The sequence below is a fragment of the Alkalilacustris brevis genome (assembly GCF_003350345.1).
Taxonomy (GTDB): Bacteria; Pseudomonadota; Alphaproteobacteria; order Rhodobacterales; family Rhodobacteraceae; genus Alkalilacustris; species Alkalilacustris brevis.
This window is the reverse complement of sequence record NZ_QNVJ01000097.1, coordinates 55,093-110,386: the sequence shown is the minus strand read 5'-3', so window position 1 is coordinate 110,386 and position 55,294 is coordinate 55,093. Positions and strand designations below refer to the sequence as shown.

The 55,294-nt window shown below is 66.4% G+C and carries 54 protein-coding genes; 29 read left to right on the top strand and 25 right to left on the bottom strand.

Features of this window, described 5'->3' with window-relative positions; genetic code table 11:
• Nucleotides 1-175: 175 nt before the first annotated feature.
• From DQ229_RS15500 to DQ229_RS15490, 3 genes are read right to left on the bottom strand one after another with little or no spacing between them, the layout of a single operon-like run.
• Nucleotides 176-1,357, bottom strand: a complete 1,182-nt coding sequence (locus DQ229_RS15500) for a hypothetical protein (RefSeq protein ID WP_155326539.1) — start codon at nt 1,355-1,357, stop codon at nt 176-178.
• 55 nt (nt 1,358-1,412) lie between these two features.
• Entirely contained in the window at nt 1,413-2,261 is an 849-nt protein-coding gene (gene hfaB / locus DQ229_RS15495) for a holdfast anchoring protein HfaB (protein ID WP_238381140.1), read from the bottom strand.
• On the bottom strand, nt 2,254-2,523 hold the full coding sequence (locus tag DQ229_RS15490) for a hypothetical protein (protein ID WP_114967167.1): 270 nt from the start codon (nt 2,521-2,523) through the stop codon (nt 2,254-2,256). Before DQ229_RS15490 ends, hfaB begins: the two co-directional genes overlap by 8 nt.
• Nucleotides 2,524-2,911: 388 nt before the next feature.
• Here DQ229_RS15490 and DQ229_RS15485 point away from each other — a divergent pair, with 388 nt between their 5' ends.
• Entirely contained in the window at nt 2,912-3,910 is a 999-nt protein-coding gene (locus DQ229_RS15485; RefSeq protein ID WP_114967166.1) for a P1 family peptidase, read from the top strand.
• Between the two features lie 179 nt (nt 3,911-4,089).
• On the opposite strand, the gene DQ229_RS15480 is transcribed toward DQ229_RS15485, so the two are convergent.
• Both DQ229_RS15480 and DQ229_RS15475 read right to left on the bottom strand, forming a co-directional pair.
• Nucleotides 4,090-5,736: an alpha/beta hydrolase gene (locus DQ229_RS15480; RefSeq protein ID WP_114967165.1), complete on the bottom strand. Its 1,647-nt coding sequence runs from the start codon at nt 5,734-5,736 to the stop codon at nt 4,090-4,092.
• Between the two features lie 156 nt (nt 5,737-5,892).
• Nucleotides 5,893-6,555, bottom strand: a complete 663-nt coding sequence (locus DQ229_RS15475; RefSeq protein WP_114967164.1) for a ceramidase domain-containing protein — start codon at nt 6,553-6,555, stop codon at nt 5,893-5,895.
• A 159-nt stretch (nt 6,556-6,714) separates the two neighbouring features.
• Here DQ229_RS15475 and DQ229_RS15470 point away from each other — a divergent pair, with 159 nt between their 5' ends.
• Complete coding sequence (locus tag DQ229_RS15470) at nt 6,715-7,407, top strand: metal-dependent hydrolase (RefSeq protein ID WP_114967163.1); 693 nt, start codon at nt 6,715-6,717, stop codon at nt 7,405-7,407.
• 85 nt (nt 7,408-7,492) lie between these two features.
• On the opposite strand, the gene DQ229_RS15465 is transcribed toward DQ229_RS15470, so the two are convergent.
• Together DQ229_RS15465 and DQ229_RS15460 are read right to left on the bottom strand one after the other, a co-directional pair.
• Nucleotides 7,493-7,951 carry a nucleoside deaminase gene (locus DQ229_RS15465; protein WP_114967177.1) on the bottom strand — a complete coding sequence of 153 codons (459 nt, stop codon included), beginning with the start codon at nt 7,949-7,951 and terminating at the stop codon, nt 7,493-7,495.
• 212 nt (nt 7,952-8,163) lie between these two features.
• Complete coding sequence (locus DQ229_RS15460) at nt 8,164-8,877, bottom strand: ribonuclease activity regulator RraA (protein ID WP_114967162.1); 714 nt, start codon at nt 8,875-8,877, stop codon at nt 8,164-8,166.
• Nucleotides 8,878-9,034: 157 nt separating this feature from the next.
• Here DQ229_RS15460 and DQ229_RS15455 point away from each other — a divergent pair, with 157 nt between their 5' ends.
• The 5 genes from DQ229_RS15455 to ribD all read left to right on the top strand — a co-directional run bounded on the left by DQ229_RS15455 (nt 9,035) and on the right by ribD (nt 14,229).
• A complete protein-coding gene (locus DQ229_RS15455; protein ID WP_114967161.1) occupies nt 9,035-10,285 on the top strand; it encodes an MFS transporter in 1,251 nt (416 codons plus the stop codon).
• A gap of 63 nt (nt 10,286-10,348) precedes the next feature.
• The gene (locus DQ229_RS15450) at nt 10,349-11,392 is read left to right on the top strand and encodes an LLM class flavin-dependent oxidoreductase (RefSeq protein ID WP_114967160.1); all 1,044 of its coding nucleotides are present in this window, start codon (nt 10,349-10,351) and stop codon (nt 11,390-11,392) included.
• A 247-nt stretch (nt 11,393-11,639) separates the two neighbouring features.
• On the top strand, nt 11,640-12,536 hold the full coding sequence (locus DQ229_RS15445) for a dihydrodipicolinate synthase family protein (protein WP_114967159.1): 897 nt from the start codon (nt 11,640-11,642) through the stop codon (nt 12,534-12,536).
• Nucleotides 12,537-12,655: 119 nt separating this feature from the next.
• On the top strand, nt 12,656-13,123 hold the full coding sequence (nrdR, locus tag DQ229_RS15440; protein ID WP_114967158.1) for a transcriptional regulator NrdR: 468 nt from the start codon (nt 12,656-12,658) through the stop codon (nt 13,121-13,123).
• Complete coding sequence (ribD, locus tag DQ229_RS15435; RefSeq protein ID WP_274378852.1) at nt 13,120-14,229, top strand: bifunctional diaminohydroxyphosphoribosylaminopyrimidine deaminase/5-amino-6-(5-phosphoribosylamino)uracil reductase RibD; 1,110 nt, start codon at nt 13,120-13,122, stop codon at nt 14,227-14,229. Before nrdR ends, ribD begins: the two co-directional genes overlap by 4 nt.
• A 278-nt stretch (nt 14,230-14,507) precedes the next feature.
• On the opposite strand, the gene DQ229_RS15430 is transcribed toward ribD, so the two are convergent.
• The 3 genes from DQ229_RS15430 to DQ229_RS15420 all read right to left on the bottom strand — a co-directional run bounded on the left by DQ229_RS15430 (nt 14,508) and on the right by DQ229_RS15420 (nt 19,134).
• On the bottom strand, nt 14,508-16,601 hold the full coding sequence (locus DQ229_RS15430; RefSeq protein WP_114967157.1) for a capsular polysaccharide biosynthesis protein: 2,094 nt from the start codon (nt 16,599-16,601) through the stop codon (nt 14,508-14,510).
• 9 nt (nt 16,602-16,610) lie between these two features.
• On the bottom strand, nt 16,611-17,741 hold the full coding sequence (locus DQ229_RS15425; RefSeq protein ID WP_476561126.1) for a polysaccharide biosynthesis/export family protein: 1,131 nt from the start codon (nt 17,739-17,741) through the stop codon (nt 16,611-16,613).
• A gap of 97 nt (nt 17,742-17,838) precedes the next feature.
• Nucleotides 17,839-19,134, bottom strand: a complete 1,296-nt coding sequence (locus DQ229_RS15420; RefSeq protein WP_114967156.1) for a capsule biosynthesis protein — start codon at nt 19,132-19,134, stop codon at nt 17,839-17,841.
• A gap of 214 nt (nt 19,135-19,348) precedes the next feature.
• Between DQ229_RS15420 and DQ229_RS15415 the strand changes: the two genes are divergently transcribed.
• On the top strand, nt 19,349-19,957 hold the full coding sequence (locus tag DQ229_RS15415; protein ID WP_114967155.1) for a riboflavin synthase: 609 nt from the start codon (nt 19,349-19,351) through the stop codon (nt 19,955-19,957).
• 174 nt (nt 19,958-20,131) lie between these two features.
• On the opposite strand, the gene DQ229_RS15410 is transcribed toward DQ229_RS15415, so the two are convergent.
• Nucleotides 20,132-20,899: a DUF805 domain-containing protein gene (locus tag DQ229_RS15410; RefSeq protein WP_114967154.1), complete on the bottom strand. Its 768-nt coding sequence runs from the start codon at nt 20,897-20,899 to the stop codon at nt 20,132-20,134.
• Between the two features lie 130 nt (nt 20,900-21,029).
• Here DQ229_RS15410 and DQ229_RS15405 point away from each other — a divergent pair, with 130 nt between their 5' ends.
• Both DQ229_RS15405 and ygfZ read left to right on the top strand, forming a co-directional pair.
• Complete coding sequence (locus tag DQ229_RS15405; protein ID WP_114967153.1) at nt 21,030-21,386, top strand: hypothetical protein; 357 nt, start codon at nt 21,030-21,032, stop codon at nt 21,384-21,386.
• 136 nt (nt 21,387-21,522) lie between these two features.
• Nucleotides 21,523-22,293, top strand: coding sequence for a CAF17-like 4Fe-4S cluster assembly/insertion protein YgfZ (gene ygfZ / locus DQ229_RS15400; RefSeq protein ID WP_114967152.1), 771 nt, complete (start codon nt 21,523-21,525; stop codon nt 22,291-22,293).
• A 29-nt stretch (nt 22,294-22,322) separates the two neighbouring features.
• Here the strand turns inward: ygfZ and efp are convergent, their stop codons facing one another.
• The gene (gene efp, locus DQ229_RS15395) at nt 22,323-22,886 is read right to left on the bottom strand and encodes an elongation factor P (RefSeq protein WP_114967174.1); all 564 of its coding nucleotides are present in this window, start codon (nt 22,884-22,886) and stop codon (nt 22,323-22,325) included.
• 214 nt (nt 22,887-23,100) lie between these two features.
• Between efp and DQ229_RS15390 the strand changes: the two genes are divergently transcribed.
• Nucleotides 23,101-23,421 carry a DUF6280 family protein gene (locus tag DQ229_RS15390; protein WP_114967151.1) on the top strand — a complete coding sequence of 107 codons (321 nt, stop codon included), beginning with the start codon at nt 23,101-23,103 and terminating at the stop codon, nt 23,419-23,421.
• Nucleotides 23,422-23,536: 115 nt separating this feature from the next.
• Here DQ229_RS15390 and DQ229_RS15385 read toward each other — a convergent pair whose 3' ends face one another.
• The 12 genes from DQ229_RS15385 to coxB form a co-directional block, all read right to left on the bottom strand.
• The gene (locus tag DQ229_RS15385) at nt 23,537-24,268 is read right to left on the bottom strand and encodes a hypothetical protein (protein WP_114967150.1); all 732 of its coding nucleotides are present in this window, start codon (nt 24,266-24,268) and stop codon (nt 23,537-23,539) included.
• Between the two features lie 74 nt (nt 24,269-24,342).
• Nucleotides 24,343-25,698 carry a TolC family outer membrane protein gene (locus DQ229_RS15380; RefSeq protein WP_114967149.1) on the bottom strand — a complete coding sequence of 452 codons (1,356 nt, stop codon included), beginning with the start codon at nt 25,696-25,698 and terminating at the stop codon, nt 24,343-24,345.
• 53 nt (nt 25,699-25,751) lie between these two features.
• Nucleotides 25,752-26,405, bottom strand: a complete 654-nt coding sequence (locus DQ229_RS15375; protein ID WP_114967148.1) for a protein-L-isoaspartate O-methyltransferase family protein — start codon at nt 26,403-26,405, stop codon at nt 25,752-25,754.
• 123 nt (nt 26,406-26,528) lie between these two features.
• Nucleotides 26,529-27,113 (bottom strand): GNAT family N-acetyltransferase, encoded by a 585-nt coding sequence (locus DQ229_RS15370; protein WP_114967147.1) that lies wholly within the window; start codon nt 27,111-27,113, stop codon nt 26,529-26,531.
• A complete protein-coding gene (locus DQ229_RS15365; protein WP_114967146.1) occupies nt 27,113-28,375 on the bottom strand; it encodes a M16 family metallopeptidase in 1,263 nt (420 codons plus the stop codon). Before DQ229_RS15365 ends, DQ229_RS15370 begins: the two co-directional genes overlap by 1 nt.
• Nucleotides 28,372-29,760 (bottom strand): threonine synthase, encoded by a 1,389-nt coding sequence (thrC, locus tag DQ229_RS15360; protein ID WP_114967145.1) that lies wholly within the window; start codon nt 29,758-29,760, stop codon nt 28,372-28,374. Before thrC ends, DQ229_RS15365 begins: the two co-directional genes overlap by 4 nt.
• Before the next feature lie 13 nt (nt 29,761-29,773).
• Nucleotides 29,774-30,451, bottom strand: coding sequence for an SURF1 family protein (locus tag DQ229_RS15355; RefSeq protein WP_114967144.1), 678 nt, complete (start codon nt 30,449-30,451; stop codon nt 29,774-29,776).
• Between the two features lie 99 nt (nt 30,452-30,550).
• A complete protein-coding gene (locus DQ229_RS15350; protein ID WP_114967143.1) occupies nt 30,551-31,357 on the bottom strand; it encodes a cytochrome c oxidase subunit 3 in 807 nt (268 codons plus the stop codon).
• 49 nt (nt 31,358-31,406) lie between these two features.
• Complete coding sequence (locus tag DQ229_RS15345; RefSeq protein WP_114967142.1) at nt 31,407-31,997, bottom strand: cytochrome c oxidase assembly protein; 591 nt, start codon at nt 31,995-31,997, stop codon at nt 31,407-31,409.
• Nucleotides 31,994-32,179 (bottom strand): hypothetical protein, encoded by a 186-nt coding sequence (locus DQ229_RS15340; RefSeq protein ID WP_114967141.1) that lies wholly within the window; start codon nt 32,177-32,179, stop codon nt 31,994-31,996. The genes DQ229_RS15345 and DQ229_RS15340 overlap by 4 nt, the downstream gene beginning before the upstream one ends.
• 4 nt (nt 32,180-32,183) lie before the next feature.
• Nucleotides 32,184-33,101, bottom strand: a complete 918-nt coding sequence (cyoE, locus tag DQ229_RS15335; protein ID WP_162300899.1) for a heme o synthase — start codon at nt 33,099-33,101, stop codon at nt 32,184-32,186.
• A gap of 67 nt (nt 33,102-33,168) precedes the next feature.
• Complete coding sequence (gene coxB, locus DQ229_RS15330; RefSeq protein WP_420796875.1) at nt 33,169-33,981, bottom strand: cytochrome c oxidase subunit II; 813 nt, start codon at nt 33,979-33,981, stop codon at nt 33,169-33,171.
• 242 nt (nt 33,982-34,223) lie between these two features.
• On the opposite strand from coxB, the gene tldD reads away from it, so the two are divergent.
• From tldD to DQ229_RS15300, 6 genes are all read left to right on the top strand, one after another.
• Nucleotides 34,224-35,645, top strand: coding sequence for a metalloprotease TldD (gene tldD, locus DQ229_RS15325; RefSeq protein WP_114967138.1), 1,422 nt, complete (start codon nt 34,224-34,226; stop codon nt 35,643-35,645).
• A complete protein-coding gene (locus DQ229_RS15320) occupies nt 35,642-36,097 on the top strand; it encodes a hypothetical protein (RefSeq protein ID WP_114967137.1) in 456 nt (151 codons plus the stop codon). Before tldD ends, DQ229_RS15320 begins: the two co-directional genes overlap by 4 nt.
• 91 nt (nt 36,098-36,188) lie before the next feature.
• Nucleotides 36,189-37,376, top strand: coding sequence for a DNA-processing protein DprA (gene dprA / locus DQ229_RS15315; RefSeq protein ID WP_114967136.1), 1,188 nt, complete (start codon nt 36,189-36,191; stop codon nt 37,374-37,376).
• A gap of 155 nt (nt 37,377-37,531) precedes the next feature.
• Complete coding sequence (gene topA / locus DQ229_RS15310) at nt 37,532-40,234, top strand: type I DNA topoisomerase (protein WP_114967135.1); 2,703 nt, start codon at nt 37,532-37,534, stop codon at nt 40,232-40,234.
• A gap of 129 nt (nt 40,235-40,363) precedes the next feature.
• Complete coding sequence (locus tag DQ229_RS15305) at nt 40,364-41,059, top strand: CoA transferase subunit A (RefSeq protein WP_114967134.1); 696 nt, start codon at nt 40,364-40,366, stop codon at nt 41,057-41,059.
• A 17-nt stretch (nt 41,060-41,076) separates the two neighbouring features.
• On the top strand, nt 41,077-41,706 hold the full coding sequence (locus DQ229_RS15300) for a 3-oxoacid CoA-transferase subunit B (protein WP_114967133.1): 630 nt from the start codon (nt 41,077-41,079) through the stop codon (nt 41,704-41,706).
• A gap of 315 nt (nt 41,707-42,021) precedes the next feature.
• On the opposite strand, the gene DQ229_RS15295 is transcribed toward DQ229_RS15300, so the two are convergent.
• On the bottom strand, nt 42,022-42,870 hold the full coding sequence (locus DQ229_RS15295) for a lytic transglycosylase domain-containing protein (protein WP_420796874.1): 849 nt from the start codon (nt 42,868-42,870) through the stop codon (nt 42,022-42,024).
• 406 nt (nt 42,871-43,276) lie between these two features.
• Between DQ229_RS15295 and DQ229_RS15290 the strand changes: the two genes are divergently transcribed.
• The 12 genes from DQ229_RS15290 to DQ229_RS15235 all read left to right on the top strand — a co-directional run bounded on the left by DQ229_RS15290 (nt 43,277) and on the right by DQ229_RS15235 (nt 55,206).
• Nucleotides 43,277-43,507, top strand: coding sequence for a hypothetical protein (locus DQ229_RS15290; RefSeq protein ID WP_114967131.1), 231 nt, complete (start codon nt 43,277-43,279; stop codon nt 43,505-43,507).
• Between the two features lie 239 nt (nt 43,508-43,746).
• Entirely contained in the window at nt 43,747-44,589 is an 843-nt protein-coding gene (cpaB, locus tag DQ229_RS15285; RefSeq protein WP_114967130.1) for a Flp pilus assembly protein CpaB, read from the top strand.
• Nucleotides 44,590-44,793: 204 nt separating this feature from the next.
• Nucleotides 44,794-46,146: a type II and III secretion system protein family protein gene (locus DQ229_RS15280; protein WP_114967173.1), complete on the top strand. Its 1,353-nt coding sequence runs from the start codon at nt 44,794-44,796 to the stop codon at nt 46,144-46,146.
• Between the two features lie 13 nt (nt 46,147-46,159).
• Entirely contained in the window at nt 46,160-46,804 is a 645-nt protein-coding gene (locus DQ229_RS15275) for an OmpA family protein (protein WP_238381138.1), read from the top strand.
• A gap of 317 nt (nt 46,805-47,121) precedes the next feature.
• On the top strand, nt 47,122-48,375 hold the full coding sequence (locus DQ229_RS15270; RefSeq protein WP_114967128.1) for a CpaE/TadZ family protein: 1,254 nt from the start codon (nt 47,122-47,124) through the stop codon (nt 48,373-48,375).
• Nucleotides 48,376-48,392: 17 nt separating this feature from the next.
• Nucleotides 48,393-49,874: a TadA family conjugal transfer-associated ATPase gene (locus DQ229_RS15265; protein WP_114967127.1), complete on the top strand. Its 1,482-nt coding sequence runs from the start codon at nt 48,393-48,395 to the stop codon at nt 49,872-49,874.
• A gap of 12 nt (nt 49,875-49,886) precedes the next feature.
• Nucleotides 49,887-50,855: a type II secretion system F family protein gene (locus DQ229_RS15260; protein ID WP_114967126.1), complete on the top strand. Its 969-nt coding sequence runs from the start codon at nt 49,887-49,889 to the stop codon at nt 50,853-50,855.
• 12 nt (nt 50,856-50,867) lie between these two features.
• Entirely contained in the window at nt 50,868-51,857 is a 990-nt protein-coding gene (locus DQ229_RS15255) for a type II secretion system F family protein (RefSeq protein WP_114967125.1), read from the top strand.
• A 4-nt stretch (nt 51,858-51,861) separates the two neighbouring features.
• Nucleotides 51,862-52,446: a tetratricopeptide repeat protein gene (locus tag DQ229_RS15250; RefSeq protein ID WP_114967124.1), complete on the top strand. Its 585-nt coding sequence runs from the start codon at nt 51,862-51,864 to the stop codon at nt 52,444-52,446.
• 13 nt (nt 52,447-52,459) lie between these two features.
• The gene (locus DQ229_RS15245) at nt 52,460-53,320 is read left to right on the top strand and encodes a tetratricopeptide repeat protein (RefSeq protein WP_114967123.1); all 861 of its coding nucleotides are present in this window, start codon (nt 52,460-52,462) and stop codon (nt 53,318-53,320) included.
• Nucleotides 53,320-53,817, top strand: a complete 498-nt coding sequence (locus DQ229_RS15240) for a prepilin peptidase (RefSeq protein WP_114967122.1) — start codon at nt 53,320-53,322, stop codon at nt 53,815-53,817. Before DQ229_RS15245 ends, DQ229_RS15240 begins: the two co-directional genes overlap by 1 nt.
• Nucleotides 53,818-53,874: 57 nt before the next feature.
• Nucleotides 53,875-55,206, top strand: coding sequence for an ATPase (locus tag DQ229_RS15235; RefSeq protein ID WP_114967121.1), 1,332 nt, complete (start codon nt 53,875-53,877; stop codon nt 55,204-55,206).
• Nucleotides 55,207-55,294 lie beyond the last annotated feature (88 nt).

Below are 55,294 nucleotides of genomic sequence, written 5' to 3'. Positions count from 1 at the left end.
CGCTCGCCCGAGGTGGGCGCGGATGCGCCCGCCTGGGGGGCGGGCGGGCGCATGCCCGGGCCGTAAGCGACCCGGGCCTTGAACGTATCCGATCAAGCGCAACCGCACCAACTACGTCAAAGGCCCGCCGGGGGTGGCGGGCCTTTCTGCGTTTGCGCGCTGCGGGGGGCGGCGGTTACTGCGTCAGCCCGTTGACCACCGAGATCGAGTTGCCGATAGCGGCGGCAGTGGCCGTGGCCGCGCCCGAAGCCTCGCGGATCGTGGCGTTCACCGTGGCGCTGACCGCTTCGGTGTTCGACTGGCTGATCGTGCTGTCGAGCATGGTTGCACCGCCGCCCATCACGCTGAAGCTGGCCGAGTTGCCGATGGCTGCGGCAGTCATGGCGATGTCACCGCCCACACCGTCAAGCGTGCCGTTCAGGCTGGCGGTGATCCGGCTGGTGTTGGTCTGGTCGAGGCTGGCCAGCCCGCTGGCCTCCTCCTCCGACGATACCGCGCCCGAGGCCGAGTTGCCGATGGCCGCTGCCGTCGCGCTCACCCCGCCCGAGAGATCGGAAAGATCGGCGTTCAGCGTTGCCGTGACATCGGCGGTGTTCGATTGCACCGCCGTGGTGTCGAGCGCGGCGGCGCCATCGGCCGACACGGTTTCCGACAGCGAGTTGCCGATGCCGGCCGCCGTGGCCGAAACCGACCCGGCCTCGTCGATCACGGCATCCAGCCGCGCGGCGATGGTGGCGGTGTTGGTCTGGTCGGTCACGGCCTCCACGGCGCTGTCGCCCCCGGCGGCGGCCTCCAGCGCGGCGGAGTTGCCCAGCGCGGCAGCGGTTGCGGCCACATCGCCCACAGCGCTCATTTCGGCGCTCAGTGTGGCATCCACAGCGCCTGCATTATCCTGCGAGGTCAGCGCATCGAGCGCCCCGTCCCCCCCCGCATCCAGCGACATCGAGGCGGTGTTGCCAATGGCCGCAGCCGTGGCAGCCACATCGCCGGCACCGGCGATCTCGGCATCGAGCCGGGCGCTGATCTGGCCCTGGTTCTCCTGCGTGCTCTCGATGGTGGCCTGCGCGGCCTCGCCCGCCTCGGCACCGACCGAGAGCGAATTGCCAATGGCTGCGGCGGTACCCGCGATATCAGCGGCATCCTCGGCCACGACATTCAGCGTGGCGGTCATGCCGCTGAGGTTGAGCTGGCCGTTCAGGCTGTTGGTTTGCGAGATCGCCTCGGCCACGGCGCCTTGCTGGTTGCCGCCGTTGTTGCCGTTACCGTTTCCGTTACCGTTGTTTCCAGGCCCTTCCTGGGCCATGGCGGTGCCGGCCATCAGGATCAGGATCGCTGTGCTGCTGAGTAGGGTTTTCATTGCTCTGTCCTCTCGTGTTTTCAAAGGTTTGGGGTTGAAGGTTGAGGTCTTGGGGTCAGGTCTCTGCCTGCACGCCGGCCCCGTCGGTTGGGGTTGGCCCGGCGGTGGGGGCCTCTGCCGCGCAAAGTTCGGGCGGCAGGCCGAAATGCGTGCGCGCCATTTCTCCGATCGCTTTCTCGATCATGGCCCGCACGGCAAGCTGCATCGGCTCCAGCGACCGTTCGGCCGAGGAGATGTCGAAAATGTTGCTGCCGAAGAATTCGAAGACCCCGGCGCTTTGCTCAAAACCGACGATCTGCTTCTGGTAGCTGATGACATCGGCCACCTCGAGCGTGACACTGTCCACCAGCCGCAGGTCGACCGCGATGTTGAGCACATAAACCTGGCGGCGCGCGCCAAGCCGGCTGTAGAAGGCATCCGACGCGGTGGAGCGGATGTTGTAGTTCAGCTCGGTGATGCCACCGACGATGTGGTAATCGCTGCCCTGCATCGAGGCCGCGCGGATCTGGCGCACTGTGCCGTCGTCGCCGATCAGGTTGTTGTTGGCGTATTTCAGCTCGGCCTCGGCCACGCGCATGTCCAGCCGCTCGACCATCGGCAGCCCCAGCCGGGCCACGCCCGACACGGCCATCAGCGCCGCGCCCTGGGTGATCTTTGCACCGTTGGTTTCGTCGTATTTGCCGGTGTAGTCGCGGATCTCGCCCACCGCGATGCGCGGCTTGCGCTGGCCATGGGCGTCGATCTCGCCCCGCAGGCAGGCCAGTTCGGTGCTGTAGGGGGTGGTGTTGTCGATCACCGGCGCGCCACCGATGGGGGTGGCGTAGCGGCCCGACACATCCGCCTCGGGCGCGCCGCACGCCGCGAGGCCGAGCAGGGCAAGGATCGCTGCGATACGCTTAGTCAAGGTCAAGCCTCCCGTTCAGGCTGGTGCCGGCTGAAATGTTGCCGCTGTTTTGCTGATCGACGTTCAGGATCAGGGTGTTGCCCCGCCCCTGCTGCTGCACGACCACCGAATTGGCCATCGCCATGCCGCCGCCAGCGGCGCCCCCGCCGACATTGGCCTGGCGGTTCATGTTGCCGTCGCGGCTGGTTGCGACCGGCTTTTCGAAAAGATGTGCCGTGGCGTCGGCCCAGACCATGCCGCCGGGCGGCAAGGTGGCGGCCAAGGCACAGGCAAGTCGGGCAAGATATCTGGCGGCTTTGTTCACGGGGTGCCCTCAAATCACTGGCGGCTTCAATTTCTCAACAATTCACAAGTTGCAGACACAATTGGCGTAAATTTGGCGATTTGTGGCGAAACTCGGGTCATTCCGCGAACAGTTGTGGCAGAGCCCGCCAGACAGTTGCAGGGGCATGAACAATCGGCCGCGCCTGCGCCGCACGGGAATATCATTTTATTTCAATTACCTAACCGATATTATCCCGGCATCCCGCCAGGATTCAAGCGCCGCAGCGACCAGGGCCGGCGCCGATACTTTTGCGGCGAAAATCCTGTCACCTTCGTGCGGAATCGTTTTAGCCTTGGCCGGGAAGGCAGCAGCGAAAGGCATATCCATGCGCAAGGGCCCGGCCAACCTGATCACCGATGTTGAGGGGCTGCTTGTCGGCAATGTCTCGGACGCGCGGCTGAAAAGCGGGGTGAGCGTGCTAACCGCCGAGCGCCCCTTCATCGCCGCCGTGCATGTGATGGGCGGCGCCCCGGGCACGCGCGAAACCGATCTGGTGGCCCCTGACCGGCTGGTGCAGAAAGTGGATGCGCTGGTGCTGTCGGGCGGCTCGGCCTTCGGGCTGGAGGCGGCGGGCGGCGTGGCGCAGGCGCTGCGGGCGGCGGGGCGCGGCTTTCCAGCCGGGGGGTATCGGGTGCCCATCGTGCCGGCCGCGATTCTTTTCGATCTGTCGAACGGCGGCGCGCAGGACTGGGCGGAAAACCCCTGGCACAGGATGGGCGCAGAGGCCTTTTCCGCCGCGGGACGGGATTTCGCCCTGGGCAGCGAAGGCGCGGGCACCGGCGCCATGGTGCGCGGGCTTAAAGGCGGGCTTGGCTCGGCCTCGGCGGTGCTGGATACCGGGCACAAGGTGGGCGCGCTGGCCGCGGTGAACGCGATGGGCGCCGTGACGGTGGGCGACGGGCCGCATTTCTGGGCCGCCCCCTGGGAGCTGGAAGACGAATTCGGCGGCCTTGGCCTGCCCGCGGCCTTTCCCGCCACCGAATGCCCCCTGCCGGGCAAGGGCGCAGGGCGGGCAACCACCATCGCCATCGTCGCCACCGATGCCGCGCTGGATCAGGCGCAGCTTGCGCGGCTGGCGGTGGCCGCACATGACGGCATGGCGCGCGCCATCGTGCCTTCGCACAGCCTGCTCGATGGCGATCTGGTCTTTGCCGCCTCGACCGGGGCGCGCCCGCTGGGGGATACGGTGGCCGACCCCTTCATGCTGGGTCATGCGGCGGCAAGCTGCCTGGCACGGGCCATCGCGCGGGGGGTCCATGCCGCCAGCCCCGCCGCTGAAGACCTGCTGCCCTGCTGGCAGGCGCGATTCGGACAGGGCCGGTGATGGCCGGGCCAGGCCGGTGGAGCAGCCCGGGCAGTGGGGCGCGGCGGGCCTGCCGGCCCTTGCCCCGCGCCAGTGCCTCCGGCGGGGATATTTTTGCCAAGAAGAAGGCGCCCGCGTTTTCGCGGAGCGAACGGAACCGCGCAGGGGTCTGCGGCGGGCCTGTGGCGCTTGCGGCCTCGTTACCGCCCCTGCGCGCGATACCAGTTGCGCAGGTCTTCCAGCGCAGCCTCGTCCCAGCCCGGCGGGTCGGTCAGCGCGGCCCAGCCGTCGATGTAATGCTCGGCCAGGTAGACATGGCCATGCCCCGGTTCAGTGCCAAAGGCAGCGAAGAGATCGGCCAGAAGCTGAAGAAACGTCACCACCGGCACCCAGCCGAAGGCCGGGGTGACATCGGGTGCGGGCGCATCGCGCATCCACGCGGGCGGACGCCAGGCGCTGGAGGGGTCGAAGAACACCACCGCGTCCGACGGGTATTGCAGATAGAGTATCCGCACCGGCCCCCAGGGGGCGGCGGCCGGCGCGTCGATCCCGTCTTGCGTGGCAAAGCGCACCAGCTGGCCATATCCTACACGGGGCCGCCAGGCAGGGCTACCTGGGTTGCGCGCGGCGGTGAACTGCGCGTGCAGCGGGTTGGCGAAGGTCGGCCCCACCCAGAACGCCCCGTCATAGGGCTCGGCGAGGATGTTCCAGACATTGGCGGAAAGTTCCGAATTGAGTGAGCCGAGGCTCAGCCCGTGCAGGTAAAGGCGCGGGCGTTCGGCGGGGCGCAGGCTGCGCCAGTGGCGATAGATGCGCTCGAATACCGCTCGGGCGGTTTCCTCGCCGTATTCGGGCTCGACCAGCAGCGACAGCCAGCTTGACAAGTAGGAATACTGCACCGAGACGGAGGCGACATCGCCGCGCCAGAGAAACTCCAGGGCCGAGACGCTGGAAGGGTCGACCCAGCCGGTGCCCGTGGGCGTGGCGATCACCAGCACCTCGCGCGAGAAGGCATCGGTGCGCAACAACTCGGCCAGCGCCAGATCGGCGCGCTCCTCGACTGTCTCGGCCGAGTTCAGCCCGACATAGACGCGCAGCGGCTCCATCGCCTGCTGGCCGGTCAGCGCCTCGATCTGCGCGGCATCGGGAAAGGCCGTGACCCGCGCGCGGCCGCGCGCGCCCAGCCCCTCCCAGGACAGAAGCGATGCGGGGCTGCCGGATTTGAGCGGGTTCTCGGGTGGGGCCAGGTCGGGCTGGATCAGCGCATCGACCTGCTGCGCGGTGCCGTCGAGCGTGCGCAGCACTGCCGTGGCCAGCACCCCGTTGCCTACTGACCAGAACAGCGCCGCCGTCAGCACAAGCCCCAGGCTGAGCGCCAGGCGCGGCGGGAAAAGCCGCGTCATGCGGTTGGCGGCCATCACCGTGAGGCGCCTAAAAAGGCGCCCCAGCGCCAGCGCGGGCACTGCCATCCCCACCGCCACCCCGGCAATGATGAAGGGGCGCGCGGTTTCCACCGGTTCCATCCCGGCGACAAGATTCACGGCGTTTTGCCAGGTGGTGGCATTGGCCAGACCGTAGCCGATGATCGCCAGCGCCAGCAGCTCGGCCAGGCGGCAGGCCCAGGCCACGCGCCGGTCGGGCAGCCCCAGCCAGGACCACAGCATCACCAGCCCTGCCGTCAGTCCGTAGACGGCGGCAAAGGCCATGCCCGCCAGCCCGCCCTGCAACACCCCGGTGCGGGGTACCAGCGAAGGTGTCAGCGCCGCCGAGAACGCCACCGCCCCCAGCACCAGCCCCAGCGGCGTGAGCGGCGCAAGCAGCGGGCGGAGAGGAAAGGCGGTGGCCATGAGTGAGGTGAAAACTCCCTGAAAGACAGGCCGGCAAGCGGCCCCGCGCGGCCAGCCTAGCACCGCGGGCAGCAGCGGCTCAATGCCAAGCCGGGGCGGCCGGCTGCCGCCGGCAGAGCCTTGCCCCCCGGCGCGCGCCGTGTGCTTCGGGTTGCCTCAGGCCGGGCCCACTCGCTGCCGATGACGGCGGTAGACCTCGATCATCCAGCCCAGCATCGCCGCATTGAGCAGGTGCCACATGAAATGCGTGCCCAGCGGGAAGACATCGCAAACCGGCCCGTCGAGCATCCGGAACCCCAGCGACACGGCCAGAATCGCCGCCCCCGTGAGCAACCCCAGCGCGGTTTCCGGGTGCCTTGGCCGGAGCGCCAGCGCATAGATCACGATCAGGAGCGCCACACTGGCATAGGCGCCATTGGCCCCCAACCCCGGCACCAGCCGCCCCAGCCCGGCCGACACCGCCGCCGCATAGGGAAGGAACAGCAGCACCGCCAACACCGCCCAATACCAGCGAAGGCCCAGGAAATCGCGTGTGGCAGCAAAGACATAGAGCAGGATGAACAGCAGAATGGGCAGCACATCCATCAGCCCCGCCCAGCGCGCGGCATGGGTGTGCCACAGGAACGAACCACCCCCTATCGCCGCCAGCACCGCCACCATCGCCCAGGCCAGCGCCATGCCCTGCAGGCCGCGCAGCCGCCAGGCCATGACTGCGGCGGCGGCCAGAAAGGCGGCATTCGTAACCGCATTCACCGGCTCGGCCCAGAAACCGAAATCCCCACGCTCGCAATAGGCGATGACCTGCTGCGTCCAATCCATGTGACAAACGCTCCCGATCTGTTAGCTTTCGACCGCCAAGGCAATTCCGGAACGAACTGATGGGCTTTTTCGGCTCGGAGTTGCGCAATATCAAGGATCTGCAGCTTTTCGACTGTTCCAGAGAAACGGCGGCAAGCTGTAGCAGAAAGGGAGACCACAATGAAGATCATCTGGCTTGGACATGGCAGTTTCCGCATCGAGATCGGCGACCAGGTGCTGCTTGTCGATCCCTGGCTTGCGGGCAACCCGGTATTCCCCGAGAATCGCCGCGCCGAGGCCATTGCCGGGGCGACCCATATCCTGATCACCCACGGCCACCATGACCACGTCTCCGGCGTTGTCGACCTGGCCAGGGAACTGGGCATCAAACCGGTATGCAAGGCCGACCTTGCCGCCTGGTGGTCGAAGGCCGAGGGCATCGAATGCCTCGGCTTCAACAATGGCGGCACCGTGGCGCTGGGCAACGTGAATGTCACCATGGTGGCGGCCAGCCACTCCTCGTCGCTGCCCGGGCCGAACGGGCCTGTCTATACCGGCGCCGAGGCGGGGTTCATGATCGAGCATGGCGGGCGCACGATATACCTGTCGGGCGACACCGACGTGATGGCCGACATGGCGATCTTCGAGGAATTGCACAAACCCGAAATCGGTATCCTTTCGGCCGGCGGGCATTTTACCATGGACATGAAGCGCGCGGCATACGCGGCGCGGAAATTCTTTAATTTCAAGACAGTGATCCCCTGCCACTACAAGACCTTCCCGCTGCTCGAACAATCGGCGCAGGCGCTGATCGACGGGCTGCCGGAGGTGAATGTGATCGAGCCGGAGGTGCTTGAGCCGATCGAGTTGTAGGAAAACCCGCAAGCGCGCGCGGCAAAGGCGAGCGCGGGACAGGCGCGCGGCCAGGAGGGGGCGGGCGCACTGCTCTGCCACGCGCCTACTGTTCGCGCCGCGCGGCGAAGAATGCCTTGAGCAGCGCCTCGGCCTCGCGCGCGCCGATGCCCTCGTAGACCTCGGGCACATGATGCGTCTGGGCGTGTGTGTAGATGCGCGGCCCCTGCGCCACCCCGCCCGATTTCGGATCGGCCGCACCGTAATAAAGCCGGGCGATGCGCGCGAACGAGATCGCCGCCGCGCACATCGGGCAAGGCTCCAGCGTGACATAGAGGGTGTGGCCGGAAAGACGCTCGGACCCGGCGGCGGCGCAGGCGGCGCGGATCGCCAGCATCTCGGCATGGGCGCTTGGGTCGCTCAGCGTGCGCGTCCGGTTGCCCGCGCGCGCCACGACCTGCCCGTCCGGCGCGACAATGACCGCGCCCACGGGCACCTCGCCCAGTGCCGCGGCCGCGCGCGCCTCGTTCAGCGCGGCCTCCATATGGCTGCGGAAATCACTCATGCGGTCCTTGATGCCCGCAAGCGCGGGCGCGGGCAAGTGGCTACGGCCCACCCGTCTTGCGCAAAGCCTGTGCCGCCCGCCGTCGCCGAAATGCCTGTCAGCGGAGATATTTTTCTCACAGTGTAGGGATAGCACGCGCCTTCAGCTTCACTGTGGGCGAAATATCCTCGGGGGGCACGGGGGGCAGACAGCCCCCCGCCGCCCCTTCAGGCTCAACCCTGCCCCTTGCGGAAGGCGTCGTAGCGGGCGCGGGTTTCCTCGTTCATCGGGTAGAGGCCGGGGAGTTTCGCGCCGCGCTCGACCTCTTCGACGATCCAGGCCTCCATGCGTTCCTGCTCGGGGGCCTCGGCCAGCACCTCGTCCAGAAGCGCCTGCGGGATCACCACCGCGCCGTCGGCATCCACGACGATCGTGTCGCCGGGGATCACCGCCACACCGCCGCAGCCGATGGTTTCGTTCCAGCCCACGAAGGTCAGCCCCGCCACCGAGGGCGGCGCGGCCGCGCCCCGGCACCAAACCGGCAGGCCGGTGCCCAGCACGCCCCCCAGGTCGCGCACCACGCCATCGGTGACCATCGCCGCCACCTGGCGCTTTTGCATCCGCGCACACAGGATGTCGCCGAAGACGCCGGCATCGGCAATTCCCATCGCGTCGATCACCGCCACGCAGCCCTCGGGCATGTCCTCGATCGCGGCGCGGGTCGAGATCGGGCTGCCCCAGGAGGCGGGTGTCGCCAGATCCTCGCGCGCGGGCACGAAGCGCAGGGTGAAGGCCGGGCCGACGATGCGCGGCTGATCGGGCCTGAGCGGCATCGCTCCGCGAATCCACACGTTGCGCAGCCCCTTCTTGAGCAGGATGGTGGTCAGGGTCGCGGTGGTGATGTTCTTCAGGATTTCAACCGCTTCGCTGTTGGTGCTGGCGCTCATTTCCGGGTTCCTCTTCTTGCTTGCCACATCTTCGCCGTCACCATAACGGCATCGGCCGGGCAGGCGCCAGCGCCAAGGGCCCCGGGCAAATCCGCTGGCAGATCGGCGGCGCAGCCGCTAGACCGGCGCCACAACGGCCTTTTCACGGTGATCGCGAGTGTCGGCAGGAACACGGCTTGCAACCTTTTTCGGCGTGCTGCGGGTGCGCAATTACGGCATCTACACGGCCGGCAACGCGATCTCGCTGATCGGCACCTGGGTGCAGCGCGTCGCCCTTGGCTGGCTGACCTGGGAGCTGACGGGATCGGCCATCTGGCTGGGTCTGATCGCATTCGCCGACCTGGTGCCGACGATCATCTTCGGCCCGATTGCAGGTGCAGTGGCGGACCGGGTGAACCGGCTGACCATGACCCGCATCAGCCAGTCTGTCGCCTGCCTTGCCGCCGCGGGGCTTTTCGTGCTGGCTGCAAGTGGATCGGCCACCATGGCGGGGCTTCTGGCGCTGACGGCGATCAGCGGCACCGCGGTGGCATTCAACCAGCCCGCGCGGCTGGCCTTGATTTCGTCGCTGGTCCCGCGCGCGCATCTGCCCGCGGCGGTAGCGATGAATTCGGTCACCTTCAACCTGGCGCGCTTTGTCGGGCCGGCGGTGGCGGGGATGACGATCGTGACGCTGGGGGTGGCGGCGGCGTTTGCGTTGAACGCGGCGTCTTATCTGGCGCTGCTTGTGGCGCTGCGCTGGATCAGGCTCGACCCCGACGAGCCCAAGCCAAGGCGCGGCAACTCGCTGCGTGCCGACCTTGTGGAAGGGTTTCGCCATGTCACCACGCAGCCCGGACTTGCGGCATTGTTCGCGCTCACGCTGACCGCCGGGCTTTGCGCGCGCCCCGTGATCGAGCTGCTGCCGGGGTTTGCCGACGCGGTGTTCGACGCAGGCGCCATGGGGCTGGCCTGGCTGACCTCGGCGGTCGGGGTCGGGGCGGTGCTGGCCGGCGTCTGGCTGGGCGGGGTGCCGCAATCGAGCGGCTTGACCCGACTGCTGGGGCTGCTTTCCGGGGCGACGGCACTGGCGCTGGCACTGTTTGCGCTGTCCGGCACGCTGGCTCTGGCGCTCCCGGCCATGGTGCTGACCGGTTTTGCCATGTCGGGCACGGGCATCTTGACCCAGACGATGATACATCTTTCGGTCGAACACGGGCTGCGCGGGCGGGTGCTGGGCATGTATGGTATCCTGCATCGCGGCGGCCCGGCGCTGGGGGCACTCGTGATGGGGGCGCTGGCCGATCTGTTCGGGCTGCACATTCCGGTGCTGCTGGGGGCGGGGCTGGTGCTGGCGATGGCGATCTGGATTCTGTGGCGCCGCCGCGCGATTGCCGCGGCGCTTGCGCTTGCGCCGGGGCGCCTGTGATCCCGACTTCGGGAAAACCGCGCCCGGCAGAAAAGAGCGCGTGATAGAGTGAGAGAGTGAGATATGGACGCCAAGCTTGAATTCGGCCTCGACACGTTCGGCGATGTGACCCGCGGCGCGGATGGCGCGCTGCTGGGCCAGGACGAGGTGCTGCGCAATGTCCTGGCAGAGGCAGTTCTGGCCGACAGCGTCGGCGTCGATGTCATCGGTCTGGGTGAGCATCACCGCGACGATTTCGCGATCTCATCACCCGAGGTCGTGCTTGGCGTGATCGCCGGGCAGACCCGCCGCATCCGACTGGGCACCGCCGTGACGGTGCTCAGCACCGATGACCCGGTGCGGTTGTTCCAGCGATTCTCGACCCTTGCGGCGCTGGTGCCGGGCCGCGCCGAAGTGGTGCTGGGGCGGGGATCCTTCACCGAATCCTATCCGCTGTTCGGCCATGCGCTGGAGGATTACGAAACCCTGTTCGAGGAAAAGCTCGACCTTTTCGCAAAGCTCGTGCGCGAGAGCGAAGTCACCTGGTCAGGCACAACCCGCGCGCCCCTGTCGCGCCAGCGCGTCTATCCGCCGCTTGATCCCGAACTGGGCCCCGAAGGTCTGCCGGTATGGATCGGGGTCGGCGGCAGCCCGCAATCGGTGGTGCGCGCGGTGCGTCACGACATGCCGGTTATGCTGGCCATCATCGGCGGCGATCCGCGCCGCTTTCTGCCGTTCGTGGAGCTTTACCGCCGCGCCCAGCAGAAGGCCGGGCTGCCCGAGCGCGCACTTGGCGTGCATTCGCCCGGCCATGTCGCCGATACTGATGCCGAGGCGCGCGAGGCCGCCTTTTCCGGCTACAGGGAGTTGCATGACCGCATCGGGAGCGAGCGCGGCTGGCCGCCGATGGCGCGTGCTGATTTCGACCGCGAGGTCGATCATGGATCGATGTATGTGGGCGCGCCGGAAACCGTGGCGCGCAAGATCGCGGCCACCGTCAGGGCGCTGGGCCTGGCGCGGTTCGACATGAAATACAGCATGGGCACGCTGCATCACGAGGCACTGATGCGCTCGGTCGAACTCTATGGCTCGCGGGTGATCCCGATGGTGCGCGAGATGCTGGCGTAAGCGGGGGATCTGCGCTGGCTGAAGCGCGCCGGCATGACGGCGCGGGCAGTGTGCGCCCGGATCATCGCGCGGGGCGCATTTTGCTCATGGGGGCCTTCGGCGAGGATATTTTCGTCACAGTGAAGGGATGGCGCGAAGCTGCCAGGGCCGTGCGGGTGGCGCCCTCGGCGGCGATGCGGGCTTGCCAAGGCGGGTGGCGGACAATATCGACAGGTGTAGCCGCAGCAGCGTGAAAGGAAGTTTCCAGATGACCGACCGGATCAAGGGCGTAATCGCCGCCGTGCCAAGCCCGCTGGCCGCCAATGCCAGGGCAGCGGCGCCGGCCATCGACACCGACCGTTTCGTGCAACATGCGCGCTGGGCACTCGATCATGGTTGCGACGGGCTCAATGTGCTGGGCTCCACCGGCGAGGCAAACTCGTTCTCGCCCGAGGCCCGCGCGGCCCTGATGCGCGCCGCCGCCGGGGCGCTGCCCGTGGGGCGGATGATGGTGGGCACTGGCGCGCCCGATCTGGAAACCGCGATCCGGCTGACCGCGCTGGCCGGTAGCCTGGGCTTCACCGGCGCGCTGGTGCTGCCGCCCTATTACTATTCGGCGGTTTCCGATGACGGGCTGTTTGCCTTTTTCGAGCGGCTGATCGCCGAGACCGCGGCCGAGGCGCCGCCGATCTATCTGTATAACTTTCCGCAAATGACGGGGCTGAACTTCGCGCCTGAACTGGTCGCGCGGCTGCGCGCGGCCTATCCCGACCGGGTCCTGGGCATCAAGGACAGCTCGGGCGATCTGGACTATGCCGCGCAGCTTGCCGGGATCGAGGGGCTGGATGTCTTCCCCTCGAGCGAAAGCGCGCTGGGGCAGGCCGATGCGAAGGGTTTTGCCGGGGTGATCTCGGCCACGGTGAACCTGTCGGCGCCGCTGGCGCAGCGGGTCTGGCGCGCGCAGGACGATGCGACCGCGCTCGGGCAGCTCAGCCATATCCGCGAGACGGTCTCTGCCCGGCCGCTCATTCCGGCGGTCAAGCATTTGGTCGGGCGGCGCCTTGGCGATGAAGCCTGGGATGCGCTGTTGCCGCCTTTCCTGCCGCTTTCGCAGGCCGATCGCGCAGCACTTGCCCCGGTCGCGGACGAGTTGCGCGCCCTCTGAGGATACAGGCCAAGGCGGCCGGCCGCTATATAGTGGGGCGGAAATTGCCCCTACCCAACCTTTCGCGGTTCGCCTATAGTGCCTGTGGATAATTGCCGGGCGACACCGAGGGAGAGGCCATGCGCTGTCCGTTCTGCGGAAACATCGACACCCAGGTCAAGGATTCCCGCCCGGCGGAAGACCATGTCGCGATCCGGCGGCGGCGTTTCTGCCCGGCCTGCGGCGGACGCTTCACCACCTATGAGCGGGTGCAGCTGCGCGACCTGGTTGTGGTGAAATCCTCGGGCAAGCGCGAGCCGTTCGACCGCGACAAGCTGGAGCGTTCGATCCGCATCGCCATGCAGAAGCGCCCGATCGAGCCTGACCGCATCGACCAGATGATTTCGGGGATCGTGCGGCGGCTGGAAAGCCTGGGCGATACCGATGTCCCCTCGCGCGTGATCGGCGAGATCGTGATGGAGACGCTGGCCCGGATCGACACCGTGGCCTATGTGCGCTTTGCCAGCGTTTACAAGAACTTCCAGGCAGCGGACGATTTCGACCGCTTCGTGTCGGAGTTGCGCCCGCAAAACCTGAGCGAAGAGTGACCGGCAGCCAGGACGAACGCTTCATGCACCTGGCCATCGCGCTGGGCGCGCGCGGCCTTGGGCTGACCTGGCCAAACCCCGCCGTAGGCTGCGTGCTGGTGCAAGACGGACGGATCGTGGGGCGCGGCTGGACGGCACCGGGCGGGCGGCCCCATGCCGAGCCGCAGGCACTGGCCCAGGCCGGCGCGCGGGCGCGCGGGGCTACGGCCTATGTCTCGCTGGAGCCTTGCGCGCATCATGGCAAGACCCCGCCTTGCGCGCAGGCGCTGGTCGAGGCTGGCGTGGCGCGGGTGGTCACGCCGCTGCAAGACCCCGATGCGCGGGTGGCCGGCAAGGGCCATGCGATGCTGCGCGCGGCCGGGGTCGCGGTGGAAACCGGCCTTTGCGCGCCGCAGGCCGAGGCAGCGCAGCGCGGCTTTCTGCTGCGCGTGCGCGCCGGGCGCCCGATGGTCACGCTCAAGCTGGCCAGCAGTTTCGACGGTCGGATCGCCACGGCAGGCGGCGAGAGCCGCTGGATCACCGGCCCACAGGCGCGGCGCATGGTGCATGGGCTGCGCGCGCGCCATGACGCGGTACTGGTGGGCGGCGGCACCGCCCGCGCCGATGATCCGATGCTGACGGTGCGAGGCCTCGGCGTAGCGCGCCAGCCAGTGCGGGTCGTGGCGAGCCGCACGCTCGATCTTGATACTGGCTCGGCGCTGGGGCGCAGCACCGGCGAAGTGCCGTTGTGGCTACTGCATGACCCGCAGGCCACGCCCCCTGCCCGCCGCACCGCCTGGGAGGCTGTTGGCGCGCGGCTGCTGCCTGTCGCGCCGAGTGCAGAAGGCACGGGGCTGGACGCGCGCGCGATGCTGGCGGCATTGGGCGAGGCCGGGCTGACGCGGGTGTTCTGCGAAGGCGGTGGCAGGCTCGCGGCGGCGCTGCTGCGCGCAGGGCTGGTGGATGAGTTGATCGGCTTCACCGCCGGGCTGGCCCTGGGGGCGGAGGGGCGCGCCGCCATCGGCCCGCTGGGGCTGGACCGGCTGGTCGACGCGCCGCGCTTTCGGCTTGTATCGTCCCGGCCAGTGGGCCACGACCTGATGCAAAGTTGGACGCGCGAGGACTGAGACGCTGGGCCGCGCCGTTTGCAGGCCGCTTGCTGTGGATAGACACGCTGGAGCAGCCGCGTTTCATGCCATGGCATCCGGATATTTACGAGCGCCCGCCCGCACACGTCCTGACACAAGAAAAACGGACTGGATATTTGGGCCAGGAAGATGGCGCGCGCGATCCCTTCACTGTGGGAGAAATATCCTCGGGGGGCACGGGGGGCAGACAGCCCCCCGCCCCGGATCTTGTCGTGATTTCCCGGGCGCCGGGCGATTCCGCCTGACTTGAAACTGCTTCAGCGCCGCCACAGCCAGGCGTGGCTGGCCAGCAGTCCCTGCGCCTTGGCCAGCAGCCGCAGCCCCGGCCCGCGCGGCACCGGCACGGCGCCGGTGCGCATCGCGGCCAGATGCTCGGCGGCGCGCTCGGGCGTGCAGGGGGCGCCGCTCAACGGGTCGAAATAGCGCGGATAGGCGATCAGCGCCGCATGGGCCAGCGCGTTGAACGTGGGCCTTGCCTGCCGCCGCGCAGGCACCGCGCCCAGGTCGCGCGTGAGGCCCCAGCCCGCGTAGAAAGGCACGCCAAGGCAGGTCACGGGTTTGCCGCGCAAGAGCGCCTCGAACCCGAGAAGCGAGGTCATCGTCCAGACCTCGTCAACCGCCTCGAGCAGCGCCGCCGCATCCGCGCCCCGCACCACCATATCGGCAAACTCTTCCGCCTCGGCCTGCGCCAGCGCGCCGGGGCGCAGCCCGGCCTCCACATCCGGGTGCGGCTTGTAGAGGATCACCGCATCGGGGTTCTCCGCCCGCGCCGCGCGCAGCAGGTCGGCATTTCGCCGCACCGCCCCGGCGCCCAGCCGGATCGAGGCGTCATTCTCCACCTGCCCCGGCACCAGGATGCGATGCCCCGCCGGCAGATCGGGCAGCCGGGTGGCGCCGATGTTGTACTTGCTCAGCCCCTGCACAGTCAGTTGCGCGACCAGCCGCGCGGCGCGGGCCTCGCCGCCGGGGGGCGGCGGCGCGGCAATCAGGCCTTCGAGCCGGCTTTCGCGGCTGGGGTCGTAATAGATGCCCAGATCATCGAGCACCAGCGACAGCGGCGGCGTCAGCGCCGCGCCCAGGCCGTGCGAGCGCAGGAAGCCGTCCTCGACCCGGCGCAGCGGCACACCGCCCGCAAGTGCCGCCTCGCACAGCGCGGCGCGCTCCTGCCCGGCCCAGACCATCAGCGCGCGGCCCGTGTCGCGCGCCTTGCGCACCGCGCGGGCGGGGCCGTCACAGAATACCACGCGGCGCGTGCGACCGAAGGCGCGTTGCAGCCCCGCGCGTTTCCACAGCCGCATGCCATTTGCCACATGGCCTGCCCGATCGTCGCGGAAGGCGCGGGCCTCGGCCTCGAGATGCGCAAGCGCCGTCTCGAAATCGCACAGCCGGTCGCGCGCCGGATCATACCAGAGCGGATAAAGCAGCATCGCGCCGACGAAAAGCTGCGCGCGGCTCAGCCGCCGGGTGCGGCGGGAAAAGGCGGCCTCGTCCTCCGTCAGGCCCCACCCGGCATAGAAGGGCTGGCCGAAGACGCGCGGGCGGTGTCCCGCCAGGATCGCCTCGAACCCCATCTGCGAGGACAGCGTGTAAACCGCGACCGCGCCTTCCAGCAGCTTCCAGGGCGACACCGGCGCATCGAGAAAGCCCACGCGCGCCTCATGCAGGTCCTGCGGCCCGTAATGCCCACCGCGTCCGCCCTGCGCGGTTTCGGGGTGACGGCGAATGATGATGCGCGCGCCGGGGTTTTCGGCCAGGGCGGCGGCCAGCATTTCCCGAAACACCGCGTCGGAGCCGCCGCCATGTGTCACCCCCGCGTCGCCACGCAACTGGTCGATCACCAGCACATAGCCCGGCGCGGGCGGCTCCAGGTCCGGGTCATGGGCGTTGTATTTCGACAGGTCGGCCGCGATCAGCCGGGCGATCCCTTCATGCGCGCGCGCAATCAGCGAGGTCTCATCGAGCGGATGTGTGGCGAGCAGATGCTCAAGGTCGCTAGGCTGCGCGCCCTCGTAATGCATGGCGCGGCTGTCGAGGATGAGGCCCAGCGGCGGCTCGCCCGCCTGCCGGCCCGGATGGATCGAGCGCAGAAAGGCATCCTCGATGCGCAGCAGGGCCGCCCCCGTGCGCTGCGCCACGGCCTCGCCCCGCCACGACACCGGGCGCCGCCCCCAGACGCCGACACTGTCGCCCGCGCGCGGCCAGGCCAGCCGCGGCGGATGGCCTGCCAGCGTCAGGATGCGCCGCACCCGCTGCGCCACGCGCCCCGGCCCGAAAAACCCCGCGCTGAAGACACAAAGACGCCCCGCGGGACGGTCCCGCGAGGCGTCATCAGGCCTGCGGATGCCAGGCATCGCTTGGTTTCACTCGGCCAGGCTGGTCGTTGCGTCCGCCGCGCTCAGAGTGCCGGTAAGTGTGCCAATGGTGCGCTGCCATTGCACCGCCGGTGCCTCGGTCACATAGACGGTGTCGCCATCACGGATGACGAAATCGCGCGCGTTGAACATGCCGGTCGGCGCGGTCAGGTCCAGCACATAGGCAAAGCGCTGGTCGCCCACCAGGTCATTGCGGCCCAGCACGGCATTGGCGATCTCGGCCGGTTCGTTGCGGAAGATGAACACGCCCGTCGGATCGGCGGTGACGGCGCTCAGCCCGCCCACCTGCGCCAGCGCCTCGATAGCCGAAATCGTCTGGCTTTCGAACGACACCCGGTTTTGCGTTCCGGTCGCCCCCAGCACGGTGAAACTGCGGGTATCCTGCTGCACGAGGATCCTGTCGCCATCGCGCAGCGCGATATCGAGCGTGGGGTTGTCGTAAAGGTCGATCAGCCAGGCGCGGTCGCGCGTTTTGCCGCGCGTGAGAGAGACCTGCGCGACCTCGGGCGCAAGCGCCACCCCCCCAGCCGTGGCCAGCATCGCCGTCAGCGTGCGGTTGGGCCGCTGGATCGGGTAGACACCTTGCGCGCCGACCGCGCCCATCACCGAAACAGTCGAGCCATCGCCCGCCACCCGGCGCACCGCGACCTGCGGATCGGGCGTCTGGGCATCGAGCGCGCCGGTGATGTCCTGGCGCAGCTGTTCGGGGCTTCTGCCGGCGGCACGGATACGGCCCGCATAGGGGACAAAGATGAACCCCTGGCCATCGACCTGCACCTCGTCGAGCACGGCGACATTCGTCGCCTCGCCCACCAGCAGGCCTTCGGTGACATTTTCATAGATGGTCAGTGTCAGCAGATCGCCGGGATTGATCGTGTCCGACCCGAGGCGCCCCGCGCGCCTGAGCGCATCGCTGAAGCCAAGCGCAGGCACCACGGCGGTGGCGCGCGTCACCCGGTCGTTGACCGCGACGATGAAGGCGTCGCCTTGCCGCTCGACAGAACCTGCGAAGATTTCGCTCTTGCTGGGGCCGGGGCGTGGCAGGGCACAGGCCGCCAGGGTGGCGGCAAGCACGACCAGGGCCAGTGCCCTGGCCCCTCGGGATGCCATGATATTCACTGCTCGGCTCCTGCTCTTTTTTGCGTTTCTTGCTTTTATTTTTCCGGTAAAGCTACAGTTTTCTGACAAAAATTGCCAGCGCCACGTTTCACGCCGCTCAACGCACCAGCGTCAACTGTTGCCGTGGCGCCGCGGTGCCCGATTGCAAGCTGTCATACGGGTCTTCTTCGACGAGCATCAGATCGACCACCTGGCGCAGCAATTGCCGCCGCCCCCGCGCCGAATAGAACCCCCCCGCGATCTGCGATGTTTCAAGCAGATAATGCCGGTAATCGCGGTAGGCGCGGGCATCCGGGCGGGCCGGCGCGGCAAAGAATTCGTGCAGCGGCTGCGCAGAGGCAAACTCGGGTTTGGCATAGACCGCATCGCCGAACACCTTGAGCGGCAGCCCCCGCCAGAGCACCTGTTGCGCGGCGGTGGAATTCACCGTGACCGCGCTGCGCGCATGGTTGAGCAGCCCGGCCAGCTTGCCGCCACGCACGAAATGCACCCGCCCAGATACGCCATGCGCCCGCGCCAGCCGCCGGATCTCGTGCCGTACGGGCGCCCGGCCGTCTTCCAGCGGATGCGCCTTGAAGACCAGGTGGTGATGCCCCGGCGCACCGCGGGCAAAGCCGGTGATGCAGACCTCGATGAACTCGGCCATGCTGCGGAAGGGGCCGTGCATCTGAAAGCTCGAGTCATGTTCGAGCTGCATCAGCACCAGGTGATAGGGAAAGCCGCCCAGCCGCACCCGCCGCGTGGCCGCCAGCCGCTCGAGCGCGTGGAAAGGCATCAGGAAAAGCCGCCTGAGATACAGGCGGAATTCGTCGCGCACGCTCAGCGCGCGATGGGGGCGGAAATTGCGGTAGCGCCAGTTCGCCAGCAGCACCAGAAAATGATAGAGCGCACCGTAGAACACGTGGTGCCGCATGTCGCCCCAGCGGGCGGGCGCGTCGGGCAGTTCCATCTCGCAGCGTTCGAGCGCCACGCGCATCTCGTCCACCGAAAGCTGCATCAGCCGCGAGTTCCCGTTCGCGCCGCCGCGCTCGTAAGTCACCCAGTAAGGGCGCAGATACCCTTCCTCGAAAACATGCACCGTCACTCCGGCCTCGCGGGCGGCGGCGATCGCATGGGCATGGACGGGTCGGGTATCGCCATAGAGCACGATATCGGTGATGCCATGCCGCGTAATCAGTTCGGCGACATGCCCGGGCCAGTCCTCGGGCCGGCCGCGATAGGCGATATAGGCGCCGCGGTCGCGCCAGAAGGCACTGTCGCCGGCATTGAACCCCACGCGCCAGGCCCGCGCCCCTGCACGGCGCAACATCCGGGCCAGATTGCCGAAGAACGGCCCGTGCGGACCCTGGAGGAACAGAAAATGCCGTGCCGTGTGCCCGTCTTGCTGCGTCATGCTGTCCTTTTCCCGCGCCCGGCCGGGACCTGCAATTGCTTTCATGTCATATCACCGCGCGCCCTGCCCTTGCGGCATGGCGGCTCGGGGCGCGGCCGATCCCTGCCTTCTACCCGGGCAGGTGGACGAAATTACGGCATCCCTGCGGCAAGGCAAGGCCCTTGCCCTTGCCCCGGCGGCAGACTAGGTGAGACCGGAACAACACGGAGCCGCCATGTTCACCGGCATCATCACCGATATCGGCCGCGTTCTGACCACCAGGCAGCAAGGCGATCTGCAAGCGCGCATCGCGACCGGCTATGACACGGACATGATCGACATCGGCGCCTCGATCGCCTGCGACGGGGTCTGCCTGACCGTGGTCTCAAAGGGCCGCGAAGACGGCCAGGACTGGTTCGATGTCGATATCTCGGCCGAAACCGTGTCAAAGACCAATATCGGCGCCTGGATCAGCGGCACCCGCCTCAATCTCGAGCGCGCGCTGCGGGTCGGCGACGAGTTGGGCGGGCACATCGTTTCAGGCCATGTCGATGGCGTGGGCAAGGTGATCGCCCTGCGTCACGAAGGCGGCAGCACCCGCATCACCCTGCGCGTGCCCGACGACCTGGCCGGGTTCATCGCGCCGAAAGGCTCGGTCGCGCTCAATGGCACATCGCTTACCGTCAATGACGTCGATGGCGCCGATTTCGGGGTGAACCTGATCCCCCATACCAAGACGGCCACGACATGGGGCGATGTGGCCGAGGGCGACCTGGTCAATGTCGAGATCGACACCCTCGCCCGTTACGTCGCACGCCTGCGCGACTGGCAAGGCACCGGCTAGAACACCTCCAGCAAAAGTTGATGGACTTTTTCGGTTCCGGGTCGCGCAAGACCAGGAACCTGCAGCCTGCGCCCTGCCCTTCACTGTGATGAAAATATCCCCGCCGGAGGCACCCGCCGCCGGCAAGGGGCGCCAGCGGACCGGATGGCTGCGCAACGCGCCTGCCTGTTGCGATCACCCGTACCGGTTCGGCCCCGGATCGCCGCGCTGGCACAGAAAGATCAGGATCAGCAGGAAAATCGCGAACCAGCCGATCATGAACAACAGCATCAGGCCCATCGCCGCGTCGGGCGTGACCAGCACCCCGCCGCCGCTGACCGCAGCAAAGGCCAGCGTCACCAGGAGCGGGCCGAAAAACACCCAGCCCACCCACCAGCCGCTGCGCCCGGTGTCATGCAGGCGCCGGAAGGTCACGGCAAGCTGTGGAAAAAACAGCCCCAGCCCGACCAGCGCACTCAGCGGCGCGGTCTCGTCGGCCACACCGAACAACATCACATCCAGAATGCTGGCGGTGAAGCTCGCCAGAAAACCGAACAGCACGAAATACCAGAACTCCGAGCGGCTCGCCCGCCCCGAAAAGCCGAAATAGCGCCGCAGGCAGGCAGACACCGCCCCGCTAAACCCGCGCGAAGGCGCCCCGCCATAGAGGCCGTCCGGCCCGGTGTGGCTGGCGCGCGCGCCCGCCGCACGCTGGCGCGCCCCGCCGTCGTTGCGCCAGGGGCCGGAAGCCGCCCCTTGCGCCCCGCCGCGCGGCGGGCTTGGCGGGCCAAAGCGCCGGCGGGTCTCGAAATGATCGCTGGCAGGTGCCCAGTCCTGCATCCCCTCCGTCCAGACGAGGGTATTGGCCTTGACCTCACCATTGCGGATCAGATGGATGATTTCTCCCTCGGGCAGCGGGCCGCGGGCCTCGCCCTCGGCGACATAATACCACTCAAGCGACATTCCGGCCCGGTTCCATTGCGCTGCACGATACTGCTCCGCAGCAGCCTATCGCCGGCCGCATGGCTTGGCAAACCCTTGCTCCGGCGGGTCAGTCAGGTAAGGATCGGGCGGCGCAACGACAGGAGCGATCATGCGAAACGCGGCACTGGTTCTGGGTATTATCGGCGGGCTCTGGGGTATGCTGGTGGGATTTTTCAGCTTCGGCTACACCGAATTGCTGGCGCGCTATACCGAACTGGCCGAACTGACCGGCGGGGTAGAGAACCCCGGGCTGATCCGGCTGGTAAGCCTGGGTGCGCCGGTTCTGGCGATCGCGGGGGGGGCGATGGCGCGTTCGCAAAACATCGCCGCCGGGGTGGCGCTGCTGCTTGCCGCGCTGGGGATGTACCAGGCGTTCGGCTTCGGCGCCTTCACCATGTTCCCCATTGCCATGTGCGGGCTGGGCGGGGTGCTCGCGCTGCTCGCCCGCAAGCCCGACCCGCATTGACGCTGACGCCATTCGCGGCGCTTTCGGCGGCATCATCCCCGTCCGGGCCGCGTTGCCGGCGAGGCCTTTCTCTCGCCGCAAATCGAATTATGTCTGATCGGGCAGAACGCCCTGAACAGATGACAAGGAGATGCCAATGCAAGGTGAACGCGCACCGGAACGCCGGGTTTTCGAGATCGCGGGCGCTGACCGCGTGGCGTTCCTGCAGGGGCTTGTCACCAACGACATGGGCCGGCTCAAGCCCGGCGGCGCGATCTATGCGGCGCTGCTGACACCGCAAGGCAAGTATCTGGCCGATTTCCTCCTGATCGAGATGGGCGAGACCATCGCGCTGGATGTGCATGAGGATCTGGCCGAAAGCCTGCTGCGCATGCTCAACATGTATCGGCTGCGCGCCGATGTGCAGGTCGCGGCCTCGGCGCTGAAGGTGCAGCGCGGGCTTGGCACGCCGCCGCCCGGCGCCGTGGCCGACCCGCGCCACCCCGCGCTGGGCTGGCGCCTTTACAGCATTGAGGCCGGCCACACGCCCGAAATCGACTGGGACGCGATCCGCGTGGAGGCCTGCATCCCCGAAAGCGGCATCGAACTGGTGCCAGGCGAGAGTTTCATCCTCGAGGCGGGGTTCGAGCGGCTGGGCGGTGTCGATCACCGCAAGGGCTGCTATGTCGGGCAGGAAGTCACCGCGCGCATGAAGCACAAGACCGAACTGCGCAAGGGGCTGGAAACCGTGTCGGTCGAGGGCTCGGCCCGTGTGGGCACCGAGATCACCGCCGACGGGCGGCGCGTCGGCAAGCTTCTTACCCAGGCCGGGGGCGCGGGCATCGCCTATCTGCGCTTCGACAAGGCGCAGGGCGTCATGCAGGCAGGCGACGCCACACTGCACCGGCGCGATGATGCGGCGGCCTGACCGGTCGCACCCACCTCATCAGGCCCCGCTCAGGCCCGTTCGACATATTCGAAGGTTTCGGTATTGACCACGATCGCCTCGTCCTGGCCAACGAAAGGCGGCACTGTGACCCGCACGCCATTGTCGAGGATGGCCGGCTTGAAGCTGTTGGCCGCGGTCTGGCCCTTCACCACCGGCTCGGTCTCCACAACGGTGCATGTGACCTTCTGCGGCAGCGACATGTTCAGCGCCTCGTCACCGTAATATTCGATGGTCACGGTCATGCCGTCCTGCAGAAACGGGCGGCGCTCGCCCAGCAGATCGACGGGAAGCTCGATCTGCTCGAAGCTTTCCATGTCCATCACGACCAGCATCCCGTCGTTTTCATAGAGAAACTGCTGGTCTTTCTGCTCAAGGCGCACCCTCTCGACCTTGTCTTCCGAGCGGAAACGCTCGTTCAGCTTGGTGCCGTTGCGCAGGTTCTTCATCTCGACCTGGGCAAAGGCCCCGCCCTTTCCAGGCTTGACGTGATTGACCTTCACCGCGACCCAAAGGCCGCCGTCATGTTCCAGCACATTTCCGGGCCGGATTTCATTGCCGTTGATCTTGGGCATGATCAAAACCTTGACAGGAGGTTGACGAAAATCTGGCGGCACCTATATCTGGCGATCAGGCCCGAGGCAACCCGACTATATACTGTATGCCAGCCAAGCGAGCCTTGCTCAGGACGCATGGCAGTCATGCAAAATAAAAATATCGAATCGGAGCCAAACACTCTATTGAGGCCTGACGGAAAAACGCAAGAGCAAGAATAGCAGGAAGCTCCGAATGTTTGACTTTGTGGATAGCGCCGCGTTCAACCACGAGCAGGGGCAGCGCGCGCGCAAACTGTTTGCCGCGGTTGTGCTTGCTGCGCTGGATGACGCCATCGCCGATGACAAGAAATTCGGCAACGGCCCCGAGCAGATCGCCCGCTGGGCGCGCTCGCGCGATGGGCGCGAGGTTCTGACCTGTGCCGGGATCGACCCGAACGAGCGGGTGGTCGCCGGGCTGATGGAATTCGTCGGGAAAGGCGTGCGCACTTCGGTCGCGCTCTCGCGCGAGGAAAGCGAACGCCGGCAGCAGCAGCTGAACGTCGCGGCTGCCTGACAGAACGTTGGCCCGGCGCTGGCCGGGCTGAACAGCATGTAACGAAAAGCGCGCACTTCGGTGCGCGTTTTTCGTTTCGGCTGTGCCGTCGCGGCGCGGGCCGGGGCAGTTCAGATCAGATCAGGTCGCGGCTGGCCAGGGCGCGGGCGATTTCGCTGCGCACCAGCTTGCGCACGTTGCGGGTGATACGCTCACCCAGCGGGCCGTGAAGTTCTTCCCGCACCAGCCGCGCGACCAGTTCGCGCAGGGCGTCCTCGTCCTCCGGCAGCTCATGGGGGGCAAGCGCGCGCAGGGGCGGACTGGCTTCTTCCCCCTCGCCCCCCTCGTCGCTGGTGGCAGGGCCGGAATCGGCCTGCGGCCTGTCGGCGCGCGGCACTCTGCTGGAGGCCGGAATGATGAAGGGGCGCACGTTATCGGCCTTGGCCGCATCATGCTGTTGCGCGCCGCCTGCCGACGCGACCGGCACAGGCGAGGACGCAGGCATCTCCGGGGCAGGTTCCTCCACCCGCTGTGGCGGTTCGGTGCCGTCAGGCTCCCACTCCTCATCATATTGGGAAACGGCGGCTTCCAGCTCGGCGATTGTCTGCTCAAGGCTGGCGCGGCGCTCGGCGCTGGACGGCCCGGGCGCGTCCTGGGAACGGGGCGCGGGCGTCTCTTCCGGCGCGGCCTCGGGCGCTGCGGCCCGCGGGGTGCCGGGAACGATCCTGAGCGCAGCCGTCAGCAACAGCCTGCCCGGCGCGGCAGCCCCCGCAGGCGCAGAGGCGGCGCCGGGCGTTTCCTGCGAAACAAGCCTTCGGATCGAGGAGAGAACATCCTCGATCTCGCCATCCTTCATCGCGTCCGACATCCTGCGTCTCCTGCCTGCCCTTTTTTGGACATGCTACCCGCGGTCGGCCCGCAACTCAATCATCCGTTGCAAGTTCAGGGGCGCCCGATGCTGCGCAACACCCGATCCAGGCTTTCACCCTGCGGGCTGGTCACGGGCGCGTTGCGCACGGCGTTGTAATAGGCCTCAGGGTCATAGGTGGTGATGCCGAGGTTCAGGTGATCGACCGTCAGCAGCCCGATCGATGAAAGCAGCGCGTAGGTCGCGACATACCGACCGGCCTCGGCGGTGATCCGGGTGGCGCGGGCGTCGAGCAGTTCCTGCTCGGCATTGAGCACGTCGAGCGTGGTGCGCGCGCCCAGCGCAGCCTCCTGGCTGACACCATCATAGGCGGTTTGCGCTGCGCTGATCTGCAACTGGCTCGCCTCGATCCGGGCGCGTGCCACGTTCATATCCGACCATGCCCGCCCCACATCCTGAAGCGTCACGGCCACGGTGCGGTGCAGCCCGGCCAGCGAGGCGTCACGCTGCGCGATGGCCCGGCGATGGGCCGAAGAAATTGCCCCGCCCTGATATATCGGGCGCGAGTATGACAGCCGCATATTCGCCGATGTGTCGCGATCCTGGTCGATCGACCACCCCGCGCTGGCCCCCACGGTGCCATGCCGCACGGCAGCTGCGCGCGCCACGTTCTTGTCGGCGGCGTTGGCCTCGTGGCGGGCCTGGCGGATCGAGGGGTGGGTGTTGCGGGCAAGTTGCTGCGCCTCTTCCAGGCTAGAGGGCAGGCGCGGCGGCGGCGGCAGGTCGCGCAGCGCGCCGGGGTATTCGCCGGTGGCCAGGCGGAAGGCTTCGCGCGCCACGGCCAGGTCGCCCTGTGCGGCAGCCAGGTTGCTGCGCGCGGCGGCAAGCCGGGCCTCGGCGATGGCGACATCGGTGCGGGTGATCTCACCCACCTCGAAACGGTCCTGGGCGGCGCGAAGCTCTTCGGTGATCAGGCGCACGTTGTTCTCGCGCAGGCGCACCGTGTCGATGGCGCTGCGCACATCCACATAGGCGGCCACGGCCGACAGCAGCACCTGCTGCTCGACCCCGATCAGCGCCTGGCGCGTGGCCAGGACATTTTCGCGCGCGGCCTCGAGCGCCAGTTGCCCGCGGCCGAAATCAACAATCGTCAGTTCCGCGTTCAACCCCAGCGAGCCGGTGATGTTGTTCACCGGCGCATTGGTCATGGTGAAACTGGAGACGAAGTTGAGCACCGGCCGCAGCGAGGCCAGCGCAGAGGCCGCATCTTCATCCGTCGCACGCAGAACCGCGCGGTTCTGCTCCAGCAGGTTGGAGTTGCGATACGCCGCGATAAGCGCATCGGTGAGCGAGCTTGCCCAGACCGGCGGCGCGGCGATGACCGCCAGACTGCATATCACCGCCGAAACGGCCTGTCTGATCCCGCGCATCACAAACGTCCCCCGTTCTTGCCCGGCCGGATTGGCCTGCCCGGATTAACCCCTCAAAAGGTAAATTCGGGCTTTCTTTCGAACCCCGCCAGAACCGGCGCGGCCGCATTGAAGATATCGCGCCAGGCGATCTGTCCGCCCGATTTGCGCCCAAGCCGGCACACCCCGAGCGACCCTTCCATGAAGACGCAGGCGATGCGCCCGCCTTCCTTGAGCTGTTCTTCGATGGCGGCCGGCAGCTCCTCGATACCGCCCTGCACAACGATCACGTCATACGGCCCGTGCTGCGGCGCCCCCCCGGCCAGCGGCCCGGCAATGATCGTGGCGTTGTCCACCAGTTGCGCATCGAGGATCGCGGCGGCCTCTTCGGCCATGTCTTCGCTGTCCTCAAGCCCGACCACGGCCTCGGCCAGCCGCGCCAGGATAACCGTCGAATAGCCAAAGCCGCAACCGATATCGAGCACCAGATCCCGCGGGCCGACCACCAACGCATCGAGCATCTTCGAAAGCGTGCGGGGCTCCAGCATCACCCGCCCGGCGGCGATCTCGAGATTGGTGCCCACATAGGCGGCCTCGCGCAGCGCTTCGGGCACGAAAGCCTCGCGCGGGACATCAAGCATCGCCTCAATGATTGGAAACTTCGTCACATCCGACGGGCGAACCTGGGTGTCGACCATCATTCTGCGCCGCGCAGCATAGTCCGGCATGGGGTAAACTCTTCGGTTTATTCACTCAGATCAGTAATGGCACATTCACCGGCAAGCGGCAACTGCGGCAGACCCGCCCGAAACACCACCGGCAAGGTCCGAAGCCGGCGGCGTTTCGCCGGTTCAGCCGATATCGGTGCGGCCGCGTCGGTCATGTCGCAGGCTGGCGTAAAGCACGTGATTGCGCCAGCGGCCATCTATCTGAAGATAGCTTTGCGCCACCCCTTCATACTTGAAGCCGCAGGATTCGAGCGTGCGCCGCGAAGCAAGGTTTTCCGGCAGGCAGGCGGCCTCGATCCGGCTGAGGTCGAGCGCGGAAAAGGCGTGATGGACAAGCCCCAGGATCGCCTCGCGCATGTATCCCTGCCGGGCGTGGCGCGCGCCGACCCAATAGCCCAGCGTGCCGGCCTGCGATGGCCCCCGGCGGATATGATCGAGCGTGATCGCGCCCAGCAGTTCCTCGTCGTCGCGCCGAATCAAGAAAAGCGGCACTCCCGTGCCCTGCGACACCGAGCGCGCAGCCCAGTGCACCCGCGCCGTGAAGGCCCGGCGCGAAAGATGGTCGTCCGACCAGGCCGGCTCCCACGGGGTGAGGAAATCCTGCGACTCGCGGCGCAGGGCCGCCCAGGCGGGATAGTCGGAATGCTGGGGCAGGCGCAGGGTCATGCGCTCGGTCTCGATGGCAAGGCGGCTGCGCAGGCCGAACATCAGGCCGCCAGCCTCCGGCTGAGCATGGCCAGGTCGGGCGCCTGCCCGATCGGGCCGTAAAGCGCCAGCGCCGCGCGGCCCTGCATCACCATTTGCGCGGCGAAGTCGCGCACCGCCGCCGTATCCACAGCCTCGATCCGCGCGACCGCTTCGGAAACCTCGGGCACCCTGCCCCAGATCGACAGCAGGCGCGCCAGCCGCTCGGCCCTGGCAGACGGGCTTTCCAGCCCCATCAGCAGCCCCGCCTTCATCTGTGCGCGCGCGCGGTTCACCTCGGCCGCGCTCATGTCATCGGCGGCGCGTTTGATCTCGTCGATGACCAGCCCCGAGAGGCTGGCAAGCTGATCGCCGCCGGTGCCGGCATAGAGCGTCATGTTGCCGGTGTCGGCATAGGCGCCGACCTGCGCGAAGATGGTGTAGCAAAGGCCCATTTCCTCGCGCAGTTTCTGGAACAGGCGCGACGACATGCCCCCGCCCAGCGCGGTGGCAAAGACCTGCGCGGTATAGAAGGCCTCGTCACGGTAGCCCGGCCCCTCGAAGGCCATGGCGAAATGCGCCTGTTCGAGGTCGCGCAGCTCGCGCCGCTCGCCGCAGTGAAAGCGCGCCGGTTCCGCCACCGGTGTGGGCCTTGGCCGCATGTCGCCGAAAAACCGCGTGGCCAGCTCGACGATATGATCGTGGTTGACCGCACCCGCCGCCGAAAGGATCATCTGCCCCGGCCCGTAATGCTCGGCCACGAAGCCGTGCAGGTCGTCGCGTGCGAAGGCGCGCACCCGCTCGCTAGGGCCGAGGATCGAGCGCCCGATGGGCTGCGCGGGATAGGAGGCTTCCTGCAGCCAGTCGAAGATCACGTCATCGGGCGTATCCATCGCCTGGCCGATTTCCTGCAGGATCACGCCGCGCTCCACCTCTATCTCGCGCGGGTCATAGCTGGCATTGAGCAGGATGTCGGCGATCATGTCGAGCGCGAGCGGCACATCCGCGGCCAGCACACGCGCGTAATAGGCCGTCATCTCGCGCGAGGTGTAGGCATTGATATGGCCGCCGACATCCTCGATCTCTTCTGCGATCTGCAGGGCGCTGCGCCGCGCGGTGCCCTTGAAGGCCATGTGTTCGAGAAAATGCGCCACCCCGTTCTGATCCACCCGCTCGTGCCGGGCGCCGGCATCGACCCAGACGCCGATGGCGGCCGAAGCCAGCCCCGGCATCGCCTCGGTGACGATGCGGAATCCGTTGGGCAGGGTCGTCAGGCGGTGGTTCACGCAGAAATCCTTTCTCGGATCAGGGATTGCAGCACGGCAAGATCATTTTCAACCCGCATCACGCGCTCGGGCCGGTCGAACAGGTCGGCCATGCGGGGCGGCAGCGCGGGGCGCTGGCCGGTGGCCTGTTCCACCGCATCGGGGAACTTGGCAGGATGCGCGGTGGCGAGCGTCACCATGGGCATGGCGCCCAGGTGCCCGCGCGCCACATGCGCCCCGACAGCTGAATGCGGGCAGAGCACCTCGCCGGTTTCGGCATGGATCTGCCGAATGGCGGCCAGGGTTTCATCCTCAGAGGCGCGGCCCGAGGTAAACACCTCGCGCAGCGTTTCGATCGCGCCTTGGGATATGGTGAACCCGCCCGAGGACTTCAACTCCTCCATCAGTTGCGCCACCGCCTGGCCGTCGCGGCCATAGGCATCGAAAAGCGCGCGCTCGAAATTCGACGAGACCTGAATATCCATCGACGGGCTGATCGAGGGGCGCACCGTGCCGGTCTCGTAGGCGCCGCCGCTGATCGCGCGGTGCAGGATGTCGTTCTGGTTGGTGGCGATCACGAGCCGCCCCACCGGCAGCCCCATGCGCCGCGCGATGAAGCCTGCGTAGATGTCGCCGAAATTCCCCGTGGGCACCGTGAAGCCGACCTGGCGGTGCGGGGCGCCCAAGGAAACGGCGGCGGTGAAGTAATAGACCACCTGCGCCAGCACGCGCGCCCAGTTGATGCTGTTGACCCCCGCCAGCGACACCGCATCGCGAAAGGCGAAATCGTTGAACATGTCTTTCACGCGGGCCTGGCAATCGTCGAAATCGCCATCCAGCGCCAGCGCATGGACATTGCTTTCGGGTGCGGTGGTCATCTGCCGGCGCTGCACCTCGGAGACGCGACCATGCGGGAACAGGATGAAGACATCCACGTTCGGCAGGCCGCGAAACGCCTCGATCGCGGCCGAGCCGGTGTCGCCGCTGGTCGCGCCGACAATGGTGACGCGCTGCCCCGAACGCGCCAGCGCCGTCTGGAACAGCTGGCCGATCAGCTGCATGGCGAAATCCTTGAACGCCAGCGTCGGCCCGTGGAACAGTTCCAGCAGGAAGTGGTTGGGCGCAAGCTGCTTGAGCGGCGCGCGGGCGGCATGGCCGAAATCGCGGTAGGCGGCGGCGATGGCGGCCTCAAGCTCAGCCTCGGAAAAAGCATCGCCAATGAACGGGCGCATCACCCGCAGTGCCGCCTCTTCATAGCTGACGCCGGCCAGTGCGGCGATGTCTCCGGGCGCCATTTCCGGCACGCTTTCAGGCACGTAAAGCCCGCCGTCGCGCGCAAGCCCGGTCAGCATCGCTTCTTCGAAGCCCAGGCGCGGCGCCTGTCCGCGGGTGGATACATAATTCATGGCGTGCAGCCCCTCATGCTTTGCGCTGCCTGATACGCGACAGAAGAAAGACTGTCATCCCCGCCCAGACAATCGCCAGCGAAAACCAGGTGATGGCATAGTTCAGGTGGTTGTCGGGAATCGTCGATGTATCCAGTGGCACGGGCCGCGCGGGCGGCCGGGCCTCGCTGGTGGTGCGCAGCACGATCAGCGCAGGCTCCGTGCCAAGCTCGGTGGCGATGGCGTCCACGTCGCGGGCGAACCACAGGCGGTTGGCACGGTCGGGATCGGGGGTGAAGCTGTCGGCATCCTCGGGCCAGTGCAGGTTGCCGGCGATCACCGCCTCGGCCTCGGGGCGCGGCTGGCCGCGGGCATCGGCGGGAATGAACCCGCGGTCGACCAGCAGCCGGCGGCCCTGCGCAGTCTCGAAGGCGGCAATCACGCGGTACCCCGCCCCGATGCCACGCTCGGACGCCATGACCAGGACATCCTCGCCGGTGAAACGGCCTGCGACCTCGACCGCAAGGTAACGGTCGCGCCCGGGATGCACAGGGTCAGGGATCGCCACCGGATCGTCGCCCAGGCGCGCATCCATCGCGGCCAGGATCTCCTGTTTCCAGTGCAGGCGCTGCACCTGCCAGGTGCCCAGCGAAATCAGGATCGCGCAGCCCACGACCCCGAAGATCAGCGGCCAGATCATGCGGCGGGTCATCGGGTGACATCATCCTTTCATGCGCAAAGGCGCGCGCCTTGCGGCCCGCGCCTTACGCGATTTCGCAACCCCCGCACCGGGCGCGGGCCCGCTATGGCCTCAGGCGCCCCAGACGTAGATCGAGGCAAAGAGGAACAGCCAGACCACATCGACGAAGTGCCAGTACCAGGCGGCCGCCTCGAAGCCCACATGCTGCTCGGGCGTGAAATGCCCCTTCATCGCGCGGAACAGGCAGACGGCAAGGAAGATCGTGCCGATGATGACATGCGCCCCGTGAAAGCCCGTCGCCATGAAGAAGTTGGCGCCGTAGATGTTGCCCGAGAAGCTGAAATAGGCGTGGCTGTATTCAAAGGCCTGCAACCCGGTGAAGATCACGCCGAGGATGATCGCGATGGTCAGGCCAGTGATCATGTCCTTGCGGTTGTTCTCATGGGCCAGGGCATGGTGCGCCCAGGTCGCCGCCGCGCCCGAGCACAGCAGAACCAGCGTATTGATCAGCGGCAGGTGCCATGGGTCGAAAGTTTCGATCCCGGCGGGGGGCCAGACGCCATCGATCATCGGGCTCAGCCCCTCGGGGTGCATCGGGTAGAGCGCGTGCTTGAAGAAGCTCCAGAACCACGCCGCGAAGAACATCACCTCGGAGAGGATGAACAGGATGAAGCCATAGCGCAGGCCCAGACGCACCACCGGGGTATGATCGCCGGTTTCGCCCTCATGCACCACATCGGCCCACCAGGCGAACATCACGTAAAGCACACCGGCCAGCCCGATGAAAAACAGCCAGGGGCCGCTGTCGTGCATCCAGAGGACAGCCCCGAAGAGCATGAAAAACCCCGCCACGGCCCCGAGAAGCGGCCAGGGAGACGGAGGCAGGATGTGGTAGTCGTGGTTCTTTTCGTGCGCCATCTTCAGCAGTCCCTCAATCGGCTCATGGTTCTATCCCCGCGCGGTGGGGTCATTGTTGCACCGCATCCGGATCAGGCGCGGCATTCAGCGCCGCGTAATCCTCGGGCATGTCGGTGGTGTGGAAGGTGTATGACAGGGTTATCTGCCGCGTGCCACTGGCTTCACGGTCATCCACGATCTCGGGGTCGACGTAGAAGCTGACCGGCATCGACACGGTCTCGCCCGGCTCGAGCACCTGCATCTCGAAACAGAAGCAGTGGATCTTGATGAAGTAGCGCCCCGCCGAATAGGGCGTGACGTTGAAGCTTGCTGTGCCCGCGATCGCCTCATCGGTGGGATTGTGCGCCTCGTAGAAGGCCAGGCCCGTCTCGCCGATGCGTACGTCCATGGTGCGCTCGACCGGGCGGAACTCCCACGGCATGTCGGCCGCGCGCGAAGCATCGAAACGGATGCGCATGGTCTGGTCGAGCACCCGGTCGGATTCGGCCTGGGCAACGCCGGTGGTGCCGCCATACCCCGTGACCCGGCAGAACAGATCATAGAGCGGCACCGCTGCCCAGCCCATGCCCGCCATGATCACCACGACTGCCGAAGCCTGTGCCGCCGTTCGATACTTGCCTTCGAGACGATTCAGTTTCATTCCGCTCGCTCCGCAAGACCCGGGCGGAACGTGTGATCGAAAGCCTCAATCATTCCGCCCCGTTGCACCTTTGCCACCGTCAGGCCGAACACCAGCGCGATGAAGGCCACGAGCACCAGCGCCAGGCCGATATTGCGGCCCGCGCGGCGCTTGTGCAACTCGTGATCGCGTGAAAGCGTCATGGCCTCACCACCCCGCATAGCCAAACACCCCGAAGGCACGAAGCCCGGCTTCGGCCAGCAGCGCCCCGAAGTGCAAGAATAGATACAGCAGCGAAAAGCGGAAGAAACGCTTTTCCACCGCGTAGCCGTCAGCCTCGGCCACCGTTTCATCCCGACGCCAGATGGCCACCGCCCCGCGCAGGAACAGCGCATTGAGCACCAGCGCTGCCGCCAGATAGACCGGCCCGCCGATGCTGGTGAATCCCGCGCCCAGCGCCACAGGGGCCAGCAGGACGGTATAGGCCAGCACATGGCGGCGCGTGGCGGCGCGACCATGTGTCACAGTCAGCATCGGGATGCGGGCACGCGAATAGTCGTCGTTCATGAACAGCGCGAGCGCCCAGAAGTGCGGCGGCGTCCACATGAAGATCAGCGCGAACATCAGCACCGATTCGATGCCGATTCCGCCCGTGGCCACAGCCCAGCCGATCATCGGCGGAAACGCCCCCGCCGCGCCGCCGATCACGATGTTCTGCGGCGTCGAGCGCTTGAGCCACATCGAATAGATCACCGCGTAGAAGAAGATCGTGAAGGCCAGGAAGGCCGCCGAAAACCAGTTCGCAGCAAGTCCCAGCATGATCACGCTGATACCCGACAGCGCGATGCCGAGGCCCAGCGCCTCGCCCGGTTCGACCTTGCCGGCGGGGATCGGGCGGCTCCGGGTGCGGCGCATGACCTGGTCGATATCGGCATCCCACCACATGTTCAGCGCGCCCGAAGCCCCTGCCCCCAGCGCGATGAACAGGATCGAGGCCAGCGCCACCATCGGGTGCACCGAGACCGGCGCAACCAGCAGCCCCACCAGCGCGGTGAACACCACCAGCGACATCACGCGCGGCTTGAGCAGGGCGACATAATCGCCAAAGCCGGCCTCACCCGTCATTTCATTGGCGCGAATATCGCTCAAGGCTGCCCTCTCCGGTAGCGGTTTCTGTCAGCTGGCACGGGTTTCAGTTCGAGGCCAGCTCGGCGTTGCGCGGGGTGCCGCCATACTGATCGATGGCACGATCAAGCCAGGCTTCATATTCCTCTTCGCTGACCACCTTCACGGTGATCGGCATGTAGGCGTGGTTGATGCCGCACAACTCCGAACACTGGCCAAAGTAGATGCCCTCTTCCTCGGCCTTGAACCACAGTTCGGCCAGACGCCCGGGCACGCCATCCTGTTTCACGCCGAAGGACGGGATGGTCCAGGAATGGATCACATCTGCAGCGGTGACCTGCAAGACGACAGTGCGGTTCACCGGCACGACCATCGCGGTATCGGTGGCCAGCAGGTAATGCTCGTCGTCATAGCCATGTTCGGCCAGTTCGTCGCGCTCCAGCATGAAGCTGAGGAAGCCGAAATCGTGGTCGGGGTATTCATATCCCCAGTACCACTGGTAACCGGTGGTCTTGATGGTGACGTCGGCCTCGGGAATTTCCTGCTGCTTGAACAGGATAGGCAGCGAGAACGCGCCGATGAACACCAGAATCAGGATCGGCACCACCGTCCATGTGACCTCGATCGGCGAATTATGCGTGAAGCGCGCCGCGGTCGGGTTCATGCGGCTGTTGTAGCGCAGGATGACGTAAAGCAGCAGGCCAAGAACCAGGATGGTGATCGCAGTGAGAATCCACATCAGCATCGAGTCGAGCCAGATGATATCGCGCTTGAGTTCCGTCACCGCGGGCTGGAAATTCATGTTGCGATCCGCCGGCGCGCCGATCACGGGCAAGTCGGACAACTGGCTTTCCGCCGCTGCCATGCCTGCAGCGATCATCGAAACACCGAAAGTCCCCAGACGGCTCAGTGAAGTGAAAAGTCGCATTCCCCGGTTCCCGTTCCTTGGTCAGCCAGTGCCCGGCCCGCCGCACCCCGTGCGCGGCTGCCATGGCATCCCGTTGTTTTTCGACCCGCAGAAATCATATTAGGGTCGTGACGGCAAGCAAAACCGTCGCTCAGGATATGCCTTCAGGGCGCCAACATAGATCGTTTCACCAGAGTTCAAAGGATGCGCTCCATATGACCGAAGCCCCCTTCCGCCCTTTCGACACCCTGATTGACGAGAGCGCCGCCCTGCGGCAGCTTCGCGCGGCCACCGAGGGTGCCGAAGATGGCGAGCTGTTTCTGGAGCGGCGGCGCTCGGAAAGCCTGCTGCTCGATGACGGGCGCATCCGCAACGCCAGCTATGATGCCTCCGAAGGGTTCGGGCTACGCGCCGTGAAGGGCGAGGTCGCCGGCTATGCCCATTCCACGCATATCACCGAATCCGCGCTGCAACGGGCAGCGCAGACGGCGCGGCTGGCCGTGGGCGACGGCGGCGGCGTGATGGCCCCGCCCCCGCCGGGCACCAACCGGCGGCTCTATCGCCCCGACGACCCGATGGCCGATGCCGGCTTTTCGGTAAAGATCGACACCCTGCGCGAGATCGACGCCTTCGCACGCGGGCTGGACAAGCGGGTGGTGCAGGTTTCGGCCTCGATCGCAGCCGCGCTGCAGGAGATCGAAATCCTGCGCCCCGACGGGCAGCACCTGCGCGACGTGCGCCCGATGGCGCGGCTAAACATCTCGATCATCGTCGAACAGGACGGCCGGCGCGAAACCGGCACCATGGGCGGCGGCGGGCGCTTTGGCCTCGCGGGGCTTCTGGCGCGCGATCACTGGGAAGGTGTGGCGCGCGAGGCGCTGCGAATCGCCCTGGTCAATCTCGAGGCGGTGCCGGCCCCGGCGGGCGTGATGGACGTGGCGCTGGGCGCTGGCTGGCCCGGCATCCTGCTGCACGAGGCCGTGGGCCACGGGCTGGAGGGCGATTTCAACCGCAAGAAATCCTCGGCCTTCTGCGGGCTTATGGGCCAGCGCATCGCCGCGCCGGGTGTCACCGTGCTGGATGACGGCACGCTGCCCGAGCGCCGCGGCTCGATCAATATCGACGACGAGGGCACGCCTTCGGGCCGCAACGTGCTGATCGAGGATGGCATCCTGGTGGGCTACATGCAGGACCGGCAGAACGCCCGGCTTATGGGCGCGCAACCCACCGGGAACGGGCGACGCGAAAGCTATGCCCATACGCCGATGCCGCGCATGACCAACACCTACATGCTGAACGGCGAGGCCACCCGCGACGACATCATCGCCGAGATCGGCAACGGCCTCTGGGCTGTGGGGTTCGGCGGCGGGCAGGTGGACATCACCAACGGAAAATTCGTATTCTCCTGCACCGAGGCCTATATTGTGAAGAACGGGAAAATTGGCGCCCCGGTGAAAGGGGCAACGCTGATCGGCGACGGCCCCACCGCCTTGCAGCATGTGCGCGCCATCGGCAACGACATGGCGCTCGATCCCGGGATCGGCAATTGCGGCAAGGCGGGGCAATGGGTGCCCGTGGGTGTGGGCCAGCCCACCCTGCTGATCGGCGGGCTGACTGTAGGAGGAAGCGCGACATGAGCATCATGACCTGTCGGACCGGGTTGCACCGCAACCTGCAGACATCGGACTGGATCGTCGCCCTGCTCAGCGCCTGGCTGGCGCCGGTGGCGCTGGGCGCGGTGGTGATTCTTCTGCATCTGATCGTCTCGACCGCGGCGGCTGAAACCGCCATGCCGCTGGTGCGGATGAGTTCCTATTTCCTGGCGACAGGGCTGATCATCTCGCCGGCATTCACCTGGATCGGGCTGGGCATGGCGCTGCCGCTGCTTCTGGGGCTGCAGGCGACGGGCTGGTTCGGCCTGCTGCCCAGCATGGCCGTGGGCGCCACCACCGGCGCGCTTGCGGCCTGGTTCATGGGCGGGGTTGGCTCGGTTGTGGGGCCGGCCTTCGGGGTTTTTGGCTGCCTGCTGTTCTGGCTGGCCCTGCGGCTGCGCCGGCGCGATCTGTTCAATCATCCCGCGACGGCCTGAACACCCCCGACCGCCCGAATTTTGCCACAACCGTTCATTCCCCGTTAACCTTGACCCGCCAATGTGATCCGCGAATGAGGCGGAGGCACGGATGGTCGAGGATTTGTTTTCTTCCCCCACACCCTTCACCCCACCCACGACGGAAGAGGACAGGCTTTCCTGGCTTCGTCTCATTCGCTCGCGTCGCGTGGGCACCAGCACCTTTTTCCGCCTTCTCGGCGAATATGGCAGCGCCGCCGCCGCAATCGAGGCTCTGCCTGAAATCGCCCGCGCCGCCGGCGTAAAGGGCTACGCCCCCGCCGCGCCGGTCGAGGTAGAGGCCGAATTTGCCGCAGGCCGCACCATCGGGGCCCAGTTGATTGCCTTCGGCAGCCCCGACTACCCTGCCGCGCTGGCCAGCATCCCGGACCCGCCGCCACTACTCTGGGCGCTGGGGCGGGCCGAGCTTGCCAACCGCCCTGCGGTGGCCATGGTAGGGGCGCGCAATGCCTCGTCGCTGGGCACGCGGATGGCGCGCAGCCTGGCCCGCCGCCTGGGCGAAGCGGGGTTTTCCGTGGTCTCGGGCCTGGCGCGCGGCATCGACGCCGCCGCGCACGGCGCCGCGCTGGAGAGCGGCACCATCGCGGTGCAAGCCGGCGGGATCGACACGATCTACCCGACCGAGAACACCACACTGGCCGAAACCATCGCCACGCAAGGGCTGCGGCTGTCGGAACAGCCCATCGGCATGGCCCCGCAGGCGCGGCATTTCCCGCGCCGCAATCGAATCATCTCGGGCCTTGCCCATGCGGTGATCGTGGTCGAGGCGGCCGCGCGCTCGGGCAGCCTGATCACCGCGCGCGATGCGCTCGACCAGGGCCGCGACGTGATGGCCGTGCCCGGCCACCCGTTCGACGCCCGCGCGGCCGGCTGCAACGCGCTGATCCGCGATGGCGCGACACTGGTGCGCGGCGCGGAAGACGTGCTTGCCGCGCTTGAGGGCGCGACGCCCCCCGCCGCGAATGCCCCCGCAAGCGGCAAGCCCCCGCAATCGGCACCGCCCCGCGAAACACCCGCCCCGGCGCCGCAACCCCCGGAGCCACGGCCGCACAGCCCTTCGGAAACCGCCGCGCTGCACGCGCGCATCCTGTCGCAGCTTGGCCCCAGCCCGCTGGCCGAAGACCAGCTTATCCGCGATCTGTCGTTGCCCGCCGCGCAGGTCGCGCCCGTGTTGCTTTCGCTGGAGCTTGAAGGCCGGATCACACGCCAGCCCGGCGGCCTGCTCGCCCGGCTGGCCTGAGCCGGGCGCAATGCCCGCGCAAGGTGTTCGGCCACAGCCCGCCACGGTGCCCGGCCCGCATCTTCTGCGGCGCATTGACATCCGCTGCACTTGCCACGCAAGTAGCTGCGCCATAGCTCTTGGCATTGGGAAGCGGTTTCTGAAAGAGGTCATTCATGGCGGTCGTCGTTGTCGAGTCTCCGGCCAAGGCCAAGACAATCAACAAGTATCTGGGCGACGACTACACCGTTCTGGCCTCGTTCGGGCATGTGCGCGACCTGCCGCCAAAGGATGGTTCGGTCGACCCTGAGCATGATTTCGAGATGAAATGGGAGGTCTCGCCGGACAGCCGCAAGCACCTCAAGGCGATTTCCGATGCGCTCAAGGACGACAACGAACTGATCCTCGCCACCGACCCCGACCGCGAGGGCGAGGCGATCTCGTGGCACCTGACCGAGGCGCTGGCCAAGTCGCGCGCCCTGAAGAAGGACACCCGCGTCAGCCGCGTGGTGTTCAACGCCATCACCAAATCGGCCGTCACCAAGGCGATGGAGTCCCCGCGCGAAGTCGATATGGAACTGGTGCGCGCCTATCTCGCACGCAGGGCGCTGGATTACCTGGTGGGTTTCAACCTCAGCCCGGTGCTCTGGCGCAAGCTGCCCGGCGCCAAATCGGCCGGGCGCGTGCAGTCGGTCGCGCTGCGCCTGATCGTCGAACGCGAGATGGAGATCGAGGCTTTCCGCCCGCAGGAATACTGGTCGGTTCTGGCCATGTTCAGCACCCCGCGCGGCCAGGATTACGAGGCCCGGCTCACCATGCTGGGCGGCAAGAAGTTGGACAAATTCGATCTGTCCACCGCCGAAGAGGCCGAAATGGCGGTGCAGGCGGTCGGCTCACGTGAACTTTTCATACATTCGGTGGAGGCCAAGCCTGCCAGCCGCAACCCCTCCGCGCCCTTCATGACCTCGACCCTGCAGCAGGAAGCCAGCCGCAAGTTCGGCATGGGCGCGCGGCAAACGATGTCAGCGGCGCAGCGGCTCTACGAGGCCGGATATATCACCTACATGCGGACCGACGGGATCGACATGGCGCCCGAGGCCGTGATGGCCGCGCGCGACGAGATCAAGCGCCGCTATGGCGAGGCCTACGTCCCCGGCAGCCCGCGCATGTACAAGAACAAGGCCAAGAACGCGCAGGAAGCACATGAATGCATCCGCCCCACCGACATGGGCACCGCCCCTGACAAGCTGCGGCTGACGGATGCCGACCAGCGCAAGCTTTATGACCTGATCTGGAAACGTTCCATCGCCTGCCAGATGGCCGCCGCGCGGATGGAGCGCACCACGGTCGAGATCGGCAGCAAGGACGGCCAGGTCGGCCTGCGCGCCACCGGGCAGGTGGTGCTGTTCGACGGTTTCATGAAGGTCTACGAGGAAGGCCGCGACGACACCCCCGACGAGGACGACAAGCGCCTGCCCCAGATCACCGAGGGTGAAGCCGCGGCGCTTTCGCACAAGCACAGCTACCGCGAGGCCTTCGACAAGGCCGCCAGCGCCGCCGCCGAGACCGGCAAGGTGAAAGGCCCCGCCGCGCTGATCGGCGCCGAGGATTCGGTGCTCGGCCTGCAGCATTTCACACAGCCGCCGCCGCGCTATACCGAGGCCACGCTGGTCAAGAAAATGGAGGAGGTCGGCATCGGCCGGCCCTCGACCTATGCCTCGATCGTGACCACGATCCAGGATCGCGGCTATGTCCGCAAGGACAAGAACCGCCTGATCCCCGAAGACAAGGGCCGGCTGGTCACGATCTTCCTGCTCAACTACTTCCGCCAGTATGTCGGCTATGATTTCACCGCCGACCTTGAGCGCCAGCTTGACGACATCTCGGCGGGCGAGGCCGACTACAAGGAGGTGCTTGAGCGGTTCTGGCGCGACTTCTCGGCAGCCCTTGGCGAAACCTCCGATCTGCGCATCACCGAAGTGCTGGAAAAGATCGACGAGGTGCTCGCACCGCGGCTTTATCCGCCGCGCGAGGATGGCGCCGACCCGCGCCTTTGCCCGGCCTGCAATGCCGGGCGGCTCAATCTGCGCACCTCGCGCGCCGGCGGCGCCTTCATCGGCTGCACGAACTATCCCGAATGCCGCTATACCCGCCCCATCTCGGGCGGCGATGAAGACAACGGCGCCATCGGCCCCGATGGCAAACTGCTCGGCCATGACGAAGCGGACCAGCCAATCACCCTGCGCACCGGCCGCTTCGGCCCCTATGTGCAGCGCGGCGAGGCCAGCGAAGAGGTGCCCAAACCGCCGCGCGCTTCGCTGCCCAAGGGCTGGGCGCTGGACGAGATCACCCTCGAGCGCGCGCTCATGCTGCTCGATCTGCCGCGCGAGGTCGGGCCCCACCCCGATGATGGCGAGATGATCGAGGCCGGGATCGGCCGCTACGGCCCCTATGTGCGCCACGGCCGGGTTTATGCCAACCTGCCCGAGGTGGATGAGGTCTTCACCGTCGGGATGAACCGCGCGGTCGAGGTGCTGGCGCAGAAAGCCAGCCGCGGCCGAACCACGGCCGCGCCGCTCAAGGAACTGGGCGAGCACCCCGAAGAGGGCGGCCCGGTGAACGTGATGAACGGGCGCTACGGCCCCTATGTCAAATGGGGCAAGATCAACGCCACGCTTCCCAAGGGCACCGAACCCGAGGCCCTGACCATGGACGAGGCCGTGGCACTGATCGCGCAAAAGGCGGCCAAGGGCGGCAAGGGCAAGAAGCCCGCGAAGGCCAAGGCCAAGACGGCGAAATCCGGCAAGGCGGCAAAATCGGCGGCAAAGCCCAAGGCGGCGACCAAGAGCGCCAAGACCGCGCAAGGCAGCGCGAAATAGGCCCGCAACGCCCGCTCCCTACCGGGGCGGGGCGTTGCCGCACCGCCGCATTGCAGCTGCACAATTGATTGACACCGCCGCCCGCAGCCGCCACAAATCCTGCAACAGACGGCAGCGGGGAGAGATTTCATGAAGAAAATCTATGGCTCGGCGGCAGAAGCTCTCGACGGGCTTCTGTTCGACGAGATGACCATCGCGGCGGGCGGCTTCGGCCTGTGCGGCATCCCGGAACTCCTGATCGCGGCAATCCGCGACTCGGGCGTCAATGGGCTGACAGTGGCCTCGAACAATTGCGGGGTGGATGACTTCGGCCTGGGCATTCTGTTGCAGTCCAAACAGATCCGAAAGATGATGTCCTCCTATGTCGGCGAGAACGCCGAGTTCATGCGCCAGTTCCTCTCCGGCGAGCTCGAGCTTGAATTCAACCCGCAAGGCACCCTGGCCGAGCGCATGCGCGCCGGCGGCGCGGGGATCGCCGGTTTCTATACGAAAACCGGCGTCGGCACCCAGATAGCCGAGGGCAAGGAACACAAGGAATTCGACGGCGAGACCTACATCCTGGAACGCGGGATCGTCGCCGACCTGTCGATCGTCAAGGCCTGGAAGGCGGACGACACCGGCAACCTGGTGTTTCGCAAGACCGCGCGCAACTTCAACCCGCCGGCGGCGATGTGCGGGCGCGTCTGCGTGGTCGAGGTCGAGGAGATCGTGCCCCGCGGCTCGCTCGACCCCGATTGTATCCACCTGCCCGGCGTCTATGTGCACCGCCTGATCCAGGGCGAGCACGAGAAGCGGATCGAAAAGCGCACCACGCGCGCGGCCTGAAAAAGGGAGGAAAGCACATGCCCTGGGATCGCAACCAGATGGCCGCCCGCGCGGCGCAGGAACTTGAAGACGGGATGTATGTAAACCTCGGCATCGGCATCCCGACGCTGGTGGCCAATTACATCCCCGAAGGCGTCGATGTCACGCTGCAGTCGGAAAACGGGATGCTGGGCATCGGCCCCTTCCCCACCGAAAACGAAATCGACCCCGACCTGATCAACGCCGGCAAAGAGACCGTGACGGCGCTGGACCGCACCAGCTTCTTCGACAGCGCCGAAAGCTTCGCGATGATCCGCGGCGGCAAGATCGCCATGGCCATCCTCGGCGCGATGGAAGTGGCCGAGAACGGCGATCTGGCCAACTGGATGATCCCCGGCAAGCTGGTCAAGGGCATGGGCGGCGCGATGGACCTCGTGGCCGGCGTCAAGCGCGTGGTGGTGGTGATGGACCACACCAACAAGGCCGGCGACCCCAAGCTGCTGAAGGAATGCACCCTGCCGCTGACCGGCAAGGGCGTGGTCAACCGCATCATCACCAATCTCGGCGTGCTCGATGTAGTCGAGGGCGGGCTGCGCATCGTCGAAACCGCCCCGGATGTGACCGAAGACGAGATCCGGCAGAAGACAGCCGCCACGATCGTCGGCTGACCCGCCCGCCTCCGGTGCCGGCCCGGCAGCAGCAACCCGCGCGCCCGCTTCCGGAGACGGCATTTTTCCGCTTTCAGCGGAAAGCCTCCGGCGGGGATATTTCCCCACAGTGAAGCGCAGGGAAAGTGGTCACGCCCTGCCGGAAAAGGCAGGGCGTTTCACTGTGGCGGTCATCGGCGTCCCCGCCTGTACCGCGCCCCCCTTCTGCCTCACCGGGGTTAAGTAAACCCTAACCACGCCTTCACTGTGAAAGAAATATCCTCGAGGGTGAATGCGGCGCAGCCGCAGAGGGGGCGGAAAGCCCCCTCGCCCGCCTCAGGGCCCCGCGCGCGCCGCCACGCGAAAGACGCAACCATCGCCGGGCAGTTCGGGCGGGGTGAGGCAGAGGCCCCGGGCCACCTTCCATGCCGCCAGCACCTTGGGCACATAGGCGCGGGTTTCGGCGAAGGGCGGCACGCCGCCGTTGCGGCGCACGGCGTTTTCGCCGGCGTTATAGCCGGCCAGCGCCAGCACGGCATCCTGGTTGAATTCGTCCAGCAGCCAGTCCAGATAGGCCACCCCGCCACGGATGTTCTCGCTGGCGTCATGGGCATCGCCCACGCCGAAGCGTTCCGCCGTGGCGGGGATGAGCTGCATCAGCCCCTGCGCGCCCTTGTGGCTGAGGGCATCTACCCGCCCCGAGGATTCGACCGCGATCACCGCCAGCACCAGCGCGGGCGACACCCGTGTGCCGACCGTGGCCAGAAGGATGTCGGGGCCGTGGCGGGCGGCGATTTCCTGCAGGTGCTGCAGGCGTGGCGCCGGGGTGCTGCCCGCCCGCGCGGGGTCTGCCAGCGCGTCGAGTGCCTTTTGAAACCGGCCTGCCCCGGCCTCGATCCCCGGCTCTACCGCCTGCCAGAACCAGCCGAAATCGTCAGCCACGGCGCGGCCTGCCCCGCCCGGCACCCCTGCGGGCGGGTTGGCGGGGGGTGGCAGCAACGGCAAAGCCAGCAGCCGCGCCTGTTCTTCCGGGTCGATCTGGACGGTGATGCGCGGGCCGCCGCCCGGTTCGGGCGGGCGCACCCGGCGAAAGGTGAAGTCCCCGCGCGAGGGAGCCGGGGCCGCCACTTCCTGCGCCGACGCCGGGGCCGGATGGCCCAGCGCCGCCCCCAGCCCGAGGGCCATTGCCAGATAGAGATGACACCGCATAGCTGCCCTGCCCCGGTGCGATTCTTGTGCTTTTGTCCGGCGATCCGCCGTTATCCTTGCTGGAAGCCTTCGCAGAAAACGGCCGAGAAAACCAGAAAAAGCAGCGCCCGAGGGGGTGATTCCCGCCCCACATTCTGCAACCATGGGGGGATAATCGCACCCTGAAGGAAAATTTTTCCTTATGTTTTCATATACTTATGAAGATCGTTAAGAAAAAATTTCCACGCTTCAAAATTGCACGATCCGCGTCAAAGTCTCGCCACGATTCGGGGGCCTTATGTGGTCATGCCGCGATGGACGAGCACCAAGGCAGAGGTTGGCGCTCAACAGGTCCGGAACCGGCCATCGGAAACGAGCGAACCTGAACTTACGGAGTAGAGACATGAAACTTTTCGACATGATCAAGAAATTCCGCCATGACGAATCCGGCGCGGTGACCGTCGACTGGGTCGTCCTGACCGCCGCCATCGTGGGCCTCGGCATCGCCGTGGTCGTGGCCGTGGGGCCGGGCCTGAAAGATCTGGCTGACAATATCAGTGATACCGTGGGCGGCGCAACCATTACGACAGACGGTCCTGGCCTGACGCTTGGCGAAGGCGGCGGCGAGCTTTAATCACCAACGGCCAAGTACCTGAGAATACCGCGCCCGTACCGGGCGCGGTATTTTCTTGTGGTTTTGTTGCAATTCTGAACTTAGGCAACGACAAACCATAGGCCAAGGATGCCGCACCCGCACCCCAGTACGGTCGTCGTCAGATCATCACTTCGCCGCATTTGTGAACGAGGGTAAAGGCCAGATCACGAATCCCGGCGCGCGCACCCGCCGCCGGACACAACGAACGAGGAAAGCACATGCGCATTGTATTCGGACTTGTGCTCGTCATGGGGATCGGGCTTGCGGGCTTCGCCGCCTTCATGGCGCAGCAGTATGTCAACCAGAGCCAGCAGGAACTGGCCCAGGCTCGCGCGGCCGCGTCGCAGGTGGTGGAAACCGTGGAGGTCTACACCGCCCGCCGTGCGCTTCGCTATGGAGAGCGCTTGCAGCGCGAGGATGTCATACCGATCAAGTGGCCGCGCACCGCCACACCGCGAAACATCTTCACCGATATTGACGAACTCTTCCCCGAGAATGGCGACGCGCGTTACGTGATCCGCGCGATGGAGCCGGGCGAGCCGCTGTTGCCCAGCAAGATCACCCGCCCCGGCCAGGATGCAGGCATCACCTCGCGGCTTGAGTCGGGAATGCGCGCCTTCACCATCCAGGTGAATGTGACGACCGGGGTTTCGGGCTTCCTGCGCCCCTCGGACCGGGTGGATATCTACTGGACGGGCCGCAGCCAGAACGGCGAGATCACGCGGCTGATCGAAACCGGCGTGCAGATCATCGCCGTCGACCAGAGCGCCGATCAGGACCGGGAGAACCGCGCCGTGATCGCGCGCAACGTCACCATCCAGGCCACACCGCAACAGGTTGCCTCCTTGGCGCAGGCGCAAAGCACCGGGCGGCTTTCGCTGGCGCTGGTGGGTGTGATGGACGAAAGCGTGGCCCAGGCCGTGGAGGTCGATCAGCGCAGCCTGCTGGGCATCCAGATGCAGGAGCCCGCCCCCCGCGCGCCCGAGCCCGAGCGGTGCACCGTGCGCACCCGCCGCGGCGGCGAGGTGGTCGAAATTCCGATCCCCTGCAACAACAATTGAACAAACTCAACCTGCCGCGCTGCCACCTGATATGGGGGCGGCGCCGCCGGCATTTCACAACAGCTAGCGCCTGTTGCCCGTTATCCACATAAACTACCCGCGCCAAATCGTTGATTCTTGCATAAAAATGGCAAATGACGCATGATGCGCAGCAAGAGGGCAGACAAAGACCCGATCAAACCGCGTGACATAGAGGCAGGTCACATGTCATTCAGCAAGCTACTGCGGGCCAGTATTTTCGGCTTCGCCCTGATCGCAGTGCCGGCCATGCCGGTCAGCGCCGAGACGCTGCGCATTCTCAATGGCGCGGCGGTTTCGTCGCTCAATGTGCCGATGAACCGCGCCGTTGTGGTGGAAAGCGATCAGCCCTTCGCCGAGCTTTCGATCGCCAACCCGAACATCGCGGATATCTCCACACTGTCCGATCGTTCGATCTATGTGCTGGGCAAGACGCCGGGGCGCACCACCCTGACGATCCTGTCGCCCGACGGCCAGTTGATCGCCAATGTCGAGGTCCAGGTCACGCCCGACATCGCCGAATTCAAGGAGCGCCTGCGCCAGATCCTGCCCGGCGAGGATATCGAGGTGCGCACCGCCAATGACGGCATCGTGCTGTCGGGCGTGGTGTCGAGCTCGGCCAAGCTGGATAGCGCGCTGAACCTTGCCAACCGCTATGCGCCCGAGCGGGTTTCCAACCTGATGTCGGTGGGCGGCTCGCAGCAGGTGATGCTGAAGGTGCGCTTTGCGGAAATGCAGCGCTCGGTCAGCAAAGGGCTGGGGGCGCAGTTCAATGTTTCGAGTTCCAACAACTCGCTTTCACTGGGCACGGGGTTGAGCAACCCGCAGGGCACGCTCGATCTGGGGTTCACCGCCGGCAGCCTGCAGTTTTCGGTTCTGCTGGAGGCGCTTGAGGCCAAGGGCCTGGTGCGCACCCTGGCCGAGCCGAACCTGACCGCCCTGTCGGGGCAGGAGGCCAAGTTTCTTGCCGGGGGCGAATATCCGATCCCGGTGGCCGATGCCGACGGGCGCGTCACGATCGAATACAAGCCCTTCGGGGTCGAGCTGAACTTCACACCCTGGGTGGTGGATGGCGATGTCGTCAACCTGGCGATCAACGCGGCGGTCAGCAGCATCGACACCTCGATCGAGGTTGGTGCGGGCGGCTTCCCCGTCAATGCCTTCCGGCGGCGGGAGACCTCGACCACGGTCGAGATGCGCGACGGCGAAAGCTTTGCCATTGCCGGGCTGTTGCAGGATGATTTCCAGAACACCGCCAGCCAGGTGCCCTGGCTTGGCGATATCCCGGTGCTTGGCGCGCTGTTCCGCAGCACCAGCTATCAGCGCCAGCAGAGCGAACTGGTCATCATCGTGACCCCGCACCTGGTGACGCCGACACGTGGCGAGGCGCTGGCCCTGCCCACGGACCGGGTGCGCCCGCCCTCCGAGCGCGAGATGTTCCTGTTCGGCCAGATGGCTCGGGGCGAGCGGCTGGACGGCGCGGCCGGAGAGGTTTCGCGCCAGGATTTCGGCGGCCCTTACGGCTATGTGATGGATTGAGGGAGACCCCGGCGTGCAACGCATTCTGATCCTTGGTGCCAGCCTGCTTGCCCTGGCCGCCTGCGACCCGCAGACCTTTGACAGCGAAGCCGGCGCCCAGATCGACTCGGGCAGTTTCGGCAACGCCACGATGCACAACACGATGGTCCAGTCAGGGCAGATGCCCTATGTGCTGGATCTTGGAAAGCGCTTCGCCGAAGAGGTGCCCAGCACCGTCAATTTCGCTTTCGACCGCGCCCAGCTCGATGCCGAAGCGCGGCGCACGCTCGACCGTCAGGCGCACTGGATCAACCAGTTCCCCGAGGTCCGCTTCCGCGTCTATGGCCACACCGACCTGGTGGGCAGCCCGTCCTATAACTATCAGTTGGGCCTGCGCCGGGCCAATGCCGTGGTCAATTACCTGGTCAGCCGGGGCGTGGCCAGGTCGCGGCTAGAGGCGCTCGTCTCGCATGGGGAAACCCAGCCGCTGATCGTCACCCAGGCGCCCGAGCGGCGCAACCGGCGCACCGTGACCGAAGTTTCGGGGTTCGTGGAAAATCACCCGACCGTCCTGAACGGCCAGTACGCGCGGGTGGTATTCCGCGAGTATGTCGCCAGCGCGACGCGGCCACACCCGCCGACTTCGGGCGGCGGCGCCTCGCTGGGCGGCGGCGGCTGATACGGGCCGGCGCCAGGCTCGCACCACGCGCTCCTTGTCCTGCAACTGCATGAATGCGTGTTCACGCCCCCCCCGGGGGGGCGACCTGCGCGCCGGGCCATGGCCCTGCGGCGGCAACGGTGCCGCGCCCGCATGAGAACCGTCAACAAAATCCGAATAATCGCGGTCTTTTGGCCGCAATGTCGCCAAGATTCTCCGCGAAACACAAGTCTGACAGCGCCTCAACGGGATCGAATCGAAAAGGCGCCGCGGTCGTGTGTCCGTTTTGCCGGAACGCAAATTTTGCCGCGTTGATTTGAGGAAGGGACGTACAGGCCATGACGAGTCTTGCAGCTCTTGAGCCCGAAGCGGCACCGGTTCTGGCTTGCACGGTTTCCAGGGATGTTCAGAATTTTGACCTTCTCATCGAAGACATGGAAACCGAGCTGGGTGAAAGCTGGGGCGATCTGAATTTCGCTGATGCGCTGGTGTTCTTGCGGCAGCCCGACGCCGCCGCGCTTGAGTTCATCGCCATCGCGGTGGACGACGGGGATGACGAGAACCTGCCGCTGATCCGCGACCTGATCCAGACGGCCAAGGCCGGACAGGTCAAGGTCATCCTGATCGCCGAAGAACTCAGCCCGATGGTGCTGCATCAACTGCTGCGCCTGGGCGCCGATGATTTCGTGCCCTACCCCCTGCCCGAAGGCGCCTTGCACGAGGCCATCGCCCGGCTGCGAAAGCCCCCCGCACCCGCCGAAACCGGCGCGCAGCAAAACGCCCCACCGCAGGGCAGCGGGCCGAGCGGCGGCCATGACGGGGCAATCCTGCCGGTGCACGGGCTGGCCGGCGGAGTCGGCGCCACGACGCTCGCCGTGAACCTGGCCTGGGAGCTGGCAATCGCCGATCGCAAGGCCCCCGCCAGCGTGTGCGTGCTGGACCTCGACCTGCAATTCGGGTCGGTCTCGACATTCCTTGACCTGCCGCGGCGCGAAGCGATTTACGAATTGCTCTCCGACACTGCGGCGATGGACCGCGATGCCTTCATGCAGGCGCTGCTGCCGTTCAACGAACGGCTTCAGGTGCTGACCGCACCGGCCGATATCCTGCCGCTCGACCTGCTGGGGCCGGACGATATCTCGCGCCTGCTGGATATGGCGCGCTCCAATTTCGACTATGTCATCGTCGATATGCCAAGCACGGTCGTGCAGTGGACCGAGACGGTGCTCAACCAGGCGCATGTCTATTTTGCCCTGCTCGAACTCGACATGCGCTCGGCCCAGAACGCGCTGCGAATGATCCGCGCGCTGAAGGCCGAGGAACTGCCGCTGGACAAGCTGCGCTATGTGCTCAACCGCGCGCCGGGATTCACCGATCTTTCGGCCAAGTCACGTGCCAAGCGGATGGCCGAAAGCCTGGATATCGACCTGGAGATCTGGCTGCCCGACGGGCAGAAGGCGGTCACGCAGGCGAACGACCACGGCCTGCCACTGGCGGAAACCGCGCCTAAAAACCCGTTGCGCAAGGAAATTCTCAAGCTCGCCCGGTCAATACATGAGCGCAACCGGGCCGCCGCGGAGGCGCAAGCCTGAGGCGAAAGGAGGCCGGGATGTTTGCAAGGTTCAAGAAAGCGGGCAGCAGCCGTCCGGCGGAGGCGCCCCCTCCCCAGGCAACGGCCACTGCGAAAGCGGCGGCAGCTCCCAGGGCAACCGCCGGCACCGCGCCACCACCACCGATCAGCCCGGTCGCCAGCAACCCGCCGCAGTCGCGCAGCCAGCCCCCCAGGCCGACGGCCGAAGCGGTGGCCGCCGACAAGGAGCGCAAGCGCAAGGCGAAACTGGGCGAAGTCAAGGTCGAGCTGCACAAGCGCCTGCTTGAAAACCTGAATCTTTCGGCACTGGAACACGCCACCGAAGCCGACCTGCGCGCCGAGATCGCGTCGATCGCCTCGGAGGCGCTGAATGAAATGAGCATGGTGCTCAACAAGGATGAGCGCCTCGCCCTCAACCAGGAACTCTATTTCGAGGTGATGGGCCTCGGCCCGCTCGAGCCGCTGCTCAAGGATGACACGGTCAACGACATTCTGGTCAACGGCCCGCACCGCATCTTTGTCGAGCGCAACGGCCGGCTGCAACTGACCGACATCACCTTCAAGGATGAAAAGCACCTGCTGCGCATCATCGACAAGATCGTTTCGGCGGTGGGCCGGCGCGTCGATGAATCGAACCCCTATGTAGATGCCCGGCTCGCCGATGGCTCGCGTTTCAACGCGATGGTGCCGCCGGTCGCAGTGGACGGCAGCCTGGTGTCGATCCGCAAGTTCAAGAAGGAAAAGCTGGGCGTCAGCGACCTGGTGCGATTCGGCGCCTTCAGCGAGGCGATGGCCGCCTATCTGGAAGCCGCCGTCGCCACGCGGCTCAACATCATCGTCTCGGGCGGCACCGGCTCGGGCAAGACGACGACGCTCAATGCGCTGTCGTCCTTTATCGATAATGCCGAACGCATCCTGACCATCGAGGACACGGCCGAGCTTCAGCTTCAGCAGACCCATGTTGGTCGGATGGAAAGCCGTCCGCCGAACGTGGAAGGCAAGGGCGCCGTGACCCAGCGCGATTGCCTGCGCAACGCGCTGCGGATGCGGCCCGACCGGATCATCGTGGGCGAAACCCGCGGCGAGGAGGTGATCGACATGCTGCAGGCCATGAACACCGGCCACGATGGTTCGATGACCACCATTCACGCCAACTCGGCCCGCGACGCGGTCAGCCGGCTTGAGAACATGATCGCCATGTCAGGGATCGAGATGCCCACCAAGGCCGTGCGCAGCCAGATCGCCAGCGCCGTCAACCTGATCGTGCAGGTCAACCGCCTTCAGGACGGTTCGCGCCGGATGACCTCGATCACCGAAGTGACGGGCATGGAAGGCGAAGTCATCACCATGCAGGAGATATTCCGCTACGAACGCCTCGGGCTGGAGCCCGACGGGGCAATCATAGGCCGCTTCACGGCGGCGGGGGTGCGCTCGCACTTTGCCGAACGCTTCCGGCAGTGGGGATACGATTTGCCCGCCTCGATCTACGAGCCGGCATAAGGGGGCCGAACGATGGAAATCAGTGCCGCACCGCTTATCTACGTTCTCGTTTTTGTGGGTGTTCTTCTACTGGTCGAAGGGGTCTACCTGACCGCCTTCGGCAAGTCGATCAGCCTGAACAACCGAGTGAACCGCCGGCTGGAACTGCTGGAAAAGGGCACGCCCCGCGAACAGGTTCTGGAACAGCTCCGCAAGGAGATGAGCCAGCACATGAAATCGCAGGGCATCCCGCTTTACGCGATTCTGGCCGACAAGGCGCAGAAGGCAAATATCGCCTTCTCCCCGCGGCAGTTGATCATGATGATGCTGCTGCTTTCGGTTGTCAGCTTCGCGCTTCTTTCGGCGCTGACCGAGGCTGCCGCCGGGGTGCGCGCGTTGCTGGCCGTGGCGATGGGTGTGGGTGCAATCTACACTTGGGTCAACAACAAGGCCAAGAAGCGTCTCTCCATGATGGAGGAGCAACTGCCCGAAGCCGTGGAACTCATGGTGCGTTCGCTCAGGGTGGGGCATCCGTTTTCCTCGGCCGTGGGCATTGTCGCCAAGGAGGTGGCAGACCCGCTCGGCTCGGAATTCGGGGTTATCGCCGACGAGGCGGCCTATGGCCGCGACATCTCGGAATCCCTGCGCGCGCTGGCGGAACGGATGGACATGCAGGATCTGCGTTTCCTTGCCGTGGCGGTGACGATTCAGCAGCAATCGGGCGGCAACCTCGCCGAGATCCTCGAAGGGCTGAGCCGGGTGATCCGCGCGCGTTTCAAGCTGTTCCGCAGGGTCAAGGCGATCACCGCCGAGGCCAAATGGTCGGGCATGTTCCTGTCGGGCTTCCCGATCCTTGCCCTGGTGGCCATCAACGTGCTGCAGCCGGACTACTACGACGAGGTGCGCGATACCGCACTGTTCATTCCCGCGGCGCTGGTCGTGGCGGCGTTTCTGGTCGCAAACGTGATCTTCATGAAGATCATGGTCAATATCAAGGTCTGAGGAGACACGGGGATGCAACTGCTTCAGTCGATCAACGCCCTGCTTGAACAGGCCTTTGGCCCGCTTGGCCCACTGCTGGCGGTGGGCGCGCTGGGCGTCTTGCTGATTGTCATCACGCTGCTTACCATACCCTCGCGCAAGGCGGACCCGCTGGAAAAGCTGCGTGAGGAAAATTCCGGCACGCAACAGGACAAGCCCCTGCCGGAAAACGCACTGCGCCAGAAGGATACCGCCGGCCACAAGCTTGACCGTTTCGCGGGTTTCCTGGAGCCGCAGGACGAAAAGGAGTTTTCCTCGGCCCGGCTCAAGATGATCCAGGCCGGCTACAGGGCGAAATCGGCGGTGCGCACGTTCAACGCGCTGCAGTTCGCGCTGGGCATGGGGCTTCTGGTGCTGGGCGTGATGGTTGCCATCTACAAGAGCGCTGCGGGCGAGATCAGCACCACAGGGCTGCTTCTGTGGGTGCTCGGGCCCGCGCTGCTGGGGTATTACGCCCCGAAATACTGGATCCAGCGGCGCCGCGCCGAACGCGAGCAGCAGATCATCGAAGGCTTTCCCGACTCGCTCGACATGATGCTTGTCTGCGTCGAGGCGGGGCAGTCGATGGATCAGTCGATCCTGCGCGTCTCGCGCGAGATCCGGGCTGGCTATCCGGCGCTGGCCGAGGAATTCGAGATCGTCAGCCACGAGGTCAAGGCCGGCAAGGACCGCGTCTCGGTCCTGAAGGACATGTCCAAGCGCTGCGGTGTCGCCGACATCAACGCCTTCGTTACGGTGCTGATCCAGTCGGCGACCTTCGGCACCTCGATCGCCGATGCGCTGCGCGTCTATGCCGGCGAGATGCGCGACAAGCGCGTGATGCGCGCCGAGGAAAAGGCCAACGTCCTGCCCACCAAGCTGACCCTTGGCACTATGCTGTTGACGGTGCCGCCGCTCATGATCATCCTGATCGGGCCGTCGGTCTACGGGATCTACCAGACACTGAACTCACACAGCTTCTGAGGGTATGCGCGCGCCAAGATATCTCCTTTTCGGCCTGATCCTTGGCGCGCTGGCGGCCTGCGAACACGGGCCTGAACCGCTGGACAGCCTGCATGTAGGCCCCCCCGCCCCCGCCGATGTCGAGATACCCGAGGCCGTGGACGGGCTGGAGGTTGGCCACCGGCTGATGGCCGCGGGCCAATATGAGCTGGCGCTGCGCGCCTATCTGCGCAGCGCAGGCGAACAGGGCGCGACGGTCGATGTGCTTTCGGCACTGGGGTCGGCCAACCTTCGGCTGGGGCGGCTGGGCCAGTCGGAACGCCTGCTGCGCCGGGCGCTGGAGGCCGATCAGGAGTTCGTGCCCGCCTGGAACAACCTTGGCGTGGTGCTGATGGAAACCGGCCGCACCGGCGAGGCGCGCCAGACCTTCCGCACGGCCTACGCGCTTGACAGTGGCCGATCTGACGTCATTCGCGAAAATCTGCGGCTGGCTATCGCAAAATCGGAAAATCCCGGCTATTCTGACGAAAATGAAAGCAGTTTGAGGCTGGTGCGGCGCGGAAGTGGGCAATACCTGCTCCTGTCGACACCACAACAAGACGAGCAGTAAAAGGACGCATCCCATGCGCCAACCTGTCCTATTCGGTCTGTGCCTTTGCAGCGGGCTGGCGCTTGCCGCCTGCAGCACCGGCCCGGACGAGGCCGAAGCCGCACGCGCGATCCAGAGCATCAACCTGGTCGATGAAACCAATCTCAACGAGATCATGCTTTCCGCGGCCGAGCCGGCCGAGGCGGTCTCGTATTTCCGGCGGGCCGTCGAGGACAACCCCGAGCGGATGGACCTGCGGCGCGGGCTGGCCAAATCGCTGGTGCGCGCGGGCAACGCGCGAGAGGCCGCGCAGGTGTGGCGCGAGATTGCCGCCGCGCCCGAGGCCACCAATGACGACCGCGTGGCCTATGCCGATGCGTTGATCCGCAGCAACGACTGGGAGCGCGCCGCGGCCGAGCTGAACAGCATCCCCCCGACCCACGAAACCTATGAGCGCTACCGGCTGGAGGCCATGATCGCCGACAGCAACCAGGATTGGGAGCGCGCCGACAGTTTCTATGAAACCGCCGCGGGGCTGACCACCCGCCCGGCCGGGGTGCTTAACAACTGGGGGTATTCCAAGCTCAGCCGGGGCGAGCACCGCGAGGCCGAAAGGCTGTTTGCTGAGGCGCTCAATTACAATCCCGGCCTGTTCACCGCCAAGAACAACCTGGTGATGGCGCGCGGCGCGCAGCGCAACTACACCCTGCCTGTCATCGGCATGACCCAGACCGAACGCGCGCAACTGCTGCACACGCTCGCGCTGACGGCAATCAAGCAGGGCGACGTGAACACCGGCCGCCAGTTGCTGCATGAAGCGGTCGAGACCCATCCGCAGCACTTCGACGTGGCGGTGCGCTCGCTGCGCGCGCTCGATGAAGGCCGCACGAACTGATGCTTGTGTTGCCCGCGAGTGCCGCGCTGTGGTTTTTGCCCGCAGCCCTGCCGATCGCATACTGGGTCGCCTGGAGCGACATGAAATCCATGCGCATCCCCAACCGTGCGGTGCTGGCGCTGCTGGGGGTGTATCTGCTGATCGGGCCGCTGGTGTTGCCGCTTGAAAGCTGGGCCTGGGGCTGGGCGCATTTCGCGGTGATCCTGGTGATCGGATTCGTTCTGAGCGCGGGCGGCATGATCGGCGCGGGCGATGCCAAGTTCGCCGCCGCCATGGCGCCTTTCGTGGCGCTGGGCGATGTGGCCCTGTTTCTGCCATTATTTGCCGCGATGCTGCTGGCAGCCTTCGTGACCCACCGGGCATTGCGCGCAGTGCCGCAGGTGCGCGCCCTGGCGCCGCACTGGGAATCCTGGGAGCGGCGCGAGTTTCCCATGGGGCTGGCGCTGGGGGGCGCGCTGGCGCTTTATCTGGTGCTGGCCGCAAGCCTGGGCCAATGAGCCGGGCTGCCAGGCCCGCACCCCGACCAAGACAATGACAGCGATGCGAGGCATTGCATGAACAATTTCGACACGCTCACCGACTCCAAACCGCAAGGCGGGTTCGGCCCGACCCCGCCGCGATCCCTGGCTGAAACCGGGCTGCCGCCGGTCATGCTGCGCGACATTCTGCTCAAGACGATTTTCCGAATGTCGCTCGACCAGATCAGTGACATCGCCCGGGCGATCTGCCTGCCGGTGCCGGTCACGCAGGAGATCATAGACATCGCCCGCAGCCAGCAACTGCTCGAGGCCACCGGCACGCTAGGCGCCACCTCGCGCAGCGAGATGGGCTACCGGCTGTCGGACAGCGGCAAGGCGCGCGCCCTCGATGCGCTGGCGCAATCGGAATATTACGGCGCGGTGCCGGTTCCGATGCCCCATTACGCCCGCCAGGTCGAACGCCAGTCGGTGCGCGACATCCGCATCACCCGCACGGAACTCACTGCAGCGATGGGTGATCTGATCCTGCCGCACAGCTTGCTCGACCATCTCGGGCCGGCGGTGACCTCGGGGCGGTCGATCCTGCTTTACGGGCCGCCGGGCAACGGCAAGTCCTCGATCTCGAACGGTATCCGCGATGCGCTGGGCGATCGTATCTACATCCCGCGCGCGGTCGAACATGCCGGCCAGGTAATTTCGGTCTACGACCCGATCATTCACACCAAGGCGGACACAACCGAGGACGACCCGACCTCGCTGAGGCGCAACGCCAACCGCCATGACCCGCGCTATGTGCGCTGCGACCGCCCGGCGGTGATCACCGGGGGCGAGCTGACGCTTTCGATGCTGGACCTCACCTACAACCCCACCGCGCGCACCTATCAGGCGCCCTTGCAGTTCAAGGCCACCGGCGGGGTCTTCATCGTCGATGACCTGGGCCGCCAGGAGGAAACCCCGCAGGCGCTGATCAACCGCTGGATCGTGCCGCTGGAAGAAGGCCATGACATTCTCGCGCTGCAATCGGGCGAGAAATTCACCGTGCCCTTCGACACGCTGGTGATCTTTTCCACAAACTTCCACCCCAACAGGATCTTCGACCGCGCAGCGCTGCGGCGGATCTTTTTCAAGATCAAGGTTGACGGGCCGGACCAGCAGGATTTTCTGAAGATTTTCGCGCTCGTGGCGCGCAAGAAGGGCATGGCGCTGGACGAGCGCACGCTGGTGCATCTGATGCAGGTGCGCTTTCCCGAGATCGGCAACGCCTATGCCAATTACATGCCCGGCTTCCTGATCGACCAGATGCTTTCGGTCTGCGAGTTCGAAGGCCTGCCCAGGCAGATGACGCCCGAGCTGATCGACCGCGCCTGGGACAACATGTTCGTGCGCGACGAGGATATCGAGCGCTGAGCCGCCCATGATGCTGTGTCCTGAAGCGACTGACGTCGCGCCTGTCGCTGGCGGGGGCCTCCGGCGGGGATATTTTTGCCAAGAAGAA

What these genes read in the sequence shown, in the direction of transcription:
- DQ229_RS15500 (WP_155326539.1), bottom strand. Translation starts at nt 1,357, where the DNA reads ATGAAAACCCTACTCAGCAGCACAGCGATCCTGATCCTGATGGCCGGC.
- DQ229_RS15485 (WP_114967166.1), top strand. Translation starts at nt 2,912, where the DNA reads ATGCGCAAGGGCCCGGCCAACCTGATCACCGATGTTGAGGGGCTGCTT.
- DQ229_RS15480 (WP_114967165.1), bottom strand. Translation starts at nt 5,736, where the DNA reads ATGGCCACCGCCTTTCCTCTCCGCCCGCTGCTTGCGCCGCTCACGCCG.
- DQ229_RS15475 (WP_114967164.1), bottom strand. Translation starts at nt 6,555, where the DNA reads ATGGATTGGACGCAGCAGGTCATCGCCTATTGCGAGCGTGGGGATTTC.
- DQ229_RS15470 (WP_114967163.1), top strand. Translation starts at nt 6,715, where the DNA reads ATGAAGATCATCTGGCTTGGACATGGCAGTTTCCGCATCGAGATCGGC.
- DQ229_RS15465 (WP_114967177.1), bottom strand. Translation starts at nt 7,951, where the DNA reads ATGAGTGATTTCCGCAGCCATATGGAGGCCGCGCTGAACGAGGCGCGC.
- DQ229_RS15460 (WP_114967162.1), bottom strand. Translation starts at nt 8,877, where the DNA reads ATGAGCGCCAGCACCAACAGCGAAGCGGTTGAAATCCTGAAGAACATC.
- DQ229_RS15450 (WP_114967160.1), top strand. Translation starts at nt 10,349, where the DNA reads ATGGACGCCAAGCTTGAATTCGGCCTCGACACGTTCGGCGATGTGACC.
- DQ229_RS15445 (WP_114967159.1), top strand. Translation starts at nt 11,640, where the DNA reads ATGACCGACCGGATCAAGGGCGTAATCGCCGCCGTGCCAAGCCCGCTG.
- nrdR (WP_114967158.1), top strand. Translation starts at nt 12,656, where the DNA reads ATGCGCTGTCCGTTCTGCGGAAACATCGACACCCAGGTCAAGGATTCC.
- DQ229_RS15430 (WP_114967157.1), bottom strand. Translation starts at nt 16,601, where the DNA reads ATGCCTGGCATCCGCAGGCCTGATGACGCCTCGCGGGACCGTCCCGCG.
- DQ229_RS15420 (WP_114967156.1), bottom strand. Translation starts at nt 19,134, where the DNA reads ATGACGCAGCAAGACGGGCACACGGCACGGCATTTTCTGTTCCTCCAG.
- DQ229_RS15415 (WP_114967155.1), top strand. Translation starts at nt 19,349, where the DNA reads ATGTTCACCGGCATCATCACCGATATCGGCCGCGTTCTGACCACCAGG.
- DQ229_RS15410 (WP_114967154.1), bottom strand. Translation starts at nt 20,899, where the DNA reads ATGTCGCTTGAGTGGTATTATGTCGCCGAGGGCGAGGCCCGCGGCCCG.
- DQ229_RS15405 (WP_114967153.1), top strand. Translation starts at nt 21,030, where the DNA reads ATGCGAAACGCGGCACTGGTTCTGGGTATTATCGGCGGGCTCTGGGGT.
- ygfZ (WP_114967152.1), top strand. Translation starts at nt 21,523, where the DNA reads ATGCAAGGTGAACGCGCACCGGAACGCCGGGTTTTCGAGATCGCGGGC.
- efp (WP_114967174.1), bottom strand. Translation starts at nt 22,886, where the DNA reads ATGCCCAAGATCAACGGCAATGAAATCCGGCCCGGAAATGTGCTGGAA.
- DQ229_RS15390 (WP_114967151.1), top strand. Translation starts at nt 23,101, where the DNA reads ATGTTTGACTTTGTGGATAGCGCCGCGTTCAACCACGAGCAGGGGCAG.
- DQ229_RS15385 (WP_114967150.1), bottom strand. Translation starts at nt 24,268, where the DNA reads ATGTCGGACGCGATGAAGGATGGCGAGATCGAGGATGTTCTCTCCTCG.
- DQ229_RS15380 (WP_114967149.1), bottom strand. Translation starts at nt 25,698, where the DNA reads ATGCGCGGGATCAGACAGGCCGTTTCGGCGGTGATATGCAGTCTGGCG.
- DQ229_RS15375 (WP_114967148.1), bottom strand. Translation starts at nt 26,405, where the DNA reads ATGCCGGACTATGCTGCGCGGCGCAGAATGATGGTCGACACCCAGGTT.
- DQ229_RS15370 (WP_114967147.1), bottom strand. Translation starts at nt 27,113, where the DNA reads ATGTTCGGCCTGCGCAGCCGCCTTGCCATCGAGACCGAGCGCATGACC.
- thrC (WP_114967145.1), bottom strand. Translation starts at nt 29,760, where the DNA reads ATGAATTATGTATCCACCCGCGGACAGGCGCCGCGCCTGGGCTTCGAA.
- DQ229_RS15355 (WP_114967144.1), bottom strand. Translation starts at nt 30,451, where the DNA reads ATGACCCGCCGCATGATCTGGCCGCTGATCTTCGGGGTCGTGGGCTGC.
- DQ229_RS15350 (WP_114967143.1), bottom strand. Translation starts at nt 31,357, where the DNA reads ATGGCGCACGAAAAGAACCACGACTACCACATCCTGCCTCCGTCTCCC.
- DQ229_RS15345 (WP_114967142.1), bottom strand. Translation starts at nt 31,997, where the DNA reads ATGAAACTGAATCGTCTCGAAGGCAAGTATCGAACGGCGGCACAGGCT.
- DQ229_RS15340 (WP_114967141.1), bottom strand. Translation starts at nt 32,179, where the DNA reads ATGACGCTTTCACGCGATCACGAGTTGCACAAGCGCCGCGCGGGCCGC.
- cyoE (WP_162300899.1), bottom strand. Translation starts at nt 33,101, where the DNA reads ATGACGGGTGAGGCCGGCTTTGGCGATTATGTCGCCCTGCTCAAGCCG.
- coxB (WP_420796875.1), bottom strand. Translation starts at nt 33,981, where the DNA reads ATGATCGCTGCAGGCATGGCAGCGGCGGAAAGCCAGTTGTCCGACTTG.
- tldD (WP_114967138.1), top strand. Translation starts at nt 34,224, where the DNA reads ATGACCGAAGCCCCCTTCCGCCCTTTCGACACCCTGATTGACGAGAGC.
- DQ229_RS15320 (WP_114967137.1), top strand. Translation starts at nt 35,642, where the DNA reads ATGAGCATCATGACCTGTCGGACCGGGTTGCACCGCAACCTGCAGACA.
- dprA (WP_114967136.1), top strand. Translation starts at nt 36,189, where the DNA reads ATGGTCGAGGATTTGTTTTCTTCCCCCACACCCTTCACCCCACCCACG.
- topA (WP_114967135.1), top strand. Translation starts at nt 37,532, where the DNA reads ATGGCGGTCGTCGTTGTCGAGTCTCCGGCCAAGGCCAAGACAATCAAC.
- DQ229_RS15305 (WP_114967134.1), top strand. Translation starts at nt 40,364, where the DNA reads ATGAAGAAAATCTATGGCTCGGCGGCAGAAGCTCTCGACGGGCTTCTG.
- DQ229_RS15300 (WP_114967133.1), top strand. Translation starts at nt 41,077, where the DNA reads ATGCCCTGGGATCGCAACCAGATGGCCGCCCGCGCGGCGCAGGAACTT.
- DQ229_RS15295 (WP_420796874.1), bottom strand. Translation starts at nt 42,870, where the DNA reads ATGGCCCTCGGGCTGGGGGCGGCGCTGGGCCATCCGGCCCCGGCGTCG.
- DQ229_RS15290 (WP_114967131.1), top strand. Translation starts at nt 43,277, where the DNA reads ATGAAACTTTTCGACATGATCAAGAAATTCCGCCATGACGAATCCGGC.
- cpaB (WP_114967130.1), top strand. Translation starts at nt 43,747, where the DNA reads ATGCGCATTGTATTCGGACTTGTGCTCGTCATGGGGATCGGGCTTGCG.
- DQ229_RS15280 (WP_114967173.1), top strand. Translation starts at nt 44,794, where the DNA reads ATGTCATTCAGCAAGCTACTGCGGGCCAGTATTTTCGGCTTCGCCCTG.
- DQ229_RS15270 (WP_114967128.1), top strand. Translation starts at nt 47,122, where the DNA reads ATGACGAGTCTTGCAGCTCTTGAGCCCGAAGCGGCACCGGTTCTGGCT.
- DQ229_RS15265 (WP_114967127.1), top strand. Translation starts at nt 48,393, where the DNA reads ATGTTTGCAAGGTTCAAGAAAGCGGGCAGCAGCCGTCCGGCGGAGGCG.
- DQ229_RS15260 (WP_114967126.1), top strand. Translation starts at nt 49,887, where the DNA reads ATGGAAATCAGTGCCGCACCGCTTATCTACGTTCTCGTTTTTGTGGGT.
- DQ229_RS15255 (WP_114967125.1), top strand. Translation starts at nt 50,868, where the DNA reads ATGCAACTGCTTCAGTCGATCAACGCCCTGCTTGAACAGGCCTTTGGC.
- DQ229_RS15250 (WP_114967124.1), top strand. Translation starts at nt 51,862, where the DNA reads ATGCGCGCGCCAAGATATCTCCTTTTCGGCCTGATCCTTGGCGCGCTG.
- DQ229_RS15245 (WP_114967123.1), top strand. Translation starts at nt 52,460, where the DNA reads ATGCGCCAACCTGTCCTATTCGGTCTGTGCCTTTGCAGCGGGCTGGCG.
- DQ229_RS15240 (WP_114967122.1), top strand. Translation starts at nt 53,320, where the DNA reads ATGCTTGTGTTGCCCGCGAGTGCCGCGCTGTGGTTTTTGCCCGCAGCC.
- DQ229_RS15235 (WP_114967121.1), top strand. Translation starts at nt 53,875, where the DNA reads ATGAACAATTTCGACACGCTCACCGACTCCAAACCGCAAGGCGGGTTC.